Source organism: Bifidobacterium sp., assembly GCF_050874245.1.
GTDB lineage: Bacteria > Actinomycetota > Actinomycetes > Actinomycetales > Bifidobacteriaceae > Bifidobacterium.
In genome coordinates this window covers 1-56,532 of sequence record NZ_JBNMKH010000002.1, presented here as the reverse complement: position 1 = coordinate 56,532, position 56,532 = coordinate 1, and the positions used below count along the sequence as shown (strand labels likewise).

Here is a 56,532-nt window from a genome sequence, read left to right as displayed (position 1 = left end):
GCGAACAGAGCCCACAATCAGTTGAAGCCGACCACGTGTTCCGCGACGAAATATCCCTTGCGAATCACAAATCGTCCGACCGACCCGTGCAGATTCAGCGCGCGTGACATCGCCTTCTTGCGGACGTCCTTGTAGATCGTGGGCGAATATTCCTTGATATCCGCCCACAGGGCCTTCTTCTTCTCGTAATTCGCCGGGTCGCGCGACAAGATCATGAACACGCTTGCCACGGAGCTTTCGATCGCCAGAAAATGAATCATGTAGCGGTACAGGCCGTCCGGCACCGTGCCGCGTTCGGGGGTGGCGCGCACCATGCACTGGTTGACGAGACGCAGCTGGTCCACGCGGCGGATCATCACGTCCGTCTGCACGCTCTGCCCGTCACGTCCGATGAAATAGTGGTAGAACGGCGTGTCCAGATATTGCAGCGACTTGACCCACGGGAACGGCTGATACGCGTAGATGAAGTCCACGTAGAACGTGTGTTCCGGCAGCTGCATCTTCGATTCACGCACCACGGCCGTCCGGTAGACCAGCGCGTGCATGAGGATGTATTCGGTCAGTCCGAAATGCCCCAGATCATCCCAGGTGAGCCGTTTTCCGGGCTCCATGGCATGGCGGAAGCTCACCACGTGCTTGTTGCGTTTGCCCACCTTGTCGTACACGTAGTTGGTGACGAGCATGTCGAGCGGGTCGTCCTTGCCGACCTCGTCGCGCAGCACGGCCAGAACCTGTTCCAGCGATTCGGGACCGACCCAATCGTCCGCATCCACGACCTTCACATACATGCCGCTTGCAGCCGCGATGCCGGTGTTGACCGCGCCGCCGTGGCCTTTGTTCTCCTGATGGATCGCGCGCACGATTCCCGGATTGCGAGCTTCGAATTTCCGCGCCATTTCCAGCGTGCCGTCGGACGAGCCGTCGTCCACGATCAGCACTTCGATGTCGTCGTTGCGCTTCGCCGCGATCAACGATTCGACGCACCGTTCCAGGTATTCCGTCATGTTGTACGCGGGCACCACGAAGGTGAGCGTCTTCTTCTCCTGCATATTCTTCCTCGTATCGGGCTCGTGCCGGTCGTTTTGGCTCGGCGCTGTGCCATGTTGGCCGTGCGGAGGGCCGAGGCTGGTCCGTCCGTGCCGGTCAAAGCGTAACGGAAACTAACGTAGCACCATGTGCGCTTCCGGGGAATGGTTTCGCGCACAAACGGCACCCTGAAATACGCAATCTGCACCTGAATTTTCCCTGAGGGTCATCTCAGGTGACATTGCGTCAGTTTTCGTCAACGTTTGGCTGCTGTTGTTGTTCTTGCGATTGTGCGGGTTCGTCCGTTTCGTCGTTGTCGCGGTTGTCTGGGTTGTCTGGGTTGTCCGGCTGGCTTGGGGCGCTCTGCGATTTCGCGGCTTTCCGTTCCCGCTTCGCGTTTTCCTTCGCTTTTTTCGCGGCCTGTTTTTCCGCGGCGCGTACGGTCTTCTCGTTTTCGTAGCGCAGTTCCGGCTTGGCTTCCATGCGGCTCAGACCGTACCATGCCAGATTCACGATGTGCGCGGCGAGCTGTTCCTTGCTGAGCTTGCGTTGGTCGGCCCAGTATTGGCAGGTGTATACGGTCATGCCGATGAGCATCTGCGCGTAATACGGCACGCCCTTGGCCGGCAGGTGCTGGCGTTTGAACGATTCGGTGAGGATGTCCTCCACGCGGACCGAGATGTCTCCGAGCAGGGAGTTGAACGAGCTGGACGGGTCGGTTTTCGGCGAATCGCGGGTGAGCACGCGGAATCCGTCTGCGTTCTCCTCCACATAGGTGAGCAGTGCGAGGGCGGTGCGTTCCACGATTTGCCGCGGGTGCGCGTTCGGGTCGGACAGCGCGTTGATGAGGGTGTCGGTGAGCGTTCGCATTTCGCGATCCACTATCACGGCGTACAGGCCTTCCTTGCCTCCGAAATGCTCGTACACGATGGGTTTCGAGACTTTGGCGGTGGCGGCGATCTCCTCCACGCTCACCGCTTCGAAACCTTCGGCCGCGAACAGCGATCGACCGATTTCGATGAGCTGCTCGCGCCTCTGATACGACGTCATCCTGGATGTATTGGCCATGCTGTCCAGTTTTTCACGTCCCGTGGATAGCCCCGCTTCCACTCTCGCTTCATGTCTCCGGCTCCCGGATTCATATCCCGCCTCCCAACGATGTCCGATTCTGCAGAATCGGACACATGGAGTACAAAACCAACCCTTGAATGTCCGTTTCTGCAGAATCGGACATCTGGACTGCAGAATTCGGCTCTTGGATGTCCGATTTTCCAGAATCGGACGTTTGCGATACCTGATTAGGCGCTTTTGTGTCCGTTTCTGGAGAATCGGACGCTCGTGGGAAGGATGGAAGGATGGGTGTGGGATGGACGGCGGTGTGTCCGTTGCGCTTTTTAGGCTGGAGCCATGGATACGAATGTGATTATTGCGATTGTTGTGGCCGTGGTCGTCATCGCGGCCATCGTCGTCGGCGTATGGTGGTTCGGCAAGGCTTCCAAGCGGTCCGTGGAACGGGCCACCGACGAGGCTGTGGCCAAGGGCGGCGTGCAGCTCGCCACCGAAGACACCAAGCACGTCGGCAACGCCGATGCCGAGCAAACCTCGAAGGCCGAAGCGAACGCATCGCCAGCCGCTGAAACCGCCAAAACCGCCGAATCGGCGGCTTCCGAAACGCAGCGGTCGCCCGAATCCCCGACGGCACCCGCAGCTGAAGAACCGGCATCGAAAGCAGCCATCGAAACCCCCGAAGCGGCCGGGTCCCGCATGCAGCGTCTCAAGGCGCGCCTGTCCAAGTCCGGCAACCCGTTCGGCAAGGCCCTGTTCAATATCCTCGCCAAGGACCAGCTCTCCGAAGCCGACTGGGAGGACGTCGAAGATACCCTCCTGCTCGCCGACGTCGGTGCGGAAGCCAGCGAGCAGCTCGTCGAGGAACTGCGCAACGACGCCCGTATCGCCGGCCAATCCGACCCGGCCGAAGTGCGCGCCGCGCTGAAGGACAAGCTCCTGAAGCTCGTCGGCACCGACGTCGACCGCCGTCTCAACGCCGACAAGGAAGGCGCGAACAAGCCGAGCGTCATCATCATGGTCGGTGTGAATGGCACCGGCAAGACCACCACCGCGGGCAAGCTTTCCCGTCTGCTCGTTTCCGAAGGCAAGCAGGTCATGCTGGGCGCGGCCGACACGTTCCGCGCCGCCGCCGCCGATCAGCTGGAGACCTGGGGCGACAAGATGGGCGTGCCGGTCGTGCGCTCCGACAAGGACGGCGCCGACCCGGCCTCCGTGGCGTTCGAAGCCAGTGCCAAGGCCAAGGAGGCGAACGCCGACGTGCTCATCATCGACACCGCCGGCCGTCTGCAGAACAAGGCCAACCTGATGGACGAGCTCGGCAAGATTCGCCGCGTCACCGAAAAGAACCTGCCCGTGGACGAAGTGCTGCTCGTGCTCGATGCCACCACCGGCCAGAACGGCATGACGCAGGCCAAGGTGTTCGCCGAGGCTATTGGCATCACCGGCGTGGTGCTGTCCAAGCTCGACGGCTCCGCCAAGGGCGGCATCGTGATCTCCGTGCAGAAGGAGCTGGGCGTCCCCGTCAAGCTCGTCGGTCTGGGCGAAGGTCCGGATGACCTTGCCCCGTTCGATCCGGAAGGCTTCGTCGACGGCATCCTTGCCTGACCCGCCTCATCCCATAGCATCGCGCCTCCCAATCTCGGGAGGCGTTTTTATTGCGTTATTGCAATCTCGAATGTCCGATTCTCCAGAATCGGACAAATAAACTACTTCGAACCACGCTTGAATGTCCGATTCCGCAGAAACGGACACCTGACATACGAATTTCGCACCCTAAATGTCCGATTCTGGGGAAACGGACATTTAGGACCTTGATTTTGGCGTATGAATGTCCGATTCTGGAGAATCGGACAAACAAGGCTCCGATTTGGTACTTCAGATGTCCGATTCTGGAGAATCGGACATTCGGTGTGGCGATTACTCCGCGGATACGGTTTCGGCGGCTTCAACAGCTTCGGCCGCATCACCAGTTTCGGCAGCTTCAGCGCTATCCGCAGCACCCACCCCCGGCACTCTGCGGATCGTCAGCTTCAATAGCAGCGGCGCGACCAGCGTGACCAGCGAGATGATGAAGATGATTGTCGAATAGTATTCGCTGCCGAGCACATGCTCGTTGAATCCGATTTGCGCGGTGATCAGCGCCATTTCGCCGCGCGGTACCATGCCCGCGCCGATCATCAGCGCCGACGCTCCACCGAAGCCGGCCATGCGTCCGCCCAGCCCGCAGCCGACGATCTTGGTGATTACGCCGAGAATCGTCATAATCACAATGAAGACAATCATCTTCGGATCGTCCACGCCCGTGGTCTGCAAGCCGATGCCCACGAAGAACACCGGCACGAACAACGTGTCGCCGACCGGCTCGATGTACCGGTCCGTCTCTTCGGCGTAATCGCTGTTGCTGACCGCGATGCCGGCGAAGAACGCGCCCACCGCGTAGCTCAGTCCGGCCAGATTCGACGCCCACGCCATCGCAAGGCAGATGATGATCGCCATCACCGCGATGCCGGAAGGCGCCTTCAGCACGCCTGCCAACGTCATCAGCGCCGGCGCCACCCAGACCACCACCACGACGGCCGCCACGAAGAACAGCACCTGCTTCAGGAGGATCATGCCGAGTCCGGCCACGTCCACGCTACCGGTGTTGACGAGCGTGCACATCACGGACAGCAGGATCACGCCGATCACGTCGTCCGCCACAGCCGCGCCGAGGATGGACACGCCCTCCTTGGAATCCAGCAGCCCGGCCTCCTTGAGCACCGCCACGGAGATCGACACGGACGTGGCGGAGAACACCACGCCGATGAACGCCGCCGGAATCGGCTTGAACCCGAACAGCAGGCTCACTCCGCCCATCACGGCCACGGGGAACACCACGCCCATGCACGCGATGATGATCGCGGCTTTCGAATACTTCTTCAGCAGCTGCAGATCACAGCCGACACCGCCCAGGAACATCAGGATGATGATGCCGAGGTCGCTGAACAGCGACAGCGAATCGCTCATATGCAGCACGTTCAGCAGCGCCGGTCCGACGAGGATGCCGACGAGGATCTGCCCGATCACTTCCGGTAGCTGCACCTTCCGGCAGATCAGTCCGGAGACCGTGGTCAGCATCAGAATGGCGCATAGTGAAATGATGAACGTTGCCATAATCCTCGTCGCTCTCTCGTCCCGCACACCGCGCGTATCGTGCGCAGCGTATTGCGCACGCCGCATGCGCCGCGCGTCCCGTAGGTTTTCTGCATTCAACTTACTCCGACCTCGCCCTTCGTCCGTCGCCGCAATTTCATATTGCGATTGTCGGACGGCCATGTCTTGGTCGTTGCCGTGTAGTCCGTTTCGTTGGATTTCCGGCATTCCGCGACTTTAATCGACGTTTTTCTCACATGCCGTTACGTCGCCGTAACACGTCGTAACGTTTTCAAAACGCGGCCGGCGTTCCATATCGTTCTGTCAGCCCCACACGATGGGGCGGGAAATGTGAATCAAAGACAGAGTAAGTAAGAAAGAGGAGGGTGACATGGGCCAGCTTGATTCTGGAAATGCCGCGTGGATATTGACTTCCGCGTCCCTTGTGTTCCTCATGACGCCTGGTGTGGCGTTCTTCTACGGCGGCATGGTCCGCGCCAAGGCTGTATTGAACATGATGATCATGGAGGCGGCCGCATTGTCCGTCACGATGATCATCTGGGTGCTGTGGGGTTGGTCGATCGCCTACGCCGGCACTTCGGTCGGAGGCATCTTCGGTGATCCGGCGACCGGCTTCCTGCTGAAGGACACCATGGTTTCCGACAATGGCGTATACACATCGGCCGCGCTGAACAGCAACCACTATCCGGTGAGCATCGACGTGGCATTCCAGGCCGCGTTCGCCATGATCACCGTCGCGTTGATCTGCGGCGCCATCGCTGAGCGCGTGAAGTACAGCACGTGGATGATCTTCGTGGCACTGTGGATCACGTTCGATTACGCTCCGCTCGCGCATATGGTGTGGAACGGCGGCCTGCTGTCCGCCGACGGCGCGATCTCCCAGGCCATCGGCGCCCAGGCGCACGATTTCGCAGGTGGCACGGTTGTCCATATCAACGCTGCAGTCGCCGCGTTGATCATCGTGCTCATCATCGGCAAGCGTAAGGGCTTCGGCACGCAGCCGTTCCGCCCGCACAATGTTCCGTTCGTCATGCTCGGCGCCTTCCTGCTGTGGTTCGGCTGGTTCGGCTTCAACGCAGGTTCCGCCTTCGCCGCCAACGGTACCGCCGGCTACGCGTGGGTCTCCACTTCCGCCGCTACCGCCGCGGCAATGCTTTCTTGGGGCTTCACCGAGAAGATCCGCACCGGCCATTACACCGCGATGGGTGCCGCTTCGGGCATCGTCGCCGGTCTGGTCGCCATCACCCCGGCCGCCGATGTGGTCTCCCCGCTGTGGGCCATCGTGATGGGCGCCATCGCTGGCGTGCTCACCTGCCTGGCCTGCGGCCTGAAGTTCAAGCTCGGCTACGACGACTCCCTTGATGTGGTCGGCGTCCATGGCGTCGGCGGCTTCACCGGCACCGTGCTCATCGGCTTCTTCGGCGAGGGCACCGGCCTGTTCGCAGGCGGCAACTGGCGTCAGCTGGTCGTCCAGCTGGTCGTCGCTCTCGTGGCCATCGTCTGGTCCGCGGTCATCACCGGCATCATCGCCTTCGCTCTGGAGAAGACGATTGGTTGGCGCGTCACCGAGGCTCAGGAGGTCGGTGGCATCGATTTGGCCGACCAGGGCGAGCGCGCTTACGATTTTGCTGGTACCGCCAGCTCCGTCCTCAAGGAGGTGAAGTGAGATGAAGCTCATTACCGCTATCATCCAGCCCCATAAACTCGACGATGTCAAGGAAGCCCTCGCAGCCGCGGGCGTGCACGGCTTGACCGTGTCCGAGGCCAACGGCTATGGTCGTCAGCGCGGCCACACCGAGGTCTACCGTGGCGCCGAATACACCGTGGATCTCATTCCGAAGATCCGCATCGAGGTGCTGTCCGATGACGCCGATGCCGAAACGCTGGTCGGCGTGATCGTCAAGTCCGCCGGCTCCGGCACCATCGGCGACGGCAAGGTCTGGGTGGCTCCGCTTGATTCGGTGACCCGCGTGCGCACCGGCGAAACCGGTTCCGCCGCCATCTGATTCGATTCCGTTTTCGATTTCGATTCGGACGGCTTTTAATACCCCCGGGCTTCAAGGTTCGGGTTATCAATAGGACGATCCCCGTACGTGCTTCGCGCCGTGCGGGGATTTCCATAGGTTCGTCTTTTCCGGGATGCTTTCCGGGTTGCTTTCCCGGACGTTTTTCCGATTTTCAATGCGTCGGTTTTCGTAAGGAACGTGCGTTATGGCTTCAGCGGTCGAAGGTCTCAAGAAACGGTTCATGGCTATGAGCCAGCCCGATAAGGACGGTGTTTACCGCGATGGCGCGGCGAAACGCGAGGCCCGTACGCGGTTGGCCATGGATAGTCTGAAACGGCTATGGGAGGAGGCCTGCGAGGAGGTTTCCTTCGAGGTTCCGTCTTCCGGCATCGGGCTCGGCGCGGTTGGCTCGCTGGCCCGTGGCCAGGTCGGCCCCAGCTCCGATTTGGATTTGGTGGTCATCTACGAGCCACATGCGGTGAACGACCGGCAGCTCAACGAGCTCGCCAACAAATTGTGGTATCCGATTTGGGATTCCGGCCTCGATCTCGACCAGTCGGTGCGCACCGTCGCGCAATGCGAGGCCGTCACCGACCGTGACCTGCCCGCCGCGATGGGCTGGCTGGATGTGGTGCCGATCGCGGGGGACATGCGGCTGATCGCGGATACGGCCACCTCCATATTGGAACGGTGGCGCAAGGCCGCCCGCAAGCGTCTGCCGGAGCTGCTCGGCTCCGCGAAGTCGCGTCTCGACGAATTCGGACGCATGGCCTACATCAACCAGCCGGACATCAAGGAGGCGCGCGGCGGTCTGCGCGATGCCGTGCTCGTCTCCGCGCTCGCCGCATCCTGGCTTGCCGACCGTCCGCACGGCACGTACGACGATGCCGTCGAACGTTTGCTGGACGTGCGCGACTGCATCCATTTGGTCGCGGACAAGGACACGAATCTGCTGCTGTCGCCGTACCAGGCGAAGGTCGCGGCGATGCTCGGTCTGTCCGATCCGACACTGCCCGAAGGTGAGCGTGAGGCGCAGTCGATTGACGATTTGCAGACGCTGCTGGCCCGCGTTGGCCGACAGATCGCGTTCTCCCTTGATTCCACCGCGTCTCGCGCCGAGCATTCGCTGACGCATGACAAGCCGCGTTTCGCCTTCTTCCAGGTGTTCCAGCCGCGTGGCGGCGGTAAGCGGCAAGCGCCGACCTTCGATGTGATCGCGCCCGGCGTCGCCAGGCATGAGGAGGAGATCGTCCTCGCACCGGGCATGGATCCGACCGAAGATCCGAATCTCGTGCTGCGCGTCGCCGTCGCGGCCGCGGAGTTCGGCCTGCCGATAGCTCCGGGAACGTTGCAAAATCTGCGGAAGTGCCCGGTCGGCGACCGCAATTGGACGGCGGAATCACGTGAATTGTTCGTACGATTGCTGGCCACGGGGCCCGCGTTGCTGGATGTGTGGGAGGACATCGATTTCATCGACGTGCCGGGCAAGCTCATCCCCGAATGGTTGGGTGTGCGCAATCGGCCGAGCGCGTCGGCCGCGCACCGGTACACGATCGACAGGCATATGGTGGAGGTCGTCACCCGCCTCGGCCGTGAGACGCCCAGCGGCGGGCGCTATGACGACCGGCATTACGAGGCGTTGCTGCTTGCCGGCATTCTGCACGACATCGGCAAGCGGCCGGGTGTGCGCGACCATGCGGCGGAGGGCGCGCGGCATGCGACCGTCATCGTGGAGCGCATGGGCTTCGACCGCGACATCGTCCGTTGGGTCACATTGCTGGTGCGCGAGCATCTGACGCTATCCGAATTCGCGACCGGCAGCAATCCCAATGATCCCAATGTCGGCGACGATCTGGCGGGGCGGCTCGACCATGATCCCGTGCTGCTGGACATGCTCTTCGACCTGACCCGCGCCGATGGTTCCTCGCTGGGCGCCACATCCGGCGAGGCCATTTCCAAGCAGTATGGCTGGAGCAGGTGGCGGGAGACGCTGGTGCGCACCATGTACAACGCCACCCGTTACCACATGTGAGCTTCCCGGTGGGGTCTGCGCGCTCAGCCGTCTCCGCGTCTCGAATGTTCCGACGCTCATCCTCGTCTACCGTGATTTTGTCGGCAGTCAGCGAAAAGTGGGGAACATATCACCTTGCGTTCACTTCGGCAAATCGAAATATGGGGATTTTCCCACCAAACGGAAAATGTCCCCAAGTTGTCCACTTGGTTATCCCCACTCTGTGGAAAAGTCGGAACGTTTTCCACACGGTTATCCCCAATATGTGGATAACTCGGCTTTTTTCAAGTTTCTTATCCACAACGGGGCCTTCCGCGCGTGTCGTGGATTGGTGAAATGTCCCGATGCGGAGATTCATCCACAATCGCGGGGCCATGTCGGACGTGACGACGTGTACGGTATTATGGTTTTCTTTTGTATTAAAAAATTTCGGTCGATTTCCTCGGTCGATTTTGCGTTTGGAGAGATATGGCGGAGAACGATTCGTGGGGCAACGATTTGGTGCAGAACCATGGTTTTTCGGTCGCCGGAAACGGCATGAGCGGACGTCCGGGACAGCCGGTCCGCGACGCCATCTTCGATCGTGTGCCGCCGCATGACGACGACGCCGAAATGGCGGTGCTCGGCGGCATGCTGATGAGCAAGGACGCCATCGGCGAAGTGTCGCAGATGATCGACGTGACCGATTTCTACCAGCCGCGCAACCAGACCGTGTACGAGGCGATCATCAAGCTGTTCGCCGCCTCCCAGCCGGTCGATGCCGTGCTCGTGGCCAACGAGCTGCTTTCCGAAGGCAACCTGGAGAAGGTGGGCGGATCCGACTACCTGCACAGTCTGGTGGCTTCGGTGCCGACGGCCGCCAATGCCACGTTCTACGCCGACATCGTCCATCAGCGCGCCATCCTGCGCAACGTGATCGCCGCCGGAACCAAGATTGCCCAGCTTGGCTATACCGCCGAAGGCTCTCAGGCCGAGGACGTCGTCAACCTCGCCCAGGCCGAGGTGTACGAGATGTCCACCGGCAAGGTGCGCCAGGACTACGCGCCGATCGGCAGTGTCATCACCGAGACGCTCGACCAGATCGACCGTCTGCAGAGCGGCGAGGTGGCCAAAGGCGTGCCGACGGGCTTCCGTGACATCGACGAGGTGACGCAGGGTCTGCAGCCCGGCCAGATGATCGTCGTGGCGGGCCGTCCGGCCATGGGTAAGTCCACGCTCGGCGTGGATTTCGCGCGTTCCGCCGCGCTGCATCACAATATGACGTCCATCATCTTCAGCTTGGAAATGAGCAAGACCGAACTGGCGCAACGTATCATCGCGGCCGAGGCCAATATTCCGCTCTCCGTCATGCGCCGCGCCGAGGACATCACCCCTGAGCGTTGGGCCGTCCTGAACGAGTTGCAGGACAAGTTGCAGAATGCGCCGCTGTTCATCGACGACAGCCCGAACATGAGCCTGATGGAGATTCGTGCGAAGTGCCGCCGACTCAAGCAGACGAACGATCTGAAACTCGTCGTCATCGACTACCTGCAGCTCATGACCTCCGGCAAGGCCGTGGAAAGCCGTCAGCAGGAGGTGTCCGAATTCTCCCGCGCGCTGAAGCTGCTCGCCAAGGAGCTTGAGGTGCCGGTGGTGGCACTGAGCCAGCTGAACCGTGGTCCGGAAATGCGTCAGGATAAGAAGCCGCAGTTGGCCGATCTGCGTGAATCCGGTTCGATCGAACAGGACGCCGATGTGGTGTTCCTGGTGCACCGTCCGGACGCCTACGATAAGGAGGACCGTCCGGGCGAGGCCGACATCATCATGGCGAAGCATCGTAACGGTCCTACCGAAACGTTCAATCTGGCATTCCTTGGCGCCTATTCGAAGTTCAAGGACATGCCCCAGGATTACCAGTCCCAGCAGGAGATGGTGTGATATGGCTTGGAATTCCTTCGCAACGCCCCTGATCGGCAAAGCCGTCCGCGCTGCCTCCCGCCTGGCGCACGGCGGCGGCAGCGCGTTCCCCGGCAAAATCGTGGAACGCATCGACCCGGACTTCCTTTCGCGCACGCTGGCGCAACTGCCGCTCGGCGTGGTGCTCGTCTCCGGCACGAACGGCAAGACCACCACCACCCGCATGGTGGCCAGCATGCTCGAATCGCTCGGATTGAAGGTCTTCACCAATCCGACCGGCTCGAACTTCACCCGAGGTGTGGTCTCGTCGCTGCTCGCCGAAGTCTCACTTTCTGGCAAACTCGACGCCGACATCGCGGTATTGGAGCTCGACGAGGCGTACGCCGTGCATTTCGTACGCCAGGTGAAACCCGATTACTGCCTGCTGCTCAACGTGATGCGCGACCAACTTGACCGTTTCGGCGAGATCGACAACACCGCGCGCCTGCTGAGCAAAGCGGCCGAAGCGACCACCGGAACCGTTGTGCTCAACCGCGAGGATCCTCGTATCGCCCGGCTTGCGGACGTCGTCGACACCGAAGACGGTGTGGAAGTGCGATATTTCGGCCTCGACGAATCGCTGCGCGGCTTCTTCCCGTCGGACGACGACATGCGCACCACCGTCGACGCGGAATCGCAGGAAGCCGGCACGGCGGACGATACGCAGGACGCTGCGGAATCGCAGGAAAGCCCGGAAAATGGCGGGAATACCGTCGATTCGGCCAATCGTACGGCCGACGTGCTGCCCGCCGATGTGACATTGCGTTCCGTGGGCGACCATCGTGCCAGCTTCGTCATCGATGGTGAGACGTACGAGACGACCGTCAAGCTGGAAGGTGTCTACAACCTGTACAACGCGGCCGCCGCGCTCGCCGTGGTGCGTGCGGTCGTGGCGGACGCGCAGGCCATGTTCCTGCCGTTCGAAGAGGCGCTCGCCGAAGCCTCCGCATCCGATTCGGCCGGCAAATCCGATGCGGCCGGCGCGAATGGCGTGGCCGGCCAGAGCGACCAGGCCGCCGCGAACGCGATCCTGCGCCAAGCTGGAGTCTCGCCGCGCATGATCGCCTTCGCGCATGCCACCACGCAGGCCATGATCGACGCGGCCGGCGAGGTCACCCCGGCGTTCGGCCGCGGCGAGGTCATCACCGTGAACGGCTCGCCCGTGGAACTGCTGCTGGTCAAGAATCCGATGGGATTCCGCCTGTCCCTGGCCTCGTTCAAGCCAGAAGGCTGCGACACCATGATCTGCATCAACGACGAATACGCCGACGGCCGCGACATGAGCTGGCTGTGGGACGTGGACTTCACCTCGCTGCGCGGCACCGGCGTCAAAGCGGTGTCCGGCGTGCGCGCGTGGGACATGGCCCTGCGCCTCGAATACGACCAGGTGCCCGTCGAACAGGTGAGCACCGACCTGGAGGAAACGGTCATGGCGTTCGTGAACGCGGACCCCGGCACCCCCAAACACATCTACTGCACGTACACCGCCATGCTGAAAACGCGTGCCGCGCTGGCCAAAATCGCCGACGTGGCCGACGCCGGCGTGGGCAAGTGAGACGCGGCGAAGGAGAACGAGGAGACGATATGGGCCAGGTCATCGACATCGTGTCGCTGTATCCGAAGGACATGAACATCTACGGCGATTCCGGCAACGTGCTCACCATCCGGCGCCGTCTCGCGCTGTACGGCTACGAGCCGCGCGTGCACGCCTACAACCAGGGCTGCGACTGGCCCGAGCACGTCGACATGATTTTGGGCGGCGGCGGGCAGGACACCGGCCAGAAGAAGATCATCGGCGATTTCTTCCAGCGCGCCGATTTGCTGCGATCGCTGGCGGCGGACGGCGTGCCGATGCTCATGATCTGCGGCCTGTACCAGCTGTTCGGCGAGTATTTCGAAACGGTGGACGGCTCCCGTCTCGACGGCATCGGCGTGATCGGCGCATACACGGTGGGGCGTGAGACGCGCATGATCGGCAATCTCACGGAACATTCCACCGATTTCGGCGACATCATCGGCTACGAGAACCATTCCGGACAGACGTTCCTGCGCGACGGCGTCCAGCCGCTCGGCACGGTCGACGCGGACGGCACCGGCAACAACGGCGAGGACCATACGGAAGGCGCACGCGTGAACAACGTGATCGGCACGTACATGCACGGCTCGTTGCTGCCGAAGAACCCCGCGGTCGCCGACTTCCTGATCCGCACCGCCGTGGAACGCCGTTACGGTACGTTCGACCCGGCCTCGGCCGGTCAGACGGACGGGCAGCGCGCCGAATTGCGTCGCATCGACGCCACCGCCGACCGCGCCCGCCGCGTGGCCATGTCCCGTCCGCGCTGAACGGGCGGAAAACCATCCCGTATTCCGCCAATCGCCATGCGATTGACCGGTTTTGCCTCCCGCATATGTGTGGCATTTGCGATACAGTAGGTACCACCATCACCTAAAGGAGGACATCATGGCTGATATTAATTTTGGTGACGGCCTGCGCAAGGTTTTTCTCGCCGGCATCGGTGCTTTGGCGACCACTGTTGAGAAGAGCCAGGAAATCGTCGACGACCTCGTCAAGAAGGGCGAACTGACCGTCGAGCAAGGCAAGGCCCTCAACGCCGAACTCAAGCATAAGGTCGAAGAGGCCAAGGAGACCTCCGAAACCAAGAGCGAAGCCGCTCCGGCCGCAACCGAAGACAAGGCCGAATAAGGCAAACGCCTCGTATCGCCGTCTGCAGCGCATTCCAGCGCCCGGACGGCGATTTGTTATGCCCACCATGCCCATGCGCCGATCACCCAGTCGAATCCCAACCGCCAGTCGAATCCCAACCGTTTGCGAGCAGTGATATGTCTTTGAAATCGTCACCAGACAAGCCGGACGCGGCACGTCCCGAAAGCGTCGAGCCGGTCACACTGTCCGACAGGGTCAACGCGGTCATCAACCCGTCCGCCGACCCTTCGCCGGACGCAGCCTCGCAGATGAACGGGCAATCATCCGAAACCATCGGCATCTTCGGACCCCGCAAGGACACGTTCTCCGAACGCTACCACCTGACCCGACGCGGCAAACTCAAGCGACTCACGCAAATCGCGCGCATCGCCAACCAATTCGACGTGGTGCACGGGCTCACACCCGTCAAAATGCGGCTCATGCTCGAAGCGCTCGGCCCCACCTTCGTGAAGGTCGGACAGATCCTGTCCATGCGCTCCGAAATCCTGCCCCAAGCGTTCTGCGACGAACTGTCCAAACTGCGCGCCGACGCCGACCCCATGCCGTACAGCACGGTGCTGCAGGTGCTCGAAAACGAGTACGGACGGCCCGTGGACGAGATCTTCGAGCACATCGACGCCACGCCGCTTGGCTCCGCAAGCCTGGCGCAGGTGCATCGCGCCAAACTCTCCACCGGCGAGGACGTGGCCGTCAAAGTGCAACGGCCGGGCGTGCGCGAAACCATGGCGCAGGACGTATCCATCATGCGCACCATCGCCAAAGTCGCCACCAGAACTATGCACAGCGCGCAGGTGGTGGACCTCTCCGGCGTGGTCGAAGAGCTGTGGGACACTTTCGAATCCGAAACCGACTTCCTCATCGAAGCCCGCAATCTGGCGGAATTCAAACGATTCTGCGAACGCTACAAGTACATGGACTGCCCGAAACCGTATCCGGAACTCTGCACCGAGCACGTGGTGGTCATGGACTACGTCGAAGGCATCTCCGTGTCCCATCCGGACGAGCTCGTCGCGGCCGGCTACGACCTGAAGGAGATCGGCACCAAATTGGTGGACAACTACGCCACGCAGGTGCTTGACGAAGGCTTCTTCCACGCGGACCCGCACCCCGGCAACATCATGGTGCGCGGCGGACAGATCGTGCTGCTCGACCTCGGCATGACGGGCCGGCTTAACGCCAAAACCCGTTCCGTTCTGAAGGACATGATCTTCGCCGTGGCCGAACAGGATTCGCCCGCGCTTGCCGACGGTTTGCTGCGGTTCGCCGGCGCCGAAGCCGATTCGGAGGATTACCCGGCCCTGCTGGCTGATTTGGACGTGATCGTCAAGGAATTCGGCACGGTTGATTTGGCCGAGCTCGACATCGCCGCCATGCTGACGGCCCTGACGCAGATGGCGCAGCGTCACGGCATTGAAGTGCCCAGCACCGTCACCACGGTCGGCCGCGCGCTGGTCACGTTGGAAGGTCTGCTTGACGAGTTCATCCCTGACGTGAACATGATCCAGATTATCTCCGACCACATCGCGGCGAGCACGTCGAAGAAGGATTTTGTCAAGGATGAGGCGAAATCGCTGGCCGTCGAGGGGCATCAGGCGCTGCACAGCCTGCTGGCCGCCGCCAACGAGCTGAAGGTGGCCTCCCGCATGCTCACGCGCGGTCAGCTGCGCGTGAATATGGAGATGGTCGGATCGCAGGAGCCGATCCATCTGCTCGCCAACATGGTGAACAGGCTCACGATGGCGCTCATCGTGGTCGGCCTGTTCATCGGCTCGTCGATCGTGTATTACGCGGGCATCAAACCGGTGATCTTCGGCATTCCGATCGTCGGCTTCCTCGGCTATGTGATCGCGTTCATCCTGTCCGTCTGGATCGTGTTCGACATCTACTTCAAGGGACGCAGTTCGAAGAAGCGGTAGCCGATTGGCGGTGCCGTGATGCGGTAGACTTGGCTTCCGTCCATTTCCGCCGGTTGCGACCGGCGGGTCATGCAGGTCGTCAGGAGGTGCGTATGGCGGACCGGCAGCCATGGCGCCCGATGTCGTTCGATGAGGCGATCGACATTTCCGCACGCGTCGCCCACAGACAGAGGCTGCGCCGGCAATTGCATTTCCTGTATGCTTTCGTGGCCACGCTGGTGATTGCTGCGATCGCGGTGGCCGGCTTTCCGTACGTGTTGCAGTGGCGTGCGTCGATCGCCACATCCAAAACGGCCGACGAGGCCGCCCGCCATGTGCAGGGCTGGCCGTATCCGCAGGCCGAGCGCGCGTTCGCCGCGGCCAAACGATACAACAGGAAGATCGCTGCTTCCGAACAAAGCGTGCTTGGCGAGGCGTCCGACCCGTTCGCAAACGTTCCCGGAGGCTCCCACACGTCCGACGATAGTGATTCGATATCCGCCAAAGACAAGGAATACCAATCCCTGCTGGACGCCGGCGGCGGGGTGATGGGTACCATCCGCGTACCCAAGGTGTCCATCAAACTGCCGATCTACCATGGCACCTCCAATGTGGCGCTCGCCTCGGGAGCGGGGCATCTGTACGGCACAAGCCTTCCGGTGGGCGGCGCGAGCACGCATGCGGTCATCACCGGACACCGTGGGCTGGTTGAAGCGGCCATGTTCACGCGTTTGGACGAGGTGAGGAAGGGCGATTTCTTCTACATCGAAGTGATGGGGGAGACGCTCGGCTACGAAGTGGACCGCATCGAGGTGATCGAGCCTTCGGACACGTCGAAGCTGCGTGTGGTCAAAGGCGAGGATCGTGTGACGCTGATGACCTGCACGCCGTACGGCGTGAACACGCATCGTCTGCTGGTTTCGGGCCATCGTGTCTCCATCCCGCAACCCGCGCCGGATCCGAACACCATGCGCGACCCGTGGGCCGCGGCCGTCGAGGTTGGCTTTGCGGTTCTTGCGATTGGCTTGCTGACATTGTTTGTGCTGGGTCGTCGGAATCGTCCGCAACCGCATATCATGCGTCACGCCACGGTGCATCTCGGCACGTTGATCGGGCATTTCCGTACATGATCTCGGCGCTCGCGGTCAAGTGACCACCTTACGGGGGATGTTACCATGCCGGACAGGCATGCCGAATGGCTGTGAGCGTTAACGTTTTCACCCCTTTATTTATCGGGGGTGCCGGAGAATTTGTCGTGGACACACCGATGGTGTATGCTTCCGACCATTCGTGCTGAAATATAGGCAGACAGGCGCGGATGGGCAAGGGAATTCCGTATTGCGTGCAGGCGGTACGGCAAAAGATGAGGTTGCGCGGTGAGGAAGCGTTCTTGTTTGATGCGGGGTCATGCAAGGGGGGTACTGGCTGCGCTGGTGCGAAGGTTTGCAGGGGTGTGCACGTCCTTGGTGCCGAATCGTTTCGTCGCTGCCGTGGTGGCCGCCGTGCTGATGCTCGTCACGGTGCTCATCGCGCCTCCGGCCCAAGCCAACGACACTTCGAGCGTGCCATATGGAAACCATGTGGTGAAGAACACGGTCAGCCCGTCCGGCACCTCCATCGACCTGTTCGACTACTGGGTGCAGACGTACCATCAGGCGGACGGCACCGACGCTACCAACCAGCGGAATATGGGCATCAACAACGGCAAGCAGCTGAAATTCACCTACAGCGGTTTCGGCAATAATGGTCAAAGCGTCAATGCGTGGACCGGAAGCGCTCGACCGAATTTCGGCATCGTCCAGAACACCTTGGTCAACGGCTACCCGCAGCTCAAGGCCGGCAGGCAGTATGACTCGAATAAGACGACCGACGGCACGCAGTCTCTTGACTACCTGTTCGATCCGGCGAGCACGGATTCGGCCACGAAATACCGCAAGACCTACACCAATCTCAAAGGCCTGCTCCAGCTGGAGAACGGCTATTACACGTATGACAGCGCGAAGAACTTCGCCGCGTTGGTCACCGACACCAATGGCGATACCAACGGCGACAACCAGGTGGTGGTGTATGACACTCCGAGCGTGGGCTTCTTCCCGCTCAACAACGCCGATGAACTGTTCGCCGAAAGGAACGGCCAACTGACGAAGAAGGTCACGGGTATGAGGGACGCGGTGCTGAACCACTATTTCGGCGTCCACTCGCAATCCGACTTCATGCAGCCGATAAACGGCTTGGTCAACGGCGAGGACATGACCTTCGACTTCACCGGCGACGACGACGTGTGGGTGTTCGTCGATGGCGTGCTCGTGGGCGATGTCGGTGGCATCCACAACACCTCCGCCTTGAACATCAACTATCGGACCGGCGTGGTGACGGTCTCCGACGGCGGCAGCAGCCAGTACAAGAAAACCACCATCCGGCAGGCGTTCGTCGACGCGTATGGCGAGGATTCCGACGCGTTCAAATCCGTGGAATGGTCTTCGACCAATCCGAACACGTTCGCCGACGGCAGTTACCACACGCTCGACTTCTTCTATCTGGAACGCGGCAACAACGCCTCCAATATGAAGCTCAAGTACAATCTCGCCGACATTCCGGAGAACAACCTGGTCAAGCTTGACCAGCAGGGCAACCGCGTGGCCGGCGCCGGATTCGAGCTGTACAAGGCAGGCAGCGACTACTCCTACACCGCCGCTGGTCTGATCAGCAAGGGCGTCACCGACAAGGACGGCGTCTACAGGTTCACCAACTACGAAACCGGCAAACCGGTGAACTTCGCCGATTTGGCGCGCAACGGACGCGGTATTACGCACTACGTGCTCAAGGAGACCAGCGCTCCGCCCGGGTACCGAAAATCCAAGGATATCGACCTGCGCTACCAGATCAGTCCCAACGGCGAAGGCCTGCTGCTGTGCAACAGGGAAACCCAGAAATGGAACGATGGCGCATGGTCGGTGGCGCACGAGACGCTGACGTTGGCGAACGGCACCACGGTGTACGACATGAACGGCAATGTGCACGACGCCTCGCAGGGCAAGGTGTTCGCCGTCATCCTGAACCGGCATAAGACCGCGGGCGGCACGTTGCAGAACGATGAATGGAACGCCGTCTCCGGCAGCGCCTTGCAGGGATGGAACCTGTCCGAATCGAAGGTCGACGGCGTTGAATCGGTCGTGAAGCTGGCGCAATCCGACGCGAGCAAGAGCACGAACTACCTGCATTTCCTCGGCAAGGATTCCGAAGGCAAATACTCGACGTATATCCCCAGTCTGCCCGGCGACCTGTTCACGTACTACTTCATGCGCAGCGAAGCGGATCAGGCTGATTCGCTGTACGCGATGGGTCTGTACTACACCATGGCTGATACTGCGGCGGACATTACGGCAGAGAACACCATCCGTCTCGACATGGATGATTCAGGCAAGCACAGCAACCAGTTCATGCGCAGCTTCGGCGTGCAGATCGCGGTCACCGACGTGCGCAACGCGCCGATCGTGCAGAAGGTTGACGACGCCGGCAATCCGATCGAAGGCGCGAAATTCGGCCTGTATGCGGCCAATCAGGTCAGCGCCGACGGCAAGAGCCTGCTCGAAGGCGCCACGCCGTTGCAGGCCTGCGTCACCAAGGACACCGATTATCCGTACCATATGGACGGCTCGTGCATGTTCGCGATGAAGGGTTCCGAAGCGGACGGTGTTGCGGGCAACGGCGTCGACCTTGACAACGGCACGTACTACATCAAGGAGATTGAGGCCCCCGGCGGCTATGAGATCAACGATACGTTGGCGAAAGTGCTCATCACTGATGACGGCATCTTCGCCGACGCCGGCAGCAAGGACGATGGCATATCCACGCTGACGCATATCGGCACGTTGAACGAGGTGTTCAAGCAATTCGCCGCCAATCGCGATATCAACCGCACGCTGTCGGATCTGAAGGTCACGCAGCTGCGATGCGCCGACGAGCAATGCGTGACCAGTAACGGTTGGAGCAAGGCCATCGACGGCGAAAAGGAAAAGGCCGTCAACGTAACCTGGACCGGCGATTACGACAACGGCTACTACACGCTGGCCGATCAGAGCACGATGACCGATGACGGTTTCGTCAACGACACCGGTTGGACGAACTTCAGCGTGGCACAGTCGCCCGATACCGCGACGGACAGCCGCGGTGCCAGGTTCGAACTGCGCAATTCCGAGCTTTCGCACCTGTTCACCGGCGCCACCGTGGTCCGCGTGCAGGACCAGCGCACAAGCAGCCTGTCGCTCACCAAGAAGGTCACGGTCGGCGAAGGATATAAGGCTCCGGCCGATATGGACACGCGTGCCTTCACCTTCGGCATCACGCTGAGCGCCAAGGATCCCGCCACGCTCCAGCAGGACGGCAAGACCGACTACTATTACGGCACGATTTCCGGCGGCACCAGCGAAGGTACCAAGGACGATCAGTCGGTGGTCCTGAAACTGAATCGCACGAGCGCCGACGCGACATCCGGCCAGCTGGTCCGCTGCGTCGCCAAGGGCGATACCGACGAGGCGAAATGCGCGACGACCGAACCGGTGAAGCTGACCAATCGGCAGACGCTCGCCATCGACAACATCGCGGACGGCGTCTCGTATTCGATCATGGAAAACAACCTGCCGACCGGATATACGCTCGACCAGAAGAAGACCAGCGGACTTTCCGGCACGATCACGCGTGCCTCCGGCACCGCGCAGGCCACGGCGGTCAATCTGTACCAGCCGGACAGCATCACGATGAAGGCGAGCGATTTCATCCAGGTGCGCAAGACGGTCACGGGTCTGCCGGCCGGAACGACGGGCGACTACCCGTTCTCCTTCCAATTGCAGGCCTCTCAAGACACCCCGCTGCCGTCCTGCGCCACCGACGGGCTCGCCGGGGCGTGCGTCATCTCCAACGTGGATGCCAACGGCAACCATACGATGACGAAAACGCTGACCTACCGGGCTTCGGCAGGCGCATCGCAGGACATGGCATTCGGCGATATCACGTTCACCAAGCCGGGAACCTACACCTACCAGCTATCGGAGGTCATGCCCGCCACCGGTGCGCTGGAAGGCTTCAACTATTCCCGCGCGCAATACACGGTGAGCGTCACCGTGAGCGTTGCGGGCGGCAAACTGCAGGTCTCCAAGGCCATCGCCACGAAGACGACCGACGATTCCGGGGCCGCCGTCACCGATTCCGCAAGCGAGGATCCGGCCGAATTCATCAACAACTACAGCAAGGATCCGCGAGCGGTGACGTTCTCCGCCACCAAGGACTATACGGAGAACGGCTACCCCTACCAGGCCGGCATGTTCAGCACCCGTCTGACTGCGGTCGGCAGCTTCATGACGGCGAAAGGGAACCCGAGCACGGTGGCCGGTCTGCCGAATAATGCGAATACCGTGCCGATGCCTACGGGCGTGGGCGCGGCCGGTACGGACGCCTCCTTCGACGATTATCATACGGCGAACTTCCCGCGGGTCTCCTTTGACGGCAACACCGGCAACAACACGTACGTGTACAAGGTGACGGAGAACACCGGTACCGTGCAGGACGCCGGCACCGCGATGACCTACGACGATACGACGTACTACGTGTTCGTGGCGGTGACGGTCACCGACGGCATGGTCAACGCGAACGTCACGTACTACAAGGACGCGAACGGAGCGCTGCAACAGGTGAGCGCGCCCACGGACGGCTCGAACGCCATCCGCTTCGCCAACACGTATCAGGCCTCGGAGGTTTCGGCGACCCCGCAAGGCACGAAGACCCTGACCGGGCGTGCGCGCAAGGCCACCGATTCCTTCGCCTTCACGCTCAAGGCGGGCGACGACGCGACCAGGGACGCCGTGGAATCCAAGGCGGTCGAGGGAAGCAGCTGCTCGTCCGGCACCGGCTGCACGCCGGACGGCACGCTCGCCAAGGCCACCACCACGAACGTGACTGCAAAATCGGGCGAAGCGAAACCGTTCACCTTCACCTCGCTCACCTTCCGCAAGGCGGGAACATACGTCTTCGACATCACCGAGACCAAGGGAACGACCGGCGGCATCACGTACGACGGTCACGTCTCGACGGTCACCTACGTCGTGTCCGATATGAACGCGTCCGGCACGCATACCGGCAAGTTGCGGGTGCAAAGCGTCACGTACGGCAATCGCAGTGCATCGACCGATGCCGACCGCAAGGCCACGGACGCCGCCGCATTCACGAACGTATATTCGGCATCGTTGCAGTATGCGGGATTCGACGTGACCAAGGAGCTGAACAACAGCAACAACGGATTGCGTGAGCTGTACGCGGGGGAGTTCACGTTCCGCATCAGCGGTACGGACGATGTCTCGGAGCAGCGCATCGCGGCGGCGACCTTCGCCAATGACCGCGAGTTCTCCAACGGTGCTGCGGAACCGACCGAGAACGGTGGCCGCCGTGCGAAGAACGTCATGCAGAACAAGCTGTCCGATCTGGTGTTCACCGAAGCGGACGCCGGCAAGACCTACGAGTTCAAGATTGTCGAGGTGGCGCAGCACACGAACCCGAACACCGGCAAGACCAACACAAAGCCCGATGCGGACTACAAAGCGCCGACCGGAGAGAACGCGAGCGATGTGAAGATCGATGGCGTCTGGTGCAAGCAGTGGGCGTACTATGTGCGGATCGCAGTGACCGACAAGGGCAACGGAACGCTTGGCGTGACATCCACATTGTCGTGCTGGAAGGGGCGCGATGCCAAGACGAAGGCCTGGGAACAGCAGGTCAGCGGCAACACCAAGATCAGCGATAAGCAGTCCATCCTGTTCACCAACACCTACGAAAAGCTGAACCCGACGGTCGTCACGAACACCGCGGACTCGGCCCCGCTGTACAAGCAGCTGGCCGGGCGCGCGTGGGGCGACAGCAGCAAGGACAGGTTCGCCTTCAAGCTGGAGCGCTGCAATTACAGCGCCAATCTCGGCGCGTTCAGCGATGCCGGCAGCATCTCCTGCACGACGAGCGGCACGACGCTGAATACGTTGCCGCAGCCGAGCCGTGGTGCAACGGTCGAGGTTGGCAAGAGCGACTTGGTGACCACCAAAGCCGGCGATTTCGCCAAAATCGGTTTCGGTGAGTTCAGCTTCTCCAAGCCGGGAGCCTACGTGTACAAGGTAACGGAGGTTGCCGGTTCAGACGCCACGCTTTCGTATGCGACGAACGTGCGGTATCTGCGATTCCGCGTCGAGGAGGACCAAATGAAGGGCGTGTATTCCGTCATCGCGACCACGCCCGGGTACGATGCGCCGACGGCCACCGACGAGAACGACGGTGCCGCGTTCGTGAATGTGTGCAGAAGCGCGGAGCAGTTGCCGCTCACCGGAGGCCTGACCACCAGGAACTTCCTGATCGGCGGGGGCATTGTCGGCTTGCTGGCGGTGATCGCCGGATTCGCCGTCCACGAGTGGTGGCTGCGCCAGAAGCGGAAGGAGCAGTTGCTGGAATAGATGGCCGCCGCCGGAGGCTTCACAGCCGACAGCGGCCAACCCAAAACTGGTCCGGGCAATCCAACTGATGCCCATAACCAACCCATAACAGATGTTGTCGCGTCCGGAACGTTCCGGACGCGCGCGGAAATGTTCAGAATACAGAAGAAGGAGATCTCATGAAAATGAGAAAACTATTGGCAGGCATCGCCGCCGCGGCGACCCTGCTCGGCTGTGCCGCACTCGGCACCGCCTCGGCTTCCGCCGATGGCACCAATACTGCCACGATTACCGCGCTAAACGCGCAGCAGAACAGCACGTATACTGCGTACAAGTTCGCTGATTTCTCCAATATCCAGGGAGATAGCCTTACAGGCGCAATCACGTCTGTCGATGTGTCCACCGTGGCTACGGGGTCTTATCTTAACGTTCTTACCAAAGCGGCTGAAGATGCTGCGAGCGTATCGAATATTCCCAACGAGTACAAGAACAATGTGGCGGCTTATGTGGCGACATTCGAGGGGACCACGCTTCGCAAGTTCGCCTCGTATATTCAGCAGCGCTTCGGTGATATCAACAACATCGGTGATTTCCGGGGAAGCACTGTCACCACGCCTGCTGATGGTTCTCCTACCGATCAGACGATGAATCTGGCCACGGGTGAGGGCTGGTATCTGGTGACGAAGGCAACGAATGGTGATTCGACGTTGCGCAGCGTTGCCGTGGTCGCTTCCACCATCAGCGGATACAAGACGATGGCCCTTAGCAAAGACAATGGCCAGAACAACATAGTTGAACTGGGCCAATTTAACGTCAAGGAGGAGAACGTCCCGAACGCGCCACACAAGTACGTATACGACGGCAAGATGTGTGATGATGGTGCGCGAATTACGGATGACACCCCGTCGCTGAATGGCAAGTCCGTGAATGTCGGCGATACGCTGTGCTATGTGGTCGTCACCAATGTGCCCAAGGGCGCACAGGGCTACACTTCATACCAGATGCTGATCGAAGATACCGCTTCCAAAGGTTTGACCGTTGATACGGACTCATTGCGAGCGTACCATGGCAACATGGCCGGAAAGGGCATCAAGATGGAAGCCAATGAATACACGGTTTCCAGCAACGATTCCGCTGAAGGCGGCAAGACTATGACTGTTACCGTCAACGACGCTCATGAGTGGTACGGCACCAAGCTTTGGATCGTGTACAAGGCCACCGTGAATGAGCAGGGCGGCAGTGCCGCAGCCGTGACGCTGAGCAACTCCGCTAGGGTGAAGCACAATGCCACTGCGCCCTCCGCCTCGTGGTCCGAAGCCGGAATGACGAAGCAGTATGTCGGCAGCTTCAATTTCACCAAGGTTGGTCCCGACAAAGAGCTGCTGAAGAATGCGAAGTTCGCGGTGTATTCCGGGACCGAGGCAACGGGAACTCCGCTCAGATTCACCAAGGTGGACAATGGGGACGATTCCTGGACGTACTATTACAATCCGAACGGCGACGAAACTGAAGTGGCTTCCAACGCCAACGGTCGTGTCATCGTCTATGGTCTGAAGGCCAAGATGACCAGCGGCGAAGAAGGCGAAGGCTTGTATACGCTGAAGGAGACCCAGGCCCCGACCGGGTATCTGAATGTCGAATCCACCATGCCGGTATTCACGGTTGAGGCACAGCTGAACGATGTTGCCGGGACGCTTACTGCCACGACTAATTTGGAATCCAACAACAACACTCTCAATCTGGCCACGACGGATACCGAGGGCATCAAGGTGAAGAACGTGAAGTCCATCACTCAGCTGCCGCTTACTGGTGGTGCGGGCATCATCCTGTTCTCCGTGGTCGCGGCGCTGTTGATCGCAGTGGCGGCCATCGTCACCGTGAAGATCCGCTCCGTCAAGCGCGAACTGCAGGACTGAGCCACTGAGCTAGCGGTCATCCACAATGCCAATGATTGAATGATCGCGGACGAATCGCTCATCAGGGCGGTGCACATCCCAACGGACGTGCACCGCCCTTTGCTTTGCAAGCCGCGCGTGTTCATCTATACGTATTCGCGTGCCCTTGCAACGAGCCCATGTGATATCCGGAAATCCTTGCATGGTAATCGCCATGAATGTCGGTGCTGCCGAATCAAGCGACCCGACGCGCCTCACGCCGCATGCCCCTGAAAATTCCAAGGGTCGACCAGCTCCACACCGGTGCCTTCGAAATCCTTGATATTACGGGTCACCACAACGCAGGCGTTGGTCTTCGCCGTCGCCGCGATCTGCGCGTCCGCGAAACCGGTCGGTCTGCCATTGCGCTCGCGCACGGCCAGCATCGCGGCGCAGTTGAGACTTGCCGGCAGATCGAACGGCAGGATGCGGCTGCCGAACGTGGTGAGCAGGCGCTCCAGCGCCTGTTCCAACTGCCGTCTGCGTTTGCCGTCGGGAAGCCGTTCGATGCCATAAAGTAGTTCGGTGACGGAAAAGACGCTGATGAACGTCCGTGAAAGGTCGAGTGATTGCAGGAAGTCGAGTACGTGTGGATCGCAATCCCTCTTCATTGCCTCCGAAAGCACGTTGGTGTCCAGTAGATAACGTCGTGCGTCGGTGCCGCCATTCATGAGACGTTCACCGGTTGCGGACCGTCCTCATCGTTCCGACGTGCCGGAAGATTCAACTCATCATCGCGCAGGCCGCCATCCAAATCGGCGCGGATTTGGCTGAAGAAATCGCCGGCCGTCACTATGCCGTGCGCAACGTAACCGGCGGTGTAATCCTCCAGAATCGACCGCACCTCGGCCTCCGTGGACCGTCCGTGGTCGTGCGCCGACTGCTTCAGCTGTGCCAGCACGTCGTCATCCAATCGACGGATCGTGATCGAAGCCATCTCCGCTCCTTCCATATCCGAATTCTCATAGTGATAGCATAATGCTATCACTATGATTCAACGCGATGCAAAACTGTGCTTTCGTACTATGGGATGTCTTCGAAGTTGGCGCGATACGGGTTCGCAATCGGTGGACTAAAGCGCAAACTTCTCATTTCGTGTATGAAACGACGCATAGAAACTTTCCATTTCGTGTATAAAACCATATCCACAAACTTCCCATTTCGTGTAAAATTAAGGGTACAACAACTCTCCATTTCGTGATTGGTGGTAGAAAAATGGCTATATTCCAACGAAAGGCATATGCAAAGCTACTGAATTGGAAGCATACCTCCAAGGGCAAGTCCGCCATGCTTATCGAAGGGGCCAGGCGAGTTGGCAAGAGCACGTTGGCGGAGGAATTTGCCAGCAATGAGTATTCGGGCCACCTGGTGCTTGATTTCTCTCAGGTTTCGGAAGACATCAAGGATTTATTCCGCGCATATCGCACGGATATCGATACGTTTTTTATGTATCTCAAGGCATATACCGGTGCGAAACTTCCTGAGCGGGATTCGCTGATTGTGTTCGATGAGGTGCAGCGATTCCCACAGGCTCGCGAGTTCATCAAGCAGTTGGTGGCGGATGGGCGATACGACTATCTGGAAACTGGTTCGTTGATATCCATCAAACGGAACGTGGCTGGCATCCTCATCCCGTCCGAGGAAACGTCAATGCGTTTGGGACCTTTGAATTTTGAGGAGTTTCTACGCGCAACCGGTGAAGAAGCGATTATCGAACCCATTAAGGATTCCTTCCAGACCTTGAAGCCAATGCCGGATGCGTTGCACCGCAAGGCCGAACGGCTGTTCCGCGAATACATGCTGGTTGGCGGTATGCCCCAGGCGGTCAACGCATTCAACGAGAGCAAGGATTTCGGCGTGGTTGACACCGTTAAACGAGAGATTCTGTCGCTATACCGCAATGATATTTCCCAGTTCGGGCAGACCGATGCGCCACGGATTGCCCGTATTTTTTCTACCATTCCCGGGCAGCTATCCCGGCATGACAAGCGGTTTAAGCTCGCTTCGCTTGAGTCCAGTGCGCGGAGCCGTGAGTACGCCGACGCGTTTTTCTGGCTGTCGGATGCATGTATCAGCAGTACCTGTTACAACGTTGACGATCCTTCCGTTGGGCTGTCCGCAAGTCTGAATGAGAGTTCGTTCAAATGTTACATGTCCGATACGGGATTGCTGATTTCGCAGCTGTTCGCTGACAATGAGTCGACTCCACATGAACTGTATCGTGATTTGTTGTTAGGCAAATTGAATGTCAATGAGGGGATGTTCACGGAAAACATTGTGGCGCAGCAACTGGCGAGCAATGGGCACAAGCTGTTCTTCTACGCCAAACGGGATGACAAGAATAGTGCAAATACCATGGAAATCGACTTCCTGATGTCCCGTGGATATGACGACGCCGCTGGACGTATGCGTATCTCGCCGATCGAGGTGAAATCCTCCAAAACGTATCAGGCGCGGTCGTTGGACAAATTCAAGACCAAATTCGGCAAGCGGGTGGGCACGCGCTTCATTCTGCACCCCAAGCCGCTTTCCGTCGATGGTGATATCTGCCGTTTGCCGTTGTATATGGCGTTTTGCTTATGAATGTGATGATGTTTGGCGTGGTGAGTGCTCATTGTCTTACGCTCGGAGCGCCGGCGAAAACTGAATAATCGGTGAAAACGTGAGCGAAAAACGACGAAGTGGGCTACGCTCGTAGAAGATGGCTTGCCGCGTAACGGGACGCGGCGGGCGGGCCGATCGCAAGGAGGATGCCCATGTCAAAGTCGTTTCTCAAGAAGGCGCTGCTCGGCGGCGCGGTTGCCGCTGGAGCCGCGGTCTGGGCGATCGCCCCGCGTTCCTTCTCCGACAAGCGCCGCAACTACGTGCCGGCCATTCCGGACGTGTGGTACGCGCATCGCGGACTGCACGACGCCGGTTCCGGTCTGACCGCGCAATACGCCGACGAAAGCGGCGAATACGTGGCGCTTGCCCGTCGCATGGCCATGAAGGCCGGTTATGGCAGCCCGGACGTTTCCGGCGTCATTGCCCCGGAAAACTCGCTTGCCGCCTTCGCCGCCGCCTGCGAGGCCGGTTATGGCATCGAGCTGGATCTGCAGATGACGCGCGACGGCGAGGTCGTGGTCGTGCATGATGGCGATCTGATGCGCGTCGCCGGCGATCCGCGCCGCATCGCGGACCTCACCTACGATGAGCTGACCCGCATTCCGCTGTTCCCGACCGACGCTCCGGGCGCCTGCAAGGCCGCGCCGCTGCCGTTGGCGTTGGAGGATCCGCCGCTGGTCACCACCCCCGACAATGCTCCGGAAGGCTATTACCAGCACGTGCCGCTGTTCTCCGATGTGCTCAAGGTGGTGGCCGGTCGCGTGCCGCTGATCGTGGAATACAAGTTCGACGACAATTCGAAGTGGGATCCGCGCGACGTGGAGCTCATGGAGAAGGGCGACGCGCTGCTGCAGGCCTATTCCGGCAAATACGTGATCGAGTCGTTCAATCCGGCGGCCGTGAACTGGTACAAGGAGAACCGCCCGGAAGTGTGCCGCGGACAGCTGTCCTGGTGGCCGGAAGGCGATGAGAAGCCCGCCGATCCGGTTGCGCTGGGCAAGGAATATGCGGCCGGCGCATTGGTGTTCGACTGGATTTCCCGCCCTGATTTCATCGCCTACGATTGGAAGGGCGGCAACAGCCCGCAGATGAAGCTGGCGCGGTTCATGGGCGCCATGCCGGTTTCGTGGACGGTGCGCAGCCGTGACGAATACGCGCAGTGCGGCGACCAGTTCGACCGTCACATCTTCGAAGCGTTCGTGCCCGACGAGCGGTAAGACAGACGTGGAAATCGCCATACGTTTTCCGTAAGGACGGCTTATACGACGGTTATACGACGGCGGTGCCGGATATACGGTCCGTTTCCCGGTTTCGGGTTGCGGCCGCATATCTGGCACCGCCGTTTTCCGTGGGTGTTGACGTCACGTGGGCGTCGGCGTCACGTAGGCATCACGTGGGCGCCGGAACGGACGTTTCCCGTCCGCAGCGGCGCCCGCAACATGGACGATCAGTCGATCACGCCATACAGACGATCGCCGGCATCGCCCAAGCCCGGCACGATGTAGCACTTGTCGTTGAGCTTCTCATCGACGGCGCACAGCACCAGCTTGAACTTGATGGACGGGTCGAGCTTCTCCTCGACGAATTTCAGACCTTCCGGAGCGCCCAGGATGCACACGGCGGTGATGTCCTTGGCGCCACGCTCGGCCAGGTAATGGGTGGCTGCGACCAGCGTGCCGCCCGTTGCGAGCATCGGATCGATCAGGAAGCACTGACGGCCGGTGAGGTCCTCGGGCAGACGGTTCGCGTACGTGATCTGCTCGGTCGGATTCTCCTCATTGCGCTTCATGCCCAGGAAGCCGACCTCCGCGGACGGAATCATTTTGGTCATGCCGTCGAGCATGCCGAGACCCGCGCGCAGCACGGGCACGATGATCGGTGCCGGCGAGGCGATGTGCTTGCCGATCATGGGAGCGACCGGGGTTTCGATCGGCTTGTCCACGACCTCGACGTCGCGGGTTGCCTCGTAAGCCTCGAGCATGACGAGTTCGGAGATGAGCTCGCGGAAAGTGGAGGAAGGAGTGTTCTTGTCACGAAGGACGGTGAGCTTGTGGTCCACCAGCGGGTGGTTCAAAACGTGAATATCCATGGCTTCTAAGCGTAGTCCATGGACCGTATGCCGGGAAACGCGTCGTTTTGGCCTCTGAAATGAAGTTCCGGGGCAAAGCAAAGTCGGAACGAAGTTCTGATTTGGAAGAAAGTGCTGATTTGAAATGGAATTTCGACTTGGTGTAAATCGGAAAGAAGAAGGAATGCGCCGAACCACGAAAGCGCCTGTCGGCGCAAAGGCCGCTCGCAGCGGCAAAAAATGGAGCCCGGGGCTATGCATGGCCCGACGCGAATTCCTATTGTACAGTCGATGCGGACGCCACGGACCGTCGTGTCGTGTTGCCTATGCCAATCACTCCAATCGCCCGCGCTTCCACAGATTCGCCCCATGGCGGAAATCCTTGGCCGTGGCGAACAGATTGCCCGCGGTGTGCATCAGCCGTGCGGCCTTCGCACGTGCCCGCTTCTCGACGGCGGAAAGCTGCCCGGCGGCGCCGGACGCCGCGGAAGACGTCGAATCGCCGGAAGTGCCGAACGAAGCCAGCTTGCGTGCCTCGATGCGCAGGCCCAACGCGACCACGTCGGTGAAGGCCGCGGCCCGTTCGAGCGCAACCGCGAAATCGCCGGTGAACGCGCCGGCCAGAATCGAATCGGCGGTGCGGGCGATATCGTCCTCCGTCGGCGCCTGGTCCACGCCCGCGATCGCGGATGCCGTGGTGGCCACCGGCTCGCCGATGCGCCACAGCCGGGCGATCGATTCGCGGTTCTTCCGCATCCACGTGCGCAGCAGGTACAGCCTCCATAGAATGCCCGGCAGTGAATCGGGATCGGCATGACTCCACAATTCGGCGATCACATCCACACCTTCGCGGTCCACCAGCGTCAGCACACGTTCCACCAACTCAGCGCTCTGCGTATGGTGCACGCGGTCAAGCAGGGCCGCCGCCGAAGCGTGGCTCATCTCGCTGATCTGCGCCGGATCCGCGCCTCCCGCGATGTTGTCGGCCATCATCTGGTCGAGCTGGCCGGGGCGCGCCGGACGCGGCGAACCGGTGTTCGTGAAACCGGCGGAACGGCTGGGAATCACTGAGCCTGAACCGTAGTGCATGTTAGTAGACAATGGGTGCGACCTTCTGGATGTCGATGATGCTGGGGCCTTGCGGAGTGTCGATGATGAACAGTGCCATCGCCGTTCCGGTGGGCATGAACGGCGATTTCGCGATGAGCTGCTTGGCGAGCTGCTTACGTGAGCAGAGTCCGCGCAGATGGTCGTACATGCCGCCGATGACCGGACGATGCATGCAGATGGCCGTGGCCTCGCGGCTGCTGAGCGTCCGCATGATTTGCTCGCGGAACGCCATCCACGCAATGGCCGGATGCTCGGCGAACGCGTCCTCCGTCAACGCGTCGACGTGCTCCATCGGCCGTTCGGTCTGCCAGCTGAGCACCTGCAGCGTCTCCTGGCAGCGCAGCCATGGCGACGTTGCCAGGCGGGTCGGGTTGAAGCAGGCGAGCTCGCGATTGAGTGCGAACGCCATGGCTGCGCCTTTCGGCGTGATCGGACGGTTCGCGTCGGTGCCCTTCCATGATTTGCGTGATTCCGCCTTGGCATGGCGCACGATCAGCAGTTTCTGCGCCCTCGCCGCACCTTCCTGCACGCGGTCCACGAACACGGCGAGCGTTTCCTTGTCCGTCGAATGCGTCAGAATCTTGCGCGCCTCACGCAGCGAGACCCAGACGATGTCGTTGATTTCGCCCACGTCCGCGCGGTGCACCGGCCCGAACGCGTCCAACAGATGTTCGGCGTCATCGGCGGAAATCGATTGCGCCATCCAATACAACGTATGCTTGGTGTCGACCGTGCAATCGCGCGAATGGCGGGTTTTCTTGCCTTCCTCGGAAAGCGGGTATTCGACTTCGCACAGATACGGTCCGAGCGACACGGATTCGCCCGTCTCCTCGCCGATTTCACGCACGGCCGCGTGCCGATGCGTCTCGTTGGGCTCAAGCTTGCCTTTCGGCCAGCTCCAATCGTCGTATTTCGGACGATGCACGATGCACACTTCGATGCTGTCGAGCTGTTCTTCGGTCGATCGCTGCGCCGCGATCGCCGGATTCGCCGCGATATCGCTGCCGGCCTTCCATCGCCATACGATGCCGCCGGCGGCCTCCACGACCCGTCTCATCTTTTCGCTCATATCTTCCTATTCTAGGCTGGGGGTTCCAGGTTGGGTGGATTGGCTGTGGTATTGCGCCTCGGGAACCGCCCGTACGGCAATCGCCCGTACAAAATTTCTGTACGGAAGCTATGCGTATGCACACCACCCGTAACAAGGCAATGGCCGACCCGCGCGATTGCGCGGATCGGCCATTCATCGTGAATTCACGTCAGTGACGTGCCGGACGACGGGTGTGCTTCTTGATGAGGTATTCCTGGCTGTCGACCAGCGGGCGTCCCTCCTCATCCTTGCAATGGCGCACATAGGTGCCATCAGGCTGCATGTGCCACGACGCGGTGGAATCGGCCATCTGCAAATCGACGTACTTGATGAGCTCGTCGATCTGCTCCGGAGCCACGATGCGTACCAGCGCCTCGACTCGACGGTCGAGGTTGCGGTGCATCAGATCGGCGGAACCGATCCACACTTCCGGGCCGGCCGCAGGGCCTTCGCCGATCTGCGGGCCGTCGGAGTTGGCGAACGCGTAGATGCGGCTGTGCTCCAGGAAACGTCCGAGGATGGAACGCACGCGGATGTTTTCGGAAAGTCCCGGAACGCCGGGCTTCAGCGCGCAGATGCCGCGTTCGACGATGTCGATCTTCACGCCGGCCTGGCTGGCGCGGTATAGCGCGTCGATGGTCTTCTCATCGACGATGGAGTTGACCTTGATCTTGATCCACGCTTCCTTGCCGGCGCGCGCGGCGTCCTCCTCGCGGCGGATACGCTGGATCAGACCGGAACGCACGGTGCGCGGCGCCACCAGCAGACGGTGGAAGCTCGACTTCGGTGCGTAGCCGGACAGCTGGTTGAACAGGCGGGTCATATCCTGGCCGACCACCGGATCGCAGGTCAGCAGACCCAGATCGGTGTAGATACGGGCGGTCTTCGGATTGTAGTTGCCGGTGCCCACGTGGCAGTAGCGGCGCAGTCCGTCGGCTTCCTGGCGCACTACGAGGCTCAGCTTGCAGTGGGTCTTCAATCCCACGATGCCGTACACCACGTGCACGCCTGCGCGTTCGAGCTTGCGGGCCCACGCGATGTTGGCGTCCTCATCGAAGCGCGCCTTGATCTCGACCAGTGCCAGCACCTGCTTGCCCGCGTGTGCGGCATCGATCAACGCGTCGATGATCGGCGAATTGCTGGACGTACGGTACAGCGTCTGCTTGATGGCCAGCACTTTCGGATCGGCGGCGGCCTGTGCCAGGAACGCCTGCACGGACGTCGAGAAGGAATCGTACGGGTGGTGCAGCAGGATGTCGCGCTCGCGGATGGCGGCGAAGATGTCCTGCGCACGGGACGATTCGACCTCAGCAATCTGACGATTGGTGGTCGGAATGAACGGACGGTACTTGAGATCCGGACGGTCGATGCCGCCGAGCTCGAACAGCACGGTCGCGTCGAGTGGCGCCGGCAGACGGTAGACCTCATCGGCGCTGACGCGCAGCTGGTCGGCGAGCAGCTGGGACAGGAACGGGCTGGTCTCGTCGGAAATCTCCAGACGGATCGGCGGTCCGAAGCGGCGGCGCAGCAGCTCCTTCTCCATGGCGTTGAGCAGGTTCTCGGCGTCGTCCTCCTCCACGTCGATGTCCTCGTTACGGGTGACGCGGAAGGAGCGGGCCTCCTTGATGATCATGCCCGGGAACAGGGATTCCAGATGGGCGATGATCAGGTTCTCCATGGTGATGAAGCCGTAGCGCACATTGCTGCTCTCGTCCTCGGTCAGGTCGTCGACGGGCACGAGACGGTTCAGGTTTCCAGGAACCTTGACGCGGGCGAAGTGCGATTTGCCGGAAGTCGGGTTCTCCACCAGCACGGCGAGGTTGAGCGAGCCGCCGGAGATGTACGGGAACGGGTGCGCCGGATCCACGGCAAGCGGCGTCAGGACGGGGAACACCTGCTGACGGTAGTAGCGCGAGAGGCGCTCCTGCTCGGCCGCGGTGAGCTTGTCCCAGCTCAGCAGCACGATCTGTTCCTTCGCCAGATCGGGCAGGATGTGGTCGATGATGTAATGCGCGTGCTCGTCCTGCAGTCGATGCGCCTCGTCGCTGATGGCGCGTAGCTGCTGTCTCGGGCTCAGTCCGGAGGCGGCGGTCACGGCGATGCCGGTGTCGATGCGGCGCTTCAGGCCCGCCACACGGACCATGAAGAACTCATCGAGGTTGTTCGCGAAGATCGCGGCGAAGCTTGCGCGTTCGATGACCGGCAGATCCTCGTCCTGGGCGAGTTCGAGGACGCGCTTGTTGAACTTCAGCCAGCTGAGTTCACGGTCGAAGAAGCGGTCGGTGGGAAGCGGCTTCTCACCGGCTTGAAGCTCTCGCTTGTCGTTTTTTTCCGTTTCGGCGATGTGCTCAGCTATCTGGCTGCGCAGGATCGCCTTTGAGGGTGCGTCAAAAATCTGTGCCATGGTTCTCTACTTTATCCTTAAGTGCTTGGAATGTCTCGCAAAACTCAGGAAAATTAAGGCGGAGTTTACATTCGTTCATTGATTGAGCGAAATCCGGGTCGACACGCCGCTTTTTCGGTCCAAACGAACGCGATTGAACATACACGCGGTTCGATTCGCACACGATGATCCATTTTTTCGATTCTTGTGATCGCAAAACAACAGTTTGGATAAAAACGGAACATTGTCCGGTTCCGGTTTGCATCCGTGGGAATGGTGAGCATAATTACGAAGTACAAGGACAACTGAAGAGCAGAGCCCCACAAGGTGTGTATGACCGAGAATGGTTGTTACGTTGAACGGGCATTGGATAGACTTACCGTTACGACGATGTTGTTGTGCAGCGATTCTGCTCCGAGGATTCTTGCAGGAAGGCCCGCTTCGGCGGGTCTTCCTTTTTTGTGCGCTTCTCGTTTTGCGTTGTTTGTTGTTTTGCGTTGTTTTGAGTGACGGCGTGCTGACGTGCTGTGGCTGGCTGTAGCGTTGTGGATGGCTGTGGATGACACACCGGCGCTGTGGATAACCCTCGTTCTCCGACCACGGGGGACGATTGGCTTGCGTGCGATGACGGCCGCGCTTTTCAATCGCGATATGAGTAATGCAGTTTCCTTTTCGCAGATTCCTCCGGTGCCGCTGCCGTCAAATGGCGGGCGGAACGTCCACGTCGCACGCTCCGACGGATTCCATGACGATTCCGATAGCTATTCCGATAGCTATGACGTGCGGACGATTCCCAGGCGCAGAACGGTCTCGCCCCAACGGTTCTACACGCCGCCCGGCGCCGCGAACAGTGCCGCTGTGCAACGGGCCGACATATCCGGCAGGGGAGGATTTCGCAGTCCGACGACGGGCATGGAAACCGTACGCCCGAAATCAGCCGAAGCGGAACGGATATCCGCATCGGCGTCCACGTTGAGCAATGTCGTGGTGGTTGATGCTGCCGTCGCTGGAATCGGAGCCAGCACCTTGGCGGCTCTGCTGTCCCGCGAGTTGACGGAACGCGGATGCAAGAGCGTTCTGGTCGACGCCGATCTTGCTGGCGGAGGACTTGATGTGCTGCTGGGCGTGGAGAATGAGGATGGCACTCGTTTCGGAGACGTCAGCGCGCCGCTTGGCAACATCGATGGCAAGGCGCTGGTGCGGGAACTGCCGGTGTGGGATGGTGTGCCGTTACTGGCCTGCGATCCTTGGAAAAACGAGAATCCGCAATCATGGGAGGTCCAGTCGTGCGTTCGCGCGCTCGCGCAGGTGCGGGACGCGGTGGTCGTGGATGTCGGCCAATGGCACGGCCTGCGGGATGTGCCGGAACTCACCCAAGCCATACGTGTCACAGTCGTCGAATTGACGGTGCTGGGCCTCGCCCGAGCCAAAGCGGCCATGCAATCGAAGAATTCGCCGCAAAACCGCGATCGGCATCTTATCGTCGGCATCGAACCGCGGGGCATCATACGGAGCAATGGCGCGACCACAATCGAAGAAGCGGAAAACTATCTCGATCGTGGCGTCGAAGCGGTCATCAAATCGGATGCCAGATTGTGCAGCGAGCTGTTAGGCGGACTTGGGTTGCGCAGACCAAACCGGCAGAGCGCCAAGGCGCTGTCCATACTGGCGGACGGCGTGCAGGAAGCGTTGGAGGGCAAGCGGGGCGACCATGGAACTCGGACCCCTTAGCGCGCTCGCCTCACAACCGGGCGTCACGGACATCGCGGTGACCTGCGACGGCATGATCTGGGTGGATCGGGGGCAGGGCATGCGGGCGTGTCCTCTTCCGGAATGCTTTCCGTCCGCGAAGTCGATTCGCGATTTCGCCGTGCGATTATGTGCACAGCTCGGACGACGGCTCGACGACGCCCGCCCAATCGCGGACGCATCCACCGTGGACGGCTTGCGTGTGCACGCCGTTATCGCGCCTTTGGTGCCGCAGGGCGCGGCCATCAGCATACGATTGCCGAACGCCGTGTCTCCTGATTTGGAATCGCTGGCGCGCAACGCCATGTTCCCGGCCGCATGGATGCCCGTGCTGGAAGGTTTGGTGCGGAATAAGGCGAGCGTGCTGGTGACCGGCGGCACGGGAGCGGGCAAGACCACACTGCTCAAGGCCATGCTGATGCTCTGCCCGCCCGACGAGCGCATCATCACCGTCGAGGAAGTGCGCGAACTGGGCATGATCCGTCATGCCAACCATGTTTCGCTGGTCACGCGCGAAGCCAATGTGGAAGGCGTCGGCGCCATAGGATTGCCCACGCTGATAGCCGCTACATTGCGCATGCGGCCGGACCGCGTGGTGGTCGGCGAATGCCGTGGAGGCGAGATAGCGGATCTGCTGAGAGCGTTGAATTCCGGACATCGCGGCGGCATGACCACGTTGCATGCCAACCAGGTGAAGGCGGTGCCGGCGCGTCTGGTGTCGTTGGGATTGCTTGCCGGACTGGATCCTCGGGCCACGGCTGCGCTCGCCGAGAACGCGTTCGATGTGGTAATGCACGTGGAACGCGTTGGTGGCAGACGGCGCATTGCGCAGGTCGGCAGGTTGGAAACGGCGGACGGACGGTTGCGGGGGCGGTTGCTGGCCGCATGGGACGGCCGGCGGATGCGGGCCAGCCAGCATTGGAGAGACTTCGCGGACAGGTGGAGTGCGTGATGGGGGTCTGGGAATGCTGTTCCGCGATGCTGACGGCCATGGCCGTGTGGATGTGGCTGAATCGGAACGCGTCCTGGGAGGATCTGCCGATTCCTCGGCTGCTGGTCCGGTGTCTGATTTGGTGCCAGACCGCATTGTGCGGAGCTCACGAGGATGGGGCGGGTATTGGCCGTAATGAGGATGGCGGCCGGGATTGTGACGTTGGCCAGAATAAAGAACTCGTTGATGGCAGCCCGAGCAGCCTCCCCTCCATCGGTGCCGACGCATTCGTGGCCACATTGCGGGCGTCCGTGCGCGGAGGGGCTTCGTTGGTGCAGGCGTTCGAGGAGTTGCACGGTGCGCCTTTCGCGGTACCTGAATTGACCCGTTTTCGTATCGACATGGCGGTGCGGAGCCGTTGCAGGAACCGTCGTCATGCCGAACGGCGTGAACGGCTCGGAGCGGAGCTCCATGCAGTCTGCATGCTCAGCCTGTCCCTTGGCTGCGAGACGAGCCGTTGCCTGGATGCGGTTGCCGCATCGTTGAAACGGCAGCGATTGATGGACGATCTGCGGTCCAATGCCTACGCCATGCCACAGGCGACGGCACGTCTGCTGATGGCGTTGCCGGCATTGACGGTGGCGTTGGGCGAAGGCATGGGCGCACATCCCGTGCGATTTCTGCTGGGTGATGGCAGGGGATGGGCGTGCCTTGGATTCGCGGGATGCTGTTATGCCGTCGGTCTGGTTTGGATACGTGCGCTATTGCGGCAGGAAGGAGGATGATGGACGGAATATGGGCTGTCGCGGCGGCGGTATGCACCGCAGGCGCTGTATGGCTATATGAGTGGTCGCCGGTCCGTTCGCCTCCCGATTCCGGCGGACGACCTTGCGCCATGCCGTTGCCGCTGACACTGGAGATGCTGGGCGTGGCGATACGTCACGGAACATCCATTCCGACCGCGCTGATCACGGTCGGCGACATTGCGTCCGATGAATTCGGTGCCGGCCTGCGTCTGGCCGGCGAACGATTGCAGGACGGCGTCGCTTGGGATGAGGCATGGCCTGATGGTAACGACCTTGCCGTGATCCGTGACGCGTTCGCCTCATCCTGGTCGAGCGGCTCGTCTCCCGTCAATCGTCTGGAAACCGCGATTGAGCAACTGGACTGGGATGAGCGTTCGCGGATCGAACGATCCGCGGCGAAACTGTCGATCCGGCTTCTGTTGCCGACCGGATTGTGCATGCTGCCGGCCTTTGTGGCGATTGGCGTGATTCCTGCTGTGATGTCGTTCCTGCATTGATTTTGCATGATCTTGCATTGACGTGGGTCCCGTGATGAACGGTCATCACGTGTTTTCGCCGGGGAATGTGTCGCTCGGTTTTCGCATGCCTTGCGGGCCTGTGGATAACTGTGGATGACACGCCGACGGTGTGGATAACCCGCATTCTCCGACCACAACCCCACGGGAACGAGACATACGCGATGACTTGTGCGCGACACTGAACGAATCCGGCCGGATGGTCGGACACGTACCAAAAAGATACGTGCCAAAAGAAACGCGTATTAGAGAAAGGAAACGTCATGAACAACGCAATGTCGATCAATGCCGACGGCTCGTCGGGAATGATGGAGCGAGTGGGTCGAAAACTTGGCGCGGCCAGGGACCGGGCCAATAGGACGGCCTGCCTGTTGGATGCGCGCATGCGCACTCTGATGTCCATGCAGCCGTCCGATGAATCCGAAAAAGGCGCGGTCACCGCCGAATATGCGGTGGTTCTGGTGGCGGCCACGGCGTTCGCCGCGGTTCTGGTGGCCATCGTGAAATCCGATGCCGTCAAGACGCTGCTGACCAACATCATCAAGAAGGCGCTGAGCGTGGGGTAAGCCATGGTCGTGCGATGGTGGAGGCGCCATGTCGTTAAGGCCGAACGTGGAGCCGTCACCGCCGAATTCGCGGTGGTGCTTCCCTGTGTGGCGGTAGTGGCGATGCTGGTGCTGTGCCTTGGACGCGGCGCCATCGTGTCCATGAATTGCCAGGATGCCGCTGCCGCCGGGGCACGTGCTATGACGATTGACTCGGATGGTGAGCGCCGGGCAGTAGCCGCGGCGAAATCTGTCGCCGGTGACGGATCGACGGTGTCGTTCACGAACGATACGGATGCGGTCACCGTCACCGTGCGCTGCCCCATCATGTCCGACCCGACTGGATTGATTCCCGCCCAGGTTGTGGGCAAAGCAACCAGATACTACTGATGAGGCGCATGCCGAATCGTTCCGACACAAAGGATGTGCAGGTGTGAAACATATCGTGAAACATGTTGTTGAACGCTTGAACGATGCGAGGCGATGGCTGGCCGGTGCCGACGAAGGCTCCGGAACCATATCCGGAGTAGCGCTGATTGCAATCGCCTCGATCATGCTTGGCGCGATCGCCATGGTGGCGAATCTGCTGTTCTGCGCTCATCGTGCGCAGAATACGGCGGATATGGCTGCGGTGGCGGCTGCGACCTCGTTGCGTGACGGTGCCGTCGACCCATGTTTGGTCGCCTCGCGTACGGCGGCCGCCAACGAGACAGTGCTGCGATCGTGCTCCGTCGAAGACGAGGACGTGCTGGTCTCGGTGCGGACGGCCACGCAGCTGCCGTTCGCACCATGGGTGGAACGTCAATCGCGTGCCGGACCAATTGCATGTGGCTAGACCATGGCCTTCGTCGGTTATGTTACGGCTGTGATGCGTGGTTTCGCCGTCGTATGTCACCGCAGACCGGGTTCGCCGGCAGCCTCATCGTTCTGGCGCGTGGCGCTGGTCATGGCTATCGTACAAGTATGAGTCAAACGTCACATGCGAATACGACTGTCGCCGTGGTCGGTAATCCGACATCGAACAAAGGCAAGGGTGCGCGGGTAAGCGGGCAGGTCCTCGACTTGTTGCGCGAGGCCGGGCGCAGGCATGGCTTCGACGTGATCGATGTGACCGGCGCGAGCTTCGACGAATCCCTGTCGAACGCCCGTCGCCGCAGCGACGAATATGATTATTTGGTCGCGGTCGGCGGTGACGGCATGGTGGCTCTTGGCGCCAATGCGGTAGGCTGCTCCGGCAAGCCGCTCGGTATCGTGGCCATCGGCTCCGGCAACGACTTCGCACGCGGGCTGGCATTGCCGGTCAATCGTGTCGAGACCGCCGTCGACGGCATTGTCGGTGCGATTGTGCGGGGCACGCATGTTGATGTGGATCTGGGTCTTGTGGAGTCTTTGCCTGGTGGCCATGCCGATGATGAGCCGGGCGTTGACGGATTGGATACCACTGGGAATTCGGCGGAATCCCCGAAGCGTTCGGAAGCCGACGGCATCGACCGCTACTACGCAGGCATGCTGTCATGCGGCTTGGATGCCAGCATCAACGACCGGGCCAACCATTCGCATCTGCCGAACGGTTCACTGCGGTATTTCGCCGCGGTGCTCGTGGAGCTGACGCACATGAAGCGCTACGGATACCATGTCAAGGCCACATTGGCCGACGGCTCCGTGGAGGAGCGGGACATCGTCTCCCCGTTGCTGACCGTGGCCAATTCGCGCCATATCGGCGGCGGCATCGAGGTCTCGCCGTATTCGCGGTTCTCGGACGGCCTTCTTGATCTGGTCTGGTTCGACCATATGCCGAATTTCGCCGAATGCGTGGACGCGGTGTCGCGCGCCTACGACGGTAGGCTGTTGGGCAGCCGGGTCTTCGGATGGAAACGCGTGCGTGACATCGAAATCACCCGCGCCGCCGAAGGCGACGAGCCGCCGGTGCTGATGGCTGACGGTGAGTATGTCGGGCGTCTGCCGGTGAGAGTCTCCGTACGGAACCGTTCGCTGCGCGTGCTGGTTCCTCCGGCGGTGGCGGAAAGCCTGGCTGCGGACGATGGGAATCAGGTGCTTGAGGCCATCAAACGGGACGGCCGCGATCCGCTTACCGGAGAATTCCTCGCCTGACCGTCCCCGCGAGTCGTCCGATCACAGGTATTCGTCGAGATGCAGCGTCTGCGCCGCGACCTGCCTGACTATGACGTCATCAATGTCGGGGTGCAGACGGATCAGCGAGATCAGACCGACGATCAACGTGTAGAAGGTCTCGTGCTCGTTGGTGATCGGCATGCCATGAAGCTGCTTGAACTCGCGTACCGTGGAGCCGCACAGGTAATCGGAGATGCGATCGGCCGCGCGGTCGATGAACTTAAGATACAGGCCGGCGTTGCCGTCTTCGATGAGACGCTGGCTGAACGGTCCCTCGTCGGCGATGAGGGAGCGGGTCAGTCGCACCACGTCATCAAGCGCCTTCGAGATGTTGCCCGTCTCACGATGCTCGTTCCATTCCTCCAGACGGGCGATGACCTCGTTGATGACATCGTCGAGCACGGCGTCCGCTACTTGGTTCTTGTCTTGGAAATAGTGGTAGAAAAGCGATCTGGTCATGCCGACGCGTTCGGCTATGTCGCTGATCGTGATCTTCGAGAACCCTTTTTCCAGACAGATGGTCCGGGCCGCCTGCACGATCTGCGTGCGTCGGGCATCTCCGATGGCACTCATGGTTGTTTTGGCTGTTTCGGCCATGGCTCTCCTCCAATCCCCCATTGGCATCCGGCTGACACGACATGGAGTTTTACGCACTTGTCTCCCAGATTACCGGCTAAGTCGGCCACGGATCCGACTGACACGCGACAAACCTGCTGTGTTGGTCGGGTGTTGGCGCGTTCCGACTGGCGGACGTGTCGTAATTCATCAGTACCCTTAGAACACTACGGCGGAAGGATTATTGCGATGGCACTGGCACTGTATAGAAGGTATCGTCCCGACACGTTCGATGGCGTGATCGGACAGGACCAGGTCACGGTTCCGCTGATGAGGGCGCTTGATGAGAACAAGCTTACGCACGCCTATCTGTTCTCCGGCCCGCGCGGTTGCGGCAAAACGAGTTCCGCCCGTATTTTGGCGCGTTGCGTCAACTGCGCCAAGGGCCCGACCTCGCATCCGTGCGGCGAATGCGAAAGCTGTCGCGACCTCGCCACCGGCGGTCCCGGTTCCATCGACGTGGTGGAAATCGACGCCGCATCGCACAACGGCGTGGACGACGCCCGCGAACTGCGCGAGCGTGCCGGTTTCGCGCCCGCCCGCGACCGTTACAAGATCTTCATCCTTGACGAGGCCCACATGGTCACGCCGCAGGGCTTCAACGCGCTCCTGAAAATCGTGGAGGAGCCGCCGGAACACGTCATGTTCATCTTCGCCACCACTGAGCCTGACAAGGTGATCGGCACCATCCGCTCCCGTACCCACCATTACCCGTTCCGTCTGGTGCCGCAGGAGGTCATGGGACCATATCTGGAGAAAATCTGCGCGGACGAGCATATCGAGGCCGAGCAGGGCGTGCTGCGCCTGGCCATGCGCGCCGGCGGCGGTTCCGTACGCGACACGCTGTCCGTGCTCGACCAGTTGATGGTGGGTGCCGTCGACGGCAAGATTGCATACGATTCCGCGGTCGCGTTGCTGGGTTTCACGCCGGATGGGCTGATCGGTGAGGCGATTGATGCGGTCGCCGACAAGAACGGCGAGGCGCTGTATGGCGTGATTCAGAAGGTCGTGGTCGGCGGATTCGATCCCCGTCGCTTCGTGGAGGACCTGCTGGCCCGCGTGCGTGACCTGCTAGTGCTCACTTTGGGCGGTGAACGCGCGGAAAGCGTGCTTTCCGATGACACGGCTGCCGAGAACATGGACGATCTGCACCGTCAGGCCTCCGCATTGGGATTGGCGGCGCTTACGCAGATGGCGGACACGGTCAATGCAACGCTGGCCAACATGAACGGTGCGATTTCCCCGCGTATGCGATTGGAACTGTTGGCCGCGCGCCTGCTTGCCGGCCGCGAGACGGAGACGGCCATCGCCGTCTCCGACGCTCTATCCTCCGGCATGCCTGCGGTGGCAGCGTCCGCGCCTGCGGCCACTTCGACGGGTTCGCAACGTCCGCGTGCGACCGGTTCGCGCAGATACGCCGCGCAGTCACAGGAACAGGGCAGGCATGCTGCGCCATCGTCGGCACCGGTGAATCCGGCCGACGCCGTCGTTTCCGGAACGGCTTCCGTGCTGGCCCAAGTGCAGCAGGCGATGGGCGAAACGACACAGGATGTCGCAGAAACAGCCGGATTGGCCGAATCGGCCAAAGCCCGGACGACGATGTCGGACGATCGCACCCCCGACCAGAAGTGGGATGCGCTCGTCGCCGGACTGCCCGAGGACGTCCGCCGCTACGTGGACCGCGAAAAGGTGCCGCGCGTGATGCTGGAAAGCGGCAAGGGTCGTCTGTGGATCAAATTCGACAAGCCGTTGAGCAAATACGCGTTCGCCAAGGCTGTGGCCAAGGAATCGGTCGATGGCACCACGAACGTGGTCCAGATAGTGCGTGGCGAGGTGCACAAGGTGTTCGGCCCCGGCATCACGCTCGCCCCAGCCAAGAAGCTCGCGGACGGTTCCACGGCGGTGCCGTGGAGCAAGCTCAGCTTGGAGGAGCAGAGCAAGATCAACGCCCAGCTGGCGCAGGAGCAGTTGAAGACGGCCACGCTGCTGGCCGCGAATCTCGGCAAGGCATCCGACATGGAGGTGCCCGGCAAAGGACAGTCCCAGCCGGAATTCCGAGAATCGGGCGATGCCGGCGATTCCGCCGACGCCTCCGACGGAGAGGACCATCGAGCCGCCTCCGCCGGTGCGGGGAACGGATTCGCCGATGACGATCCATGGGCGATTCCGCTGTCCGGAGGAAAAGCCCAGCCGGACCAGCTGGAAACGATGGACGACGATCCGTGGGGCGCTCCTATGCAGCAGACCACAATCGCCGAAGCGGCATCCAATGCGGCCAATAATGTGAAATCGCCGGAACGCCATCAAAAACACGTGGCCGTGCCGGATATGAGCGACGACACCGACCCGTGGGCCACGCCGTTGCCCGCACCGTCATCCACGCCGTCGCCTGAGAACCCGTCCTCGACTCCATCCGCGCTGCAGGCGGCATCGCCGACGGAACAGCCAAGCGCTCGTCCGCGCGCACTTGCCCAGCAATCGCAGCGCCAGCCTCAGCCAGCGCAATCGCAGGCAGGGCAAGCCGATTATTCCAACGATCCCTGGGGTGCGCCCACACCGGTGATGGCAGGCCCTCCGGAACCCGAAGTCGCCCCGGAGGATGACGAATACTCCATGAGCGACGAATCCATCGGCGCTTCCGACGCGCTGGACGTGAACGATCTCAGCAGATTGTTCGAAGTGAAGAAGGTGGAGGAATTCGCCGCGGACGATCCTCACAATCCGCGTAACATGCAGGTGAAAAAGACCCTCGACGACTAGCCTGCACGTCTCTTCACGTTGCGGAGTAAACGCGGAACGACAGTGGAACCATGCCAAATGAAAGGCGTGAACCAGAAAGGTGTGAACAACCATGGCCTTGGCCTATGACGGTGCCATCCAACGACTCATCGATGCGTTCGGGCACTTGCCCGGCATCGGTCCGAAAGGCGCGCAGCGCATCGCCTTCCATTTGCTCAACGCCTCCGACGAGGAATCGCAGGAACTCATCGACGCCATAACGGAAGTCAAGGAAAAAGTGCGGTTCTGCGATATCTGCGGCAACGTGTGCGAAACCAGCCCATGTCCGGTGTGCGCCGATCCGCGCCGTGACCATAGCGTGATCTGTGTGGTCGAGGAGCCGAAGGACGTGATGAGCATCGAACGCACCCGCGAATATCGTGGCATGTACCACGTGCTCGGCGGAGTCATCAATCCGATGGCCAACATCCAGCCAAGCGACCTCAACATAGCGAAGCTCATCGAACGGCTCAAGGACGACGAAGTCAAGGAGGTGATCCTCGCGCTCAACCCGAACGTGGAGGGCGAGGCCACCACCAGCTTCCTCTCGCAGTTGCTCAGCCAGACCGATATCAAGGTGACGCGCCTCGCCAGCGGTTTGCCTGTGGGCGGAGACCTCGAATACGCCGATGAGATCACACTGGGTAGGGCGCTTGCCGGCCGTCGTGCCGTTTGAACCGACGTCTTTTTCGATCTGCCGGCGAAGTTCGTCGAGCTATGGGATGGTCTTCCGGAACTGTCGGGAACCGCCAGAAACCGCCCCAAAAGAGGCGAGTCGGGCCGGCGCGTATTCCGTATGCTGGGCGCGGTTTGACTTGACAAATCGGACTTTTCCTATAATGGGTGCCGTCTGCCAAAACAGGCAGGCGATACGTTGAAGAAGATTGGATAAGTTGTGGCTCTCATCGTGCAGAAGTTTGGCGGCTCTTCCGTAGCCGACCCAGAATCGATCAAGCGCGTGGCCCGACGCATCATCGAAACGAAGAACGCCGGCAATGACGTGGCCGTCGTGGTCTCCGCCATGGGAGACACCACCGACGACCTGATCGATCAGGCGCTCAGCATCGATTCCAACCCGCCGGCGCGCGAGATGGATATGCTGATGACCGCAGGCGAGCGTATTTCGATGAGTTTGCTCGCTATGGCGATTCATGCGGCCGGCTCCCATGCGTACTCGTTCACCGGCTCCCAGGCCGGTTTCATGACCGACGCGCAGTTCGGCACCGCGCATATCAAGGCTGTGAAGCCTGACCGCGTCCGTCATGCGCTGGACAAGGGTTCTGTGGCCATCGTGGCCGGTTTCCAGGGCGTGAACGAAGGCGGCGACGCCACCACGCTTGGCCGTGGCGGCTCCGATACTTCCGCCGTCGCGCTTGCCGTGGCTCTGCATGCCGATATCTGCGAGATTTACACTGACGTCGACGGTGTGTTCACTGCCGATCCGCGTATCGTGCCGACCGCCCGCCGCATTCCCGTCATCGACTACGAATCGATGCTGGAAATGTCTTCCTGCGGTTCCAAGGTACTGGCGCTGCGCTGCGTGGAATACGCGCAGCGATTTGGCATGCCGCTGCACGTGCGCAGCTCCTTCTCTCATCGTCGCGGCACGCTGATCGTGCCGGAAGGCGTCGATCCGCGCACGCTGCCGAACATCTGAGGGCCGGCCGGAGCGCGTAATCGCAGAAATCGTAAAACGATAACAATCGCAAGACTTTACAAACGAAGGTAAGAACATGAGCGAAAACAACAACCAGTCCATGGGCGACCTGTTCCCCGATCTGGGTCCGGAAGTGCCGATCATCTCCGGTGTCGCGCACGACAGCACCGAATCGCTGGCCACCGTGCGCCGCGTGCCGAATGAGCCGGGCATGGCGGCCAAGGTGTTCACCATGCTGGCCGAAGCCGGCGTGAACGTGGACATGATCGTGCAGGCCTCCGCCTCCACCGGCACTGCCGACATCTCCTTCACCGTGCCGGGCGCCGCCGCCTCCAAGGTCCAGGAGGTGCTGCAGGAGAAGCAGGCCGAGCTGGGCTACCAGTCCTTTGATATCGACCCGAACGTCGGCAAGGTGGCCGTGGTCGGCGTGGGCATGAAGACCCACTCCGGTCTGGCTGCGAAATTCTTCAACGCGCTGAGCGAAAAGGGCGTGAACGTGCTGATGATCTCCACGTCCGAGATCCGCATCGCCGCGCTCGTGCCGCTCGAGCAGCTCAACGACGCCGTCAAGGCGCTGCACACCGCCTACGGCTTGGATGCCGACCAGGTGGAGGCCGTGGTGTACGGCGGCACCGGTCGCTGATTCCGGCGATTCCAGCATTTCAAGGGAGCGTGGTCTGTACGGCTGCGCTCCCTTTTTTCCGTTCTCTTTTTGCATTGGCATGAGTTGCCGGTGCATAGCAGAAAGGCCGACCCCGAAGAGTCGGCCTTGCGTTTGGATAGGCGTTTTGGTTGCGCGGCTTAGTTGCGGCTGCCGGCAGCCGTCACGTCACTTCTTGGTGATGTAGCCCAGCGCCTTGAGCATTTCGGCGCTTTCCAGCGCGCCGCCGGCGGCACCGCGCAGGGTGTTGTGCGCCAATCCCACGAACTTCCAGTCGAAGATGGAATCCTCGCGCAGACGTCCGATGGAAACGCCCATGCCACCCTCGTAGTCCACGTCCTTGAGCACCTGCGGGCGATCGTCCTCGGTCAGGTACTGGATGAAGTGCTTCGGAGCGTGCGGCAGACCGATTTCGGCGGCCTTGCTGGTGTAGTTGACCAGACGGTCGATCAGCTCGTCCTTGGTGGGGTTCTTACCGAAGTTGATGAACACGGTGGCGGTGTGGCCGTTGAGCACGGGCACACGGATGCACTGGGAGGTGATGCGCAGCGGGCCGTCGAACGGCACGATCTCGCCCTTGGCCTCGTCCACATGGCCGAACACCTTCAGCGGCTCCTTCTCGGACTTCGCCTCTTCGCCGGAGATGAACGGAATGATGTTGCCCACCATTTCCGGCCAGTCCTTGAACGTCTTGCCGGCGCCGGAGATGGCCTGGTAGGTGCTCACGACCACCTCATGCGGCTCGAATTCCTTCCATGCGGCCAAGGCGGGGGTGTATGCCTGGATGGAGCAGTTCGGCTTGACAGCGATGAAACCGTGCTTGGTGCCGAGACGCTTGCGCTGATGCTCAATGACCTCGTAGTGCTCCGGGTTGATCTCCGGCACGACCATCGGCACGTCCGGCGTCCAGCGATGGGCGCTGTTGTTGGACACGACCGGGGTTTCGGTCTTCGCGTATTCCTCTTCGATGGCGCGGATCTCGTCCTTCGGCATGTTCACCGCGGAGAACACGAAGTCGACGTCCTTGACCACGTCTTCGACATCGGCCACGTTCTTGACCACCATGTTCTTGACGAACTCGGGCATGGGGGTTTCCATCTTCCAGCGGCCGCCGATGGCTTCCTCGTAGGTCTTGCCGGCGCTGTGCGCGGACGCGGCAAGGGTGACCAGTTCGAACCACGGATGGTTTTCGAGCAGCGTGACGAAACGCTGTCCGACCATGCCGGTGGCTCCGAGAATGCCGACTTTGATCTTTTCGGACATAACAACCTCTCGCTTACATGACGGAATTGCTCTGCAAATTCGATTGATTCACGCTTGAGGTCGACCAGCCGGCCCCAAACGACTTCGTGGGCGGCCACACGCGTTGTTCAATTCTATGAAAACGTGCCGTCAAGCCGTTCCCGCTATCCGTATGCTGGTCCGCCCGCTGGTCCGTCCGATTCTGGCGATTCGGACATTCGCAGTGCGATTCGGAACGCCTGAATGTCCGTTTCTGGGGAATCGGACATTTATGGTGCGATTTTGGGTGCGTGTTTGTCCGTTTCCCCAGAATCGGACAAACACGGTACGACGGCAATGTGGTGATGGCAATACGTTGCCGATACCGGGAAAAGCACGCGCCCGCGTACACTGGTAGGCATGTCGAAGGCATCAGAAGAAGCGCAGAAGCAGCTGGACCGTATCGTGGCGTTGGGCTATCCGGACGTGGCCGATATGTCGGCTGCCGCGTTCCGCGCGCTTGCACGTCCGCTTATCCGTGCGTTGGAGGATTGCGGCGATGAGGCCGGATTGGATACGCGTATTCTGCTGGTTCCCACGCGCGAACTGGTGTCGCCCGAATCGTTGATTGCCCGTACTTCCATCAACCGCATGGCTGGCTTCACCACCATGCCGCCGCGTGACATCGCCAGTTTCCTTCCGCAGGACGGCTTCGAGCCGCCGGAGGGCCCTTTCTACCTGGTGGTTGAGCCGCATACTGGCACCTGCTATATCAATCGTGAGCCGGATGTGGCCCGCAAGCTGATCGATTCCGACGAGCGGCTGCCGCTCACTTTGGAGGAGGGGCTTGCGATCGCCACGCAACATCCGGAATGGTTGCTGGAGAAGAACGGCTTCAATCTGCTTGGCTCGCGTTCCGCCGATGGTCGCGTGCCCAGTATCTGGATGAGCCAGAACGCGCCGCGATTGGGTGCGGTGTGGCCGAATTCCAGACACACATGGTTGGGCAACGCCTATTGCATGGCGAGACGCGGTGTGAGCCTGTTCCGCTGACCAGTGGTCACCGTACGGGTTGAGATGCCGCCATTACTGTCGTGAATGATGATGGCGGCAAGAGTGGCTCGTGTCAACGCGTATCTTCCCAATGAATAAACATGCTCTCGCTGTAACGGTCGTCGCGCTGAGTGCACGTGTGGCTCCTGTGGAAATCCGAATACAAGGGAAATCCGGGCATCAAGCAGGAAAAGCGCGATGCGTGGCTGAATAGTTATTGCCTGCCGTGACCGCGCAGCAGCCCCCGTACCGCGTATCCGATCGCACCGCAGGTCACCGCGCCCGCGCCCAGCAGTGTGGCGCTGACCTGCGGCCGACGCAGCTCGTTGCGCACGCCGATGAGGTCGGTCACGCAATGGTCCTCAAAGAACACGCGCATCTCGTTGCTGGAATAACGGCCGACCAGATCGCCCCACGTCAGCATGCGCGTCACGTAGGCCATCGGATTGCTTTCACGGAATTCGAATAGTCGGATGCCGCGGAACCGTGATTTTGGTCCGTAGCATTCGAATCCGCAAGTCGGCGCATACCCCAGGTCGATGTCATGCACGTGCCCGACGAACGAATTCTTGTGGTCGTGCCCGCAGAACAGCGCGAAATAGCCGCCCGCCTCGCGCAGAGCCTCCACTTCGCCCACGTTCACGTCGGCGCATCCTATCGCCTCGCCCAGTCGGGAGCCGGGCCGGCACACGTCACGGTCGAGCACATAGCAGTGTCCGGCGAATGTGCGCGCGCCTTCCACGGCGTTTGGCGTGTAGGCGGGCACTTCGCGCAGGCAATCGTAGAATTCCTGCGGCGGAATGTGTTGGAAGGCGATCGCCGGCACTGCCTGCCCGTCGCCATTGCGTCTGCCCAGCTCGCGTTGCACGTCCTTCAGCCATTCGATGGCTTCCAAAGAAGGGGTGCCGTAACCGTCGGAATCGGCCAGATCCCATCCGCGAGAATTCGCCGCGTACTTCGCGTATTCGGTGACCGACTGCCGTGCGCCGCCGTCGAGAGAAACGTCGGCGTAATCGCCTGAATTGACCATCATCACGCTCATCGCAATACGTCCCGAACCGTCGGACGCCTCGATTGGCATCGCGAACGTGCCTGGCTCAAGTGCCAAGGGGGACGAGCCCGCGACGGGATTCATGCAGCCCGGGGATTCGCGGTAGATGTCATCCTGCTCGTCGGCGAGGATGCCGCATTGGAAATCGTGGTTGCCGTAGGTCGCGGCGAAAGGTACCTGCGATTCCAACGCCGGTCCAAGAAAAGCGGAGAACGTGTTTCGTACTTTCTGCCGTGTGCCGTCGAGCAGTGACGCGGCGGTGGCGCGGTTGATGGATTCCGCCCACGATTCCAGCTTGCCGACCGTGCTGACTCGTCCTTCGGTCCTTACCAGTTTCGGCGAATCGGTGCCGATGCCGTCGATCATCCACTGTTCGTCGACTGGTTGCGATCCGGTCAGCGCTTTGGTGAGGGGGTGTCGTTTGATGCCGCGTATCTTTGCTTCGATTTCGGTGACGGCACGCACGTGCGTGCCGGGGCGCTCGCCGCGGCGGCGCAGGAACGTGTCGATGTATGCGGGATCGTAGCCGCGAATCTGGTCGCCGGTGAGCACGATGAGATCGGGGTGCGATGCCTTGATGGCGGCGTCGATCAGCCGGATCGTGTCCTCGCGCACGTCCGGTCCGTCCTGGATGTCGGCCATCTGCAGCACGCGGAACGTGCCGTCGCTGTTGAATCGCAAGCTCATGATGCCCACTGTAATGCGGCAAATCTGGATATGGGGTGAAAAAAGAAGACGAAAATCGAAACTAATCCGTCATATCTCGAAATACCGGCAAAATATGGGATTGGTTGTCGCTAGTATGGGCGGCAGTGCAGGTAGGTAACATGCACGTAACAATGTGGATCGGCACAAACCGGTTCGACTCTAAAGATAAGGAGGAGTGATGGGTCAGGATCAATCGTCAGTATTCGATCTCGCGGCAGTCGCCGCAGCGTCCAACGGAGGGAATAACGACCCGCTGCTGCCTCCGGCGCGTTTCATTGGAGCTCCGCAAAAGCCCAGCAAGATGCCGTACAACAAGTACGTCGCATACGATAAGCAGGTGCCGTTTGATTACCCGGAGCGTACGTGGCCGGGCAAGCGACTGCAGCGTGCACCGCGTTGGTGCTCCGTCGATCTTCGTGACGGCAACCAGGCCCTCGTCAACCCGATGGATTCCGAGCGCAAGCTGCGTTTCTGGAACCTGCTGGTGTCGATGGGCTTCAAGGAGATCGAGGTCGGCTTCCCGTCGGCTTCCGAAACCGATTTCGACTTCATCCGTATGCTGATTGAGCGCGAGCTCATTCCTGACGATGTGACCATCGTCGTGCTCACCCAGTGCCGTGAGCATCTGATTCGCCGTACGTACGAGGCGCTGAAGGGCGCCAAGCGTGCGATCGTGCATTTCTACAATTCCGTCTCCGTGCTGCAGCGTGAGGTCGTCTTCCGCAAGAACAAGGAAGAGATCAAGAAGCTGGCCATTGACGCCGCCGAACTGTGCAAGAGCCTTGAGAGCGAAGCCAAGGGCATCGACCTGTACTACGAGTACTCCCCGGAGTCCTTCACCGGCACCGAGCCTGAGTACGCCGTCGAGGTCTGCAATGCCGTGGCCGACGTGATCAAGCCGACGCCTGAGCATCCGATGATCATCAACCTGCCGGCCACGGTCGAGATGACTACGCCGAACGTGTTCGCGGACGAGGTCGAGTACGTCTCCAACAACCTCAACAACCGTGATTCCATCGTGCTGTCCCTGCATCCGCACAACGACGAGGGCATGGGCGTGGCCGCCACCGAGCTGGCCGTGCTGGCCGGCGCCGACCGCGTTGAAGGTTGCTTGCTGGGCAACGGCGAGCGTACCGGCAACGTCGATCTGGTCACTCTTGGTCTGAACATGCTGACCCAGGGCATCGATCCGCAGATCGACTACTCCAATGTTCCGGAGATTCGCAAGACCGTCGAATACTGCAACCAGATCAAGATCTCCGAGCGTCATCCTTATGCGGGCAACTTCGTGTTCACCGCGTTCTCCGGTTCCCATCAGGACGCCATCAAGAAGGGCCTCGAGGCCCGTCAGGTTGCCGCCGACCGCGCCGGCGCCGATCTGGACAAGTTCGTGTGGCTGGTGCCGTACCTGCCGATTGATCCGAAGGACATCGGGCGCTCCTACGAGGCGATCATCCGCGTGAACTCCCAGTCCGGCAAGGGCGGTATGGCTTACCTGCTCAAGACCAACCACAACCTCGATTTGCCGAAGCGCCTGCAGGTCGAGTTCGACAAGGTCGTGCAGAACTACGCCGATGAGACCAAGAAGGAAGTCAAGGACGAGGACATCTGGCGCCTGTTCAAGGACGAGTACCTGCCGGTCGAGGAATCCGGCGCGACCGCAGCCGGCGTCGTGGTCGGAGACAGCAAGGACGAGACCCTGAAGCAGTGGGGCCGTCTGAAGCTGCTCAAGGTGTCCGTTTCCTCCGGTGAGGATGGTTCCGACACCGTGCTCAAGGCCCGCATTCTCGACCGCGGCGTGAACGTTGGTGTCGACGAGCCTGTTGAGCGTGAGGTCTCCGGCATCGGCAACGGCCCGATCGCCGCCTTCCTCAACGCCGTGAGCAACTTCGGCGTCGAGGCTTCCGTCATGGATTACGTGGAGCACACCATGTCCGTCGGCACCGACGCCATGGCCGCCTCCTACGTGGAATGCCAGATCGGCGAAGAGGATGATGCGAGCATCGTGTGGGGCGTCGGCATCGACACCTCCATCGTCACCAGCTCGCTGAAGGCCATCATCTCGGCCATCAACCGTTCCGAGCGCTGATTGAGTCACCCGCGTTGAGCGGGTGTGCGCCCATATGTGATTGCAAGGGGCTTTCCGGATCAACCGGAAAGCCCCTTGTTGTATATTGCCGCAGTATATCGTCGCATGTAGCGCCACACTAAGTTGTACAACGATGTAAAACACGGTATAGTACATCGTTGTAAATCACGTATCCGCCAACCGAAGGATCTCCCATGTCGGTCAATTATTCCCTGCTGTGCTATACGCGTGAAGCCACTGGACGCGAAGAGGCGAACAACGAGGACATCGCCTACAGCATGCATCTGGCGCTACGCTCCGGCGACGATGCCGAGTGGCAGCCACTTAACGAGAACTACGGCATCTTCTTCGCCGCCGGCGTGCCGATCGCGGCCGCGACCGCGGAATCCCGTCGTGCATGCACGGCCGCGGCACGCTTCGCCGACGACCCGTTCGATGCGCCGCGCCCGGCAACGGACGCCGTTGCCCACGGCGTTGTCATGCCTGGCATGGATATCACGTTGAAATCGTTGAAGAACCCATTCCTGTTCCGTCTTGCGGACGGTCGATTCGCCGTTGCCGCGACCCGCACAGCCCGCGGCGGCGATCCGGACGGTTCCGAGCGTTCGGCGTTCCTGCTGGCCGTCAGCAAGGATTTGACGGCGTTTGACCAGCTGGGATTGGTGCTGCTGCGCACCGTCGGCGGGGTCAATCGTCCTTCCGTTGTCTTCGACGCCGAAAACGGGCGCTACGTCGTGTCCTGGACCGGCGATGACGGCAAAACGTACAACGCGTGGACAGCCGATATCGTCGCCGTCGCCGGTTCCGGCAAGCCGCTCGATGTTGCGGAATCGACTGGATCTACTAAATCTACTGAATCGTTGCCGCAGCGCCAGTCTGGCGATTTCGGCATTCCGAACGCCGTCATCGGCAACAGCATCGCCATCAGCGAGGCGGAGGCCGAACGTCTCATGGAGCGATTCGGACGCATCCGCAATACCGGCGCGTCCGTGCCTGCTCAGCGCGTCGCTGCCGGCCTGCATGGCGAGGATGCCCGGAACGCGGTCATGGCTTTGGCCAAGACCCGTGCGGAACTGTCCTACAGCGACGGTTCGCAAGCTACGCGTGCGGTGGATTGGAACACGGACCAGCTTGAGGCCATCGCCCAAGAGGCGGCCGAAGGAACCTTCAAGGCCGGCCAGACCCGCACCGTCGAAGGCGTGGTCCGCCAGACCGTCTATCCGGTGCCGTTCGCGGTGGAACGCGCCGACCCGTCGGTGTTCGCGTGGAATTTCAACGGCAAGCCGATGTTCATGTTCATCGCCACCGATGACACCGACGGCAATTGCGTGGATCCGAACGATGGCAGGACCCACATGCCGCTGCGCGTGGCCGACTCCATCGAAGCGCTTTCCGACGCCGCCGGCGGCCGCGCCGAGGAGATCGATCTGCTCAAATGCGGCGACCTCAACACCGAAGGACGTCCGATGACCGGATGCTTCTGGGCGCCGGAACTGCATGTGATCGGAGGCAAGCTGTCGATCCTGTTCATGCCCTGCTTCGACGGGTCGACCGACAATCCCGACGGCACCCCCAACGACCGTGCCGGCAAGCCGGACATGTGGACCGGCAGCTGCCATATCATGCAGCTCAAGCAGCATTCCGACGGCACCGATTTCGATCCGCGCGTGCCGGAGAATTGGACGACGCCCGAACCCATCCTCGACCCGGATGGAGAGATGCTCAACCCGATTCAGCGCATCTCGCTCGACATGACCGTCCTGCATGATTCCGGCCGCTGGTACTATGCGTGGCAGCAGGTCGGCAGCATCTGGATTGCCAGTTTCGACCCGAGTCATCCGGCGAAGCTCACCAGCAAGCCGAAGCAGATCGTCGTGCCGGAATTCGCGTGGGACAACATGATCGCCGAAGGGCCGAACGCCATCGTGCATGACGGAACGATCTTCCTGATCTACTCGGGATCGCTGGTCGGCATCGACTACACGACCGGCCTGGTCACCGCGCCGGCGGGGCAGGGCGTCGATTTGACCGATGCTGGCGCATGGACGAAGCTCGATTATCCGCTGCAGAAGTCCGGCATGTACAACGGGCGGTGGCAGCTTGGCACGGGGCATGGCATGTGGTCGCACGACGAGGACGGCAATCTCATCTACGTGTTCCACAACGCCGAGTACGAGAACGGGCGCTACGGCGGCCGTGACGCCCAGGTGCGCCGCGTGCATTGGTCCAAGGAAGGCATGCCCATTTTGGATATGCAGACGGCGGAAGAGCTTGGCCCCGACTATGCTGGAGTGACAATGGAGGTCGGTTGCGAGGGCGACTGAGCTCGCTGAATGACAGAAGGGGTAGAGGGGTATATATGCCGAAGCGAACTGCGGGGAGCGGCGATCATGTCGTGACCATGCGCGAGGTGGCCAAAGCGGCCGGCGTATCGATAAAAACGGTCTCCAACGTTGTCAACGATTACGAATTCGTCTCGCAGACCACTCGCGACAAGGTCAACAAAGCCATCGCGGAACTCGGGTATACGGTGAACGTTTCGGCGCGCAACCTGCGCAAGGGCCAGACCGGCATCATCGGTCTGGCCATTCCCGACCTGCAGATGCCGTACTTCGCGCAACTGTCGTCGCTCGTCATCGAAGAGGCTAAGAAGGTCGGCCTGCGCGTGATCGTGGAGCCGACGCAGTATTCGCGCGACGGCGAGCTGGAAGCGCTGCATGGCGCCCAGCAGACGATGATCGACGGCCTGATCTACAGCCCCTTGGAGCTTGGGCAGGATGACGTCGAGCAGCTGAAGGTCGATTATCCACTCGTGCTGGTCGGCGAACGCATCTTCACCGACCAGGTGGACCACATCGCCACGGAGAACGTCGAAGGTGCGAAGCGGGCCACGCAGTATCTGTTGACGACCGGTTGCCGGCATGTGGCGGTGGTCGGTGTGCATCGGGGTGAGAAGGTCGGTTCCGCCGCGTTGCGCTATCAGGGTTATCTTGAGGCTCTGGAGGAGGCCGGCGTCGAATTCGATGATCGTCTGGTTGTCGAATCTGGCATGTGGCATCGTAGCGATGGTGTGAGGGCCATGAATACATTGCTGGATTCCGGCGTCGAGGTCGATGGCGTCGTCGCGTTGAACGATATGCTTGCTTCCGGCGTGATGCATGCGATTCAGATGCGCGGCCTGCGCATTCCTGACGACATCTCCGTGGTCGGCTTCGACAATTCCGACGATTCGCAGTACTTGTCGCCCGCTTTGACGTCGATTGCGCCGGGACTTGAGGCGGTCGCCCGTCTGTCGGTGAAGGTGCTCAAGGAACGTATCGACGGCCGTGACCCGAATGTCGACAAGCCGGGGGAGAAGGTCTTCCGCAAGGTCTCATCGTCGCTGGTTGTGCGTCAATCCACCAAGCTTCCCGTCGACGCCCTCGTTGTTTGAGCGTTCGGCTGATGCCCTCGTCAGCTCTTTTGGACTCGGCTGCCTTCCGCATCTCGTCGGGATTGACTGTCCCAGAGGTGTCGCCGGCGGGCATGGATGTGAGACCGTAAGCT

Annotated in this window: 42 protein-coding genes; 30 read left to right on the top strand and 12 right to left on the bottom strand. The window is 61.0% G+C overall.

What is annotated here, in order from left to right:
- Positions 1 to 17: 17 nt before the first annotated feature.
- Together ACR0P8_RS00570 and ACR0P8_RS00565 are read right to left on the bottom strand one after the other, a co-directional pair.
- The gene (locus ACR0P8_RS00570; RefSeq protein WP_432622663.1) at positions 18 to 1,049 is read right to left on the bottom strand and encodes a glycosyltransferase family 2 protein; all 1,032 of its coding nucleotides are present in this window, start codon (positions 1,047 to 1,049) and stop codon (positions 18 to 20) included.
- Between the two features lie 223 nt (positions 1,050 to 1,272).
- A complete protein-coding gene (locus tag ACR0P8_RS00565; protein ID WP_432622661.1) occupies positions 1,273 to 2,094 on the bottom strand; it encodes a TetR/AcrR family transcriptional regulator in 822 nt (273 codons plus the stop codon).
- Positions 2,095 to 2,433: 339 nt separating this feature from the next.
- Between ACR0P8_RS00565 and ftsY the strand changes: the two genes are divergently transcribed.
- Positions 2,434 to 3,699 carry a signal recognition particle-docking protein FtsY gene (gene ftsY, locus ACR0P8_RS00560; RefSeq protein ID WP_432622659.1) on the top strand — a complete coding sequence of 422 codons (1,266 nt, stop codon included), beginning with the start codon at positions 2,434 to 2,436 and terminating at the stop codon, positions 3,697 to 3,699.
- A gap of 312 nt (positions 3,700 to 4,011) precedes the next feature.
- Here the strand turns inward: ftsY and ACR0P8_RS00555 are convergent, their stop codons facing one another.
- Entirely contained in the window at positions 4,012 to 5,247 is a 1,236-nt protein-coding gene (locus tag ACR0P8_RS00555) for a cation:proton antiporter (RefSeq protein ID WP_432622657.1), read from the bottom strand.
- Between the two features lie 370 nt (positions 5,248 to 5,617).
- Here ACR0P8_RS00555 and ACR0P8_RS00550 point away from each other — a divergent pair, with 370 nt between their 5' ends.
- The 11 genes from ACR0P8_RS00550 to ACR0P8_RS00500 all read left to right on the top strand — a co-directional run bounded on the left by ACR0P8_RS00550 (position 5,618) and on the right by ACR0P8_RS00500 (position 25,201).
- On the top strand, positions 5,618 to 6,913 hold the full coding sequence (locus ACR0P8_RS00550; protein ID WP_432622655.1) for an ammonium transporter: 1,296 nt from the start codon (positions 5,618 to 5,620) through the stop codon (positions 6,911 to 6,913).
- Position 6,914: 1 nt separating this feature from the next.
- Positions 6,915 to 7,253 (top strand): P-II family nitrogen regulator, encoded by a 339-nt coding sequence (locus ACR0P8_RS00545; RefSeq protein ID WP_003807443.1) that lies wholly within the window; start codon positions 6,915 to 6,917, stop codon positions 7,251 to 7,253.
- A 205-nt stretch (positions 7,254 to 7,458) separates the two neighbouring features.
- Positions 7,459 to 9,285 (top strand): nucleotidyltransferase domain-containing protein, encoded by a 1,827-nt coding sequence (locus ACR0P8_RS00540; RefSeq protein ID WP_432622652.1) that lies wholly within the window; start codon positions 7,459 to 7,461, stop codon positions 9,283 to 9,285.
- A gap of 447 nt (positions 9,286 to 9,732) precedes the next feature.
- Positions 9,733 to 11,181 (top strand): replicative DNA helicase, encoded by a 1,449-nt coding sequence (gene dnaB / locus ACR0P8_RS00535; RefSeq protein WP_432622650.1) that lies wholly within the window; start codon positions 9,733 to 9,735, stop codon positions 11,179 to 11,181.
- A 1-nt stretch (position 11,182) separates the two neighbouring features.
- Complete coding sequence (locus tag ACR0P8_RS00530; protein WP_432622648.1) at positions 11,183 to 12,754, top strand: MurT ligase domain-containing protein; 1,572 nt, start codon at positions 11,183 to 11,185, stop codon at positions 12,752 to 12,754.
- Between the two features lie 29 nt (positions 12,755 to 12,783).
- Positions 12,784 to 13,542 (top strand): type 1 glutamine amidotransferase, encoded by a 759-nt coding sequence (locus ACR0P8_RS00525; RefSeq protein WP_432622646.1) that lies wholly within the window; start codon positions 12,784 to 12,786, stop codon positions 13,540 to 13,542.
- A gap of 118 nt (positions 13,543 to 13,660) precedes the next feature.
- On the top strand, positions 13,661 to 13,903 hold the full coding sequence (locus tag ACR0P8_RS00520) for a phasin family protein (RefSeq protein WP_432622644.1): 243 nt from the start codon (positions 13,661 to 13,663) through the stop codon (positions 13,901 to 13,903).
- Between the two features lie 269 nt (positions 13,904 to 14,172).
- Positions 14,173 to 15,840 carry an ABC1 kinase family protein gene (locus ACR0P8_RS00515; RefSeq protein WP_432622671.1) on the top strand — a complete coding sequence of 556 codons (1,668 nt, stop codon included), beginning with the start codon at positions 14,173 to 14,175 and terminating at the stop codon, positions 15,838 to 15,840.
- A gap of 92 nt (positions 15,841 to 15,932) precedes the next feature.
- Positions 15,933 to 16,949 (top strand): class C sortase, encoded by a 1,017-nt coding sequence (locus ACR0P8_RS00510; protein WP_432622642.1) that lies wholly within the window; start codon positions 15,933 to 15,935, stop codon positions 16,947 to 16,949.
- Between the two features lie 321 nt (positions 16,950 to 17,270).
- Entirely contained in the window at positions 17,271 to 23,306 is a 6,036-nt protein-coding gene (locus ACR0P8_RS00505) for a Spy0128 family protein (protein WP_432622640.1), read from the top strand.
- A 158-nt stretch (positions 23,307 to 23,464) separates the two neighbouring features.
- Positions 23,465 to 25,201: an isopeptide-forming domain-containing fimbrial protein gene (locus tag ACR0P8_RS00500; RefSeq protein ID WP_432622638.1), complete on the top strand. Its 1,737-nt coding sequence runs from the start codon at positions 23,465 to 23,467 to the stop codon at positions 25,199 to 25,201.
- Between the two features lie 233 nt (positions 25,202 to 25,434).
- Here the strand turns inward: ACR0P8_RS00500 and ACR0P8_RS00495 are convergent, their stop codons facing one another.
- Together ACR0P8_RS00495 and ACR0P8_RS00490 are read right to left on the bottom strand one after the other, a co-directional pair.
- Positions 25,435 to 25,890, bottom strand: coding sequence for a type II toxin-antitoxin system VapC family toxin (locus tag ACR0P8_RS00495; RefSeq protein ID WP_432622636.1), 456 nt, complete (start codon positions 25,888 to 25,890; stop codon positions 25,435 to 25,437).
- On the bottom strand, positions 25,887 to 26,156 hold the full coding sequence (locus ACR0P8_RS00490; protein ID WP_432622634.1) for a FitA-like ribbon-helix-helix domain-containing protein: 270 nt from the start codon (positions 26,154 to 26,156) through the stop codon (positions 25,887 to 25,889). The genes ACR0P8_RS00495 and ACR0P8_RS00490 overlap by 4 nt, the downstream gene beginning before the upstream one ends.
- A 278-nt stretch (positions 26,157 to 26,434) precedes the next feature.
- Here ACR0P8_RS00490 and ACR0P8_RS00485 point away from each other — a divergent pair, with 278 nt between their 5' ends.
- Complete coding sequence (locus tag ACR0P8_RS00485) at positions 26,435 to 27,802, top strand: ATP-binding protein (RefSeq protein WP_432622632.1); 1,368 nt, start codon at positions 26,435 to 26,437, stop codon at positions 27,800 to 27,802.
- A 173-nt stretch (positions 27,803 to 27,975) separates the two neighbouring features.
- Positions 27,976 to 29,040 (top strand): glycerophosphodiester phosphodiesterase family protein, encoded by a 1,065-nt coding sequence (locus tag ACR0P8_RS00480; protein WP_432622630.1) that lies wholly within the window; start codon positions 27,976 to 27,978, stop codon positions 29,038 to 29,040.
- 230 nt (positions 29,041 to 29,270) lie between these two features.
- Here ACR0P8_RS00480 and upp read toward each other — a convergent pair whose 3' ends face one another.
- The 4 genes from upp to ACR0P8_RS00460 form a co-directional block, all read right to left on the bottom strand.
- A complete protein-coding gene (gene upp / locus ACR0P8_RS00475; RefSeq protein WP_026646600.1) occupies positions 29,271 to 29,912 on the bottom strand; it encodes a uracil phosphoribosyltransferase in 642 nt (213 codons plus the stop codon).
- Positions 29,913 to 30,224: 312 nt separating this feature from the next.
- Positions 30,225 to 30,980: a hypothetical protein gene (locus ACR0P8_RS00470; protein WP_432622669.1), complete on the bottom strand. Its 756-nt coding sequence runs from the start codon at positions 30,978 to 30,980 to the stop codon at positions 30,225 to 30,227.
- Between the two features lies 1 nt (position 30,981).
- Positions 30,982 to 32,070, bottom strand: a complete 1,089-nt coding sequence (locus ACR0P8_RS00465; protein WP_432622628.1) for an NUDIX hydrolase — start codon at positions 32,068 to 32,070, stop codon at positions 30,982 to 30,984.
- Positions 32,071 to 32,260: 190 nt separating this feature from the next.
- Positions 32,261 to 34,495, bottom strand: a complete 2,235-nt coding sequence (locus ACR0P8_RS00460; RefSeq protein ID WP_432622626.1) for an RNA degradosome polyphosphate kinase — start codon at positions 34,493 to 34,495, stop codon at positions 32,261 to 32,263.
- A 630-nt stretch (positions 34,496 to 35,125) separates the two neighbouring features.
- Here ACR0P8_RS00460 and ACR0P8_RS00455 point away from each other — a divergent pair.
- The 8 genes from ACR0P8_RS00455 (at position 35,126) to ACR0P8_RS00420 (ending at position 41,132) form a co-directional block, all read left to right on the top strand.
- A complete protein-coding gene (locus tag ACR0P8_RS00455) occupies positions 35,126 to 36,205 on the top strand; it encodes an ATPase (RefSeq protein ID WP_432622624.1) in 1,080 nt (359 codons plus the stop codon).
- Positions 36,186 to 37,175 carry a CpaF family protein gene (locus ACR0P8_RS00450; RefSeq protein WP_432622622.1) on the top strand — a complete coding sequence of 330 codons (990 nt, stop codon included), beginning with the start codon at positions 36,186 to 36,188 and terminating at the stop codon, positions 37,173 to 37,175. Before ACR0P8_RS00455 ends, ACR0P8_RS00450 begins: the two co-directional genes overlap by 20 nt.
- A complete protein-coding gene (locus ACR0P8_RS00445; protein ID WP_432622620.1) occupies positions 37,175 to 37,939 on the top strand; it encodes a type II secretion system F family protein in 765 nt (254 codons plus the stop codon). The genes ACR0P8_RS00450 and ACR0P8_RS00445 overlap by 1 nt, the downstream gene beginning before the upstream one ends.
- Positions 37,936 to 38,457, top strand: a complete 522-nt coding sequence (locus tag ACR0P8_RS00440; protein WP_432622618.1) for a type II secretion system F family protein — start codon at positions 37,936 to 37,938, stop codon at positions 38,455 to 38,457. Before ACR0P8_RS00445 ends, ACR0P8_RS00440 begins: the two co-directional genes overlap by 4 nt.
- A gap of 323 nt (positions 38,458 to 38,780) precedes the next feature.
- A complete protein-coding gene (locus ACR0P8_RS00435) occupies positions 38,781 to 39,041 on the top strand; it encodes a DUF4244 domain-containing protein (protein WP_432622667.1) in 261 nt (86 codons plus the stop codon).
- A 3-nt stretch (positions 39,042 to 39,044) separates the two neighbouring features.
- Positions 39,045 to 39,410 carry a TadE family type IV pilus minor pilin gene (locus tag ACR0P8_RS00430; protein WP_432622616.1) on the top strand — a complete coding sequence of 122 codons (366 nt, stop codon included), beginning with the start codon at positions 39,045 to 39,047 and terminating at the stop codon, positions 39,408 to 39,410.
- 76 nt (positions 39,411 to 39,486) lie between these two features.
- Entirely contained in the window at positions 39,487 to 39,855 is a 369-nt protein-coding gene (locus tag ACR0P8_RS00425; RefSeq protein WP_432622614.1) for an Rv3654c family TadE-like protein, read from the top strand.
- Positions 39,856 to 39,983: 128 nt separating this feature from the next.
- Positions 39,984 to 41,132 carry a diacylglycerol/lipid kinase family protein gene (locus tag ACR0P8_RS00420; protein WP_432622612.1) on the top strand — a complete coding sequence of 383 codons (1,149 nt, stop codon included), beginning with the start codon at positions 39,984 to 39,986 and terminating at the stop codon, positions 41,130 to 41,132.
- A gap of 21 nt (positions 41,133 to 41,153) precedes the next feature.
- Here ACR0P8_RS00420 and ACR0P8_RS00415 read toward each other — a convergent pair whose 3' ends face one another.
- Entirely contained in the window at positions 41,154 to 41,750 is a 597-nt protein-coding gene (locus tag ACR0P8_RS00415) for a TetR/AcrR family transcriptional regulator (RefSeq protein ID WP_432622610.1), read from the bottom strand.
- 207 nt (positions 41,751 to 41,957) lie between these two features.
- Between ACR0P8_RS00415 and ACR0P8_RS00410 the strand changes: the two genes are divergently transcribed.
- The 4 genes from ACR0P8_RS00410 to ACR0P8_RS00395 all read left to right on the top strand — a co-directional run bounded on the left by ACR0P8_RS00410 (position 41,958) and on the right by ACR0P8_RS00395 (position 46,846).
- Positions 41,958 to 44,528, top strand: coding sequence for a DNA polymerase III subunit gamma and tau (locus ACR0P8_RS00410; protein WP_432622608.1), 2,571 nt, complete (start codon positions 41,958 to 41,960; stop codon positions 44,526 to 44,528).
- Between the two features lie 91 nt (positions 44,529 to 44,619).
- Entirely contained in the window at positions 44,620 to 45,222 is a 603-nt protein-coding gene (gene recR, locus ACR0P8_RS00405; protein ID WP_204442422.1) for a recombination mediator RecR, read from the top strand.
- A 219-nt stretch (positions 45,223 to 45,441) separates the two neighbouring features.
- Entirely contained in the window at positions 45,442 to 46,203 is a 762-nt protein-coding gene (locus tag ACR0P8_RS00400; RefSeq protein ID WP_432622606.1) for an aspartate kinase, read from the top strand.
- A gap of 76 nt (positions 46,204 to 46,279) precedes the next feature.
- Complete coding sequence (locus ACR0P8_RS00395) at positions 46,280 to 46,846, top strand: ACT domain-containing protein (RefSeq protein ID WP_026646584.1); 567 nt, start codon at positions 46,280 to 46,282, stop codon at positions 46,844 to 46,846.
- Between the two features lie 186 nt (positions 46,847 to 47,032).
- Here the strand turns inward: ACR0P8_RS00395 and asd are convergent, their stop codons facing one another.
- A complete protein-coding gene (gene asd, locus ACR0P8_RS00390; RefSeq protein ID WP_026646583.1) occupies positions 47,033 to 48,127 on the bottom strand; it encodes an aspartate-semialdehyde dehydrogenase in 1,095 nt (364 codons plus the stop codon).
- Between the two features lie 378 nt (positions 48,128 to 48,505).
- Here asd and ACR0P8_RS00385 point away from each other — a divergent pair, with 378 nt between their 5' ends.
- The gene (locus tag ACR0P8_RS00385) at positions 48,506 to 49,138 is read left to right on the top strand and encodes a DUF5701 family protein (protein ID WP_026646582.1); all 633 of its coding nucleotides are present in this window, start codon (positions 48,506 to 48,508) and stop codon (positions 49,136 to 49,138) included.
- Between the two features lie 214 nt (positions 49,139 to 49,352).
- Here the strand turns inward: ACR0P8_RS00385 and ACR0P8_RS00380 are convergent, their stop codons facing one another.
- Positions 49,353 to 50,879: a metallophosphatase gene (locus tag ACR0P8_RS00380; RefSeq protein ID WP_432622665.1), complete on the bottom strand. Its 1,527-nt coding sequence runs from the start codon at positions 50,877 to 50,879 to the stop codon at positions 49,353 to 49,355.
- 196 nt (positions 50,880 to 51,075) lie between these two features.
- Between ACR0P8_RS00380 and leuA the strand changes: the two genes are divergently transcribed.
- The 3 genes from leuA to ACR0P8_RS00365 all read left to right on the top strand — a co-directional run bounded on the left by leuA (position 51,076) and on the right by ACR0P8_RS00365 (position 56,419).
- A complete protein-coding gene (gene leuA / locus ACR0P8_RS00375) occupies positions 51,076 to 52,986 on the top strand; it encodes a 2-isopropylmalate synthase (RefSeq protein WP_432622603.1) in 1,911 nt (636 codons plus the stop codon).
- A gap of 194 nt (positions 52,987 to 53,180) precedes the next feature.
- Positions 53,181 to 55,310 carry a family 43 glycosylhydrolase gene (locus ACR0P8_RS00370; protein ID WP_432622601.1) on the top strand — a complete coding sequence of 710 codons (2,130 nt, stop codon included), beginning with the start codon at positions 53,181 to 53,183 and terminating at the stop codon, positions 55,308 to 55,310.
- Between the two features lie 35 nt (positions 55,311 to 55,345).
- A complete protein-coding gene (locus ACR0P8_RS00365) occupies positions 55,346 to 56,419 on the top strand; it encodes a LacI family DNA-binding transcriptional regulator (RefSeq protein ID WP_432622599.1) in 1,074 nt (357 codons plus the stop codon).
- Positions 56,420 to 56,532 lie beyond the last annotated feature (113 nt).

Bases quoted from the DNA above. Each gene is read 5' to 3' on its own strand.
- ACR0P8_RS00570 (WP_432622663.1), bottom strand. From the start codon at position 1,049: ATGCAGGAGAAGAAGACGCTCACCTTCGTGGTGCCCGCGTACAACATG.
- ACR0P8_RS00565 (WP_432622661.1), bottom strand. From the start codon at position 2,094: ATGGCCAATACATCCAGGATGACGTCGTATCAGAGGCGCGAGCAGCTC.
- ftsY (WP_432622659.1), top strand. From the start codon at position 2,434: ATGGATACGAATGTGATTATTGCGATTGTTGTGGCCGTGGTCGTCATC.
- ACR0P8_RS00555 (WP_432622657.1), bottom strand. From the start codon at position 5,247: ATGGCAACGTTCATCATTTCACTATGCGCCATTCTGATGCTGACCACG.
- ACR0P8_RS00550 (WP_432622655.1), top strand. From the start codon at position 5,618: ATGGGCCAGCTTGATTCTGGAAATGCCGCGTGGATATTGACTTCCGCG.
- ACR0P8_RS00545 (WP_003807443.1), top strand. From the start codon at position 6,915: ATGAAGCTCATTACCGCTATCATCCAGCCCCATAAACTCGACGATGTC.
- ACR0P8_RS00540 (WP_432622652.1), top strand. From the start codon at position 7,459: ATGGCTTCAGCGGTCGAAGGTCTCAAGAAACGGTTCATGGCTATGAGC.
- dnaB (WP_432622650.1), top strand. From the start codon at position 9,733: ATGGCGGAGAACGATTCGTGGGGCAACGATTTGGTGCAGAACCATGGT.
- ACR0P8_RS00530 (WP_432622648.1), top strand. From the start codon at position 11,183: ATGGCTTGGAATTCCTTCGCAACGCCCCTGATCGGCAAAGCCGTCCGC.
- ACR0P8_RS00525 (WP_432622646.1), top strand. From the start codon at position 12,784: ATGGGCCAGGTCATCGACATCGTGTCGCTGTATCCGAAGGACATGAAC.
- ACR0P8_RS00520 (WP_432622644.1), top strand. From the start codon at position 13,661: ATGGCTGATATTAATTTTGGTGACGGCCTGCGCAAGGTTTTTCTCGCC.
- ACR0P8_RS00515 (WP_432622671.1), top strand. From the start codon at position 14,173: ATGAACGGGCAATCATCCGAAACCATCGGCATCTTCGGACCCCGCAAG.
- ACR0P8_RS00510 (WP_432622642.1), top strand. From the start codon at position 15,933: ATGGCGGACCGGCAGCCATGGCGCCCGATGTCGTTCGATGAGGCGATC.
- ACR0P8_RS00500 (WP_432622638.1), top strand. From the start codon at position 23,465: ATGAAAATGAGAAAACTATTGGCAGGCATCGCCGCCGCGGCGACCCTG.
- ACR0P8_RS00495 (WP_432622636.1), bottom strand. From the start codon at position 25,890: ATGAATGGCGGCACCGACGCACGACGTTATCTACTGGACACCAACGTG.
- ACR0P8_RS00490 (WP_432622634.1), bottom strand. From the start codon at position 26,156: ATGGCTTCGATCACGATCCGTCGATTGGATGACGACGTGCTGGCACAG.
- ACR0P8_RS00485 (WP_432622632.1), top strand. From the start codon at position 26,435: ATGGCTATATTCCAACGAAAGGCATATGCAAAGCTACTGAATTGGAAG.
- ACR0P8_RS00480 (WP_432622630.1), top strand. From the start codon at position 27,976: ATGTCAAAGTCGTTTCTCAAGAAGGCGCTGCTCGGCGGCGCGGTTGCC.
- upp (WP_026646600.1), bottom strand. From the start codon at position 29,912: ATGGATATTCACGTTTTGAACCACCCGCTGGTGGACCACAAGCTCACC.
- ACR0P8_RS00470 (WP_432622669.1), bottom strand. From the start codon at position 30,980: ATGCACTACGGTTCAGGCTCAGTGATTCCCAGCCGTTCCGCCGGTTTC.
- ACR0P8_RS00465 (WP_432622628.1), bottom strand. From the start codon at position 32,070: ATGAGCGAAAAGATGAGACGGGTCGTGGAGGCCGCCGGCGGCATCGTA.
- ACR0P8_RS00460 (WP_432622626.1), bottom strand. From the start codon at position 34,495: ATGGCACAGATTTTTGACGCACCCTCAAAGGCGATCCTGCGCAGCCAG.
- ACR0P8_RS00455 (WP_432622624.1), top strand. From the start codon at position 35,126: ATGAGTAATGCAGTTTCCTTTTCGCAGATTCCTCCGGTGCCGCTGCCG.
- ACR0P8_RS00450 (WP_432622622.1), top strand. From the start codon at position 36,186: ATGGAACTCGGACCCCTTAGCGCGCTCGCCTCACAACCGGGCGTCACG.
- ACR0P8_RS00445 (WP_432622620.1), top strand. From the start codon at position 37,175: ATGGGGGTCTGGGAATGCTGTTCCGCGATGCTGACGGCCATGGCCGTG.
- ACR0P8_RS00440 (WP_432622618.1), top strand. From the start codon at position 37,936: ATGATGGACGGAATATGGGCTGTCGCGGCGGCGGTATGCACCGCAGGC.
- ACR0P8_RS00435 (WP_432622667.1), top strand. From the start codon at position 38,781: ATGATGGAGCGAGTGGGTCGAAAACTTGGCGCGGCCAGGGACCGGGCC.
- ACR0P8_RS00430 (WP_432622616.1), top strand. From the start codon at position 39,045: ATGGTCGTGCGATGGTGGAGGCGCCATGTCGTTAAGGCCGAACGTGGA.
- ACR0P8_RS00420 (WP_432622612.1), top strand. From the start codon at position 39,984: ATGAGTCAAACGTCACATGCGAATACGACTGTCGCCGTGGTCGGTAAT.
- ACR0P8_RS00415 (WP_432622610.1), bottom strand. From the start codon at position 41,750: ATGGCCGAAACAGCCAAAACAACCATGAGTGCCATCGGAGATGCCCGA.
- ACR0P8_RS00410 (WP_432622608.1), top strand. From the start codon at position 41,958: ATGGCACTGGCACTGTATAGAAGGTATCGTCCCGACACGTTCGATGGC.
- recR (WP_204442422.1), top strand. From the start codon at position 44,620: ATGGCCTTGGCCTATGACGGTGCCATCCAACGACTCATCGATGCGTTC.
- ACR0P8_RS00395 (WP_026646584.1), top strand. From the start codon at position 46,280: ATGAGCGAAAACAACAACCAGTCCATGGGCGACCTGTTCCCCGATCTG.
- asd (WP_026646583.1), bottom strand. From the start codon at position 48,127: ATGTCCGAAAAGATCAAAGTCGGCATTCTCGGAGCCACCGGCATGGTC.
- ACR0P8_RS00385 (WP_026646582.1), top strand. From the start codon at position 48,506: ATGTCGAAGGCATCAGAAGAAGCGCAGAAGCAGCTGGACCGTATCGTG.
- leuA (WP_432622603.1), top strand. From the start codon at position 51,076: ATGGGTCAGGATCAATCGTCAGTATTCGATCTCGCGGCAGTCGCCGCA.
- ACR0P8_RS00370 (WP_432622601.1), top strand. From the start codon at position 53,181: ATGTCGGTCAATTATTCCCTGCTGTGCTATACGCGTGAAGCCACTGGA.
- ACR0P8_RS00365 (WP_432622599.1), top strand. From the start codon at position 55,346: ATGCCGAAGCGAACTGCGGGGAGCGGCGATCATGTCGTGACCATGCGC.